This is a genomic window from Flagellimonas flava, assembly GCF_050617915.1.
GTDB lineage: Bacteria > Bacteroidota > Bacteroidia > Flavobacteriales > Flavobacteriaceae > Flagellimonas > Flagellimonas flava_A.
In genome coordinates this window covers 461,374-519,044 of the sequence record NZ_JBODQE010000002.1, presented here as the reverse complement: position 1 = coordinate 519,044, position 57,671 = coordinate 461,374, and the positions used below count along the sequence as shown (strand labels likewise).

The following is a 57,671-nucleotide window of genomic DNA, read 5'->3' as shown; positions in this document are numbered from 1 at the left end:
TTCCCATGAATTCAGAACGCCCTTGACCTTGATTTCTGGCCCCGTTGCCCATCAGTTATCCAAAAAAGGACTGTCTGTTGATGATAAAACGGATTTGGGTTTGATCCAACGAAATGCCGATCGTTTGCTAAAACTTGTGAATCAGATATTGGATCTTTCCAAAATTGAGGGCGGGAGCAGAAAACTTCGGGTTTCCAAAGGAAATATTGAACTTTTACTGACCCATTTGATTGAACCTTTTCAGTATAGGGCCCAACAAGCCGGAATAATCCTCAATAGCCAGATTGATGTTTCTGGCAAGTTGTGGTTTGACAGGGATGTAGTGGAAAAAATTGTTACAAATCTTCTGTCCAATGCCGTTAAGTACAATCAACAGCAAGGTCAAATAGAGTTTAAGGCTGTTCAACTTGGTCAACAATTGAGCATCACTACGGTCAACCAAAACAATGATCTGTCAGAAAAGGAACTGCCGCTGCTGTTTGACCGTTTTTATCAAACCAATACGATGAACCAAGGTTTTGGTATTGGCCTTTCCCTGGTTCAGGAATTGGCAAATCTTGCAAAAGGAACAGTACGCGCATACAAACCCAATGAAGCAACCGTGGCATTTGAGGTAACATTGCCCGTCACAAAAAGTGCCTTTTCCAAAGGAGAGATAGTGGCTGAGCAAGAAATTCTGTCAAGTCTGAAAAGGGAGAATGCTGATATGGGCATCGAGCCTGATACGGACGACGAATACGTTGAAGAAAGCTCCCTACCCGTACTGCTGGTAGTGGATGACAATTCAGAAATTAGGCTTTTTATCAAAACCCTGTTCAAAAAGGAATATAACATATTGGAGGCGGAAAATGGTGAAATAGGGGAGAAAATTGCCTTGGAAACAATTCCTGACCTGATTATTTCCGATGTGATGATGCCGGTAAAGAATGGAATCGAATTAAGCAATACCCTTAAAACCGATGAAAGGACCTCACATATTCCAATCATATTGTTGACTGCAAAATCTGGGGAGGAAAACGAGTTGGAAGGACTTAAAACAGGGGCTGATGCCTATATGGTAAAGCCGTTTAAGGAAGAGAAACTAAGAGTGGTTATAGACAGGTTGATTGCCACTAGAACAGCCATTCAGGAAAAGTTTGGCAACCAACCTTTTTTTAAAGCCAAGAATGTTGAGCTTACCAGTGTGGATACCGAGCTTTTGAACAGAATTCAGATTATATTGGATACGGAGTTGACCAATCCGGAGTTTAACGCCCAAACTTTTGCGGAACAGGTTGGATTGAGTCGCATGCATCTGCATCGCAAGTTAAAGGCACTTACCGGACTTTCCACGACGGAATTTATTAGGAGCCAACGATTGAAGCTTGCGGCTCGGCTGTTGGAAGAAGGACATAGTAGCATTGCAGAGGTGGCCTATGCCACAGGATTTAACCAACCGGCCTATTTTTCAACAGTCTTCAAGCAGGAGTTCGGGCATTCACCCTCGGATTATGCTGAAATGGGGTAGCCCTAGGAATAGACCATTTCTCTATTGTACTTTGCTCGATAAGCTTTGGGAGATAAACCAGAGTATTTTCTAAAAGCGGTTCGGAAGGCTTTTTCATCATTATATCCAATGTCGTACATCACTTCCAATATGGTTGTGGTGGTGGATTCCAGTTTCTTTTTGGCAGCTTCAATCTTCACGCGTTGAATATATTCCAATGGAGTGTTGGATGTGGCTTTTTTAAACCTACGTAGAAAACTTCGGCCATTTAAATTAACCATGTCCGCAATCTTCTGGATGTTCAATTTATGTTGATAATTATCTTCTATAAAAAGCTGGGCCCTTTTTATGGGTTCATCCGTATGGTCTTTCTGACCGTTGAAAATGATAAATTCGTTTTGGCCAATTCGGTCAAAATCGATTTCTGAAAGCTTGGAGCACCAAATCGCAGTTTCCCTCCCAAAAATACGCTCGATCAGATAGAGGGTAAAGTTGAGAATGGAGTATGCCCCACCCGAGGAATAAATGCCGTTATCCTCACAGATGATTTTTTCGGGAATGAGTTTAATGCTGGGATATTTTTGTCGGAATAGGTCATGGGCAGTCCAATGGGTGGCACATGATTTTCCATGCAACAAACCGGTCTCTGCAAGCAAAAAGGCCCCTTTGCACAAACTAGCTATTTCGGAACCGTTGGAAATGCGCTGCATTTTAATCCAATCAATGAAGGCCCTGTTGTTTTCAATTTCCCGCTCCAAATCTCCACTGATTGGTGAAACAATGATTAAATCTGTTTTTGGAACATCGGAAAGGGTAGCTGTAGGTTGAATACTGAACAAATCTTGATAGATGATAGGTTCCATTGATAAACCCATCAAGTCTATTTGAAATGGATTTTCTTGTAGTCCACGCAGCTTTCTAAGATGGGAATTGGCCATTTTAAGCAAATTAAAGGGCGCTATAATGGTATCCACAATGCTGTTTCCTGAAGGAACAATAACACTGATATGTTTCATAATCAAGACTTTGGATGTAAAGGTAAAAAACAAATGTGTCTAAATCAACCCTTTAAAATGTCGAAAAAGACATCCATAAATATGTAATTATAGACATAGGTTTGTAGAAAGCGAGTATTAATCAAAAACAATATCAATGAAAACAGACGAAATAATGGTGGTTTATAAGTGGACCGCCAAAGCTGGAAAAGGAGAAGAATTAAAGAAAATATACGAAGATGTGGAAAAGCAAATGAAGGAAACAGAACCAGGAGCACTTAAAGTGGATTGTTTCTTTGATGGAGCAACAGGTGTACTCCTTGTTCATGACCTTTTCAAAGATGGTGATGCTCTAGGTCAACATTTGGGAACCACAGCAGCTGGACATTTTCCATCATTGTTGCAAATTGCAGAACCTGGGCCTTTTCTTTTCTGCGGAAATGTTCCGGAGCCATTGAAACAAGCTGCCATGGGAATGGGGTTGAACGCTACCTTTGCGAGCAGGGCGTTTGGATATGATAGAGGGAAATAGAATAAACTTTGTTCTTGTGATTCAGGACACTGCCTTTAGAGTTGCGGTTCCCTATTGTTTCTATCGATGTGGTTGGATATGGCCTTTTCCAAATCTTGGTAATTGGTCTGGATCAACCAATGACCTCCATCCAATTCCAGGTATTCGTAATCGTTTTTCATATATCGGTGCCCCTCTCCCACGGAATAGGATCCAATGGCAAGGTCCTTTTTTCCCCAAATAAACAGGGTAGGAACATGGATATCCCCAAACATCTTTCTGTTTGCAGCCATTTTCAATAGTTTGTAATTACTTCGGTAGTAATTCAGGGTGGCGGTCAATTGTTTGGGATTGCTAAAAATCTTTAGATAGGCCTCTACTTCATCTGGTTCACTGTATTTCCACAGTCTTCGGAATGCCTTAAAATTGTTTTTTCGGATTCCCCGTTCCGGAAGATAGGGCCATTGAAAGTTTTTGATGTATTGGCTCATTTTACGCTGTTCGTCATTAACCACAATGGCTTTGCCAAAAGCTTGAGGGTGGGGGACAGAAATCCCCGCCCAACTTAAAATGACATCCTTATGGTCGTGAACTACTTTCCAACCCACGGCAGCTCCCCAATCATGCCCTACCAGGTGAAATTTTGACTTGCCCAGAACTTTGGAAATGTCCAAAACGTCTTGCGCCAGTTTATCTAACCTGTAATTCTTTTTGCCACTAGGGCAGGCACCTTTGCTAAATCCCCTTTGGTCAGGTGCAACGCAATAGAATCCATTTTGTGCAAGGTGCGACATGAGTTTTCTCCACATATAGGAAGACTCGGGGAAGCCATGTAAAAACAAAATCAATTCGCCTTCTTTATTGCCATCAACAAGGCAATCGAAGATTAATTTTCCAGTTTTTACTTGAATGTTTTGTTGCATGACTTCGGCTTTGATTTTAATACAGTGACCGCTGTAACGTTATAGCATTCATGAGGTAAGGTAGCCTTTTAGAACCAATTCCAATCCCCATTTTAGCAATCTTCTGGATTCTTGATCATCCAAATTTGCTACATCCTTGGTTACAATCAAAGGCTCTATACCCATTAGTAAGGTGAGCAGATTGATCAAGTCCTTTTTTTCCTTGGGAGAAATATCTTCATTTTTAAGGGCCAATTGTAGCGCTTTTACCCGCCTGGCCCCTCTTTTCGTTTCTTTGGAATTGGGAACCAGTACTGCGCTTAAATATTTACGAAATAAATGCTCATTGTCCAGAGCCAGGGTATTGAAGTAATCCTGGATGCCCAATACCTTTTCTTCTAGACCTTTGTCCTGATATTTTTCCAAAATAGTTTCAGAATCCAGGGTATTGATGTCCAAACTGGCCTCTGTTGTCAAGATTTCCACGTTGGAATAATAGCGATATATGGTTGCCCGTGACACCCCTGATTTTTTGGCCACATCTTCCAGGTTGAAAGCCTTGCCCTTTTTTAAGAAGTACTGGGCACTCTTCAAGATTTTATCTCGAGTTTCAAGTTTTTGATTGGTGCGTCCTGTTTGGATGTAATTCTTATTCATGAGACAAATATCTTATAAGTTTTTGAAAAACCAAAAAGATCCTTTATGTTTGTGAGACAAACGTCTTATAAAATGGAAAATTCGAACACTAGATGGGTATTAGGGCATAAGGTAACCGTTCATGACACCTCAGGGGATTATGATCTAATGTATGCCGAAACACCTCCCCATGTACCTGGGCCACCGCCGCACTTACACAATTCGTACAAAGAATCTTTTTTAATCTTGGAAGGGGAAATGGAGTTTATGATAAACGGGGAAGTTAGAAACGTAAAGGCTGGGGAATCTGTGGATATTCCACCCAAGACCTTGCATACCTTTGGGAACAAAAGCGATGCCCCTTGCAAATGGATCAACATTCACAGTCCCAAGGGATTCCGGGAATTTTTTGAGCAAATGGGCTTACCTGCACAACAGGAAAAGTCTCAAGAAAACTCTGTAGCACCAGAAATCATTGGGAAGGTCATTGCCACTGCTGCTGATTTTGATATGGTGATAAAGGCTTAACGCCTTCTACCTTAGTGAAAAGTCCAAAAGTGGTTTTATGTCTCCTTGATCCGCTTTTTTCAAGGCATTTATATAAGACTTTCTTACCGCATCTGGCTTGGTCATTTTCCCTTGATGCCATGAAAAGATTTCCTTGCCAAAAACAGATTCCATGATCACATCGGCCATTAATCGTGAATGTCTACCATTGCCGTTGGGGAAACAATGAATGCTCACAATCCGATGTTTGAACCGTATGGCAACCTCCTCCGGGACATAGGTATCGTTTTGTATCCAGTATTGGGTGTCATCCAGCAATGTCTTTAGTGCAATCCCAATCTGGGGCCAGGGAATCCCTAAGTTCTTTTCCGATTTTCGGAATTCCCCAGCCCATTTCCAAACATCTCCGTACATTCTTTTATGAAGGTCCTTGATGAACTTTTCGGTCAATACCCGTTCGGGCTTGAGCCTGGTACGGATGGTCCATTCAACTGCCTTTTCAATGTTCAATTGTTCAAGTTCATCCAACTCACCCTGGGTGGCTATCGACTTGATTTTTAAACCTTCTTTTTCCTCCTCGTTTATTGGGGTTTGTCCAGGGGCATAGTGCAGATCTAATCCCATATCGACCTTCTCACTTCCCTGCTAAGCTCCTCGGCCAGATCCTTTATGGCCTTATCAACTTTACCGCCCTCTATACCTTGGTCCTCTAACCGCATATTTTGGTGGGTACGTAGCACTATTTTTTGGGCTAGCTCTTCGGCCTTGCGTTTAATGAGCTGATCCAATGAACCATCTTTGGGTACAAAACCGTATACCAATTGCAGATCTAGGGCATGGGCCACATCTTGTAAAGAATTGAGGGTAATGGCACCGACAGCCTCACTATTTTCAATTCTTTTTACGCCTTGCCGGGTAATGTTGAGCTTGGTGCCCAGTTGGGCCATGGTCATGTTCAAGGTGGTACGGATGGCATGCACCCAACCTCTTTCAGGAGCGGAAACCGTTACCGCCTGCTGAAAAACCCTTAGTTTTTGGTCTAGTTGTTCCACTAAGAGCTGCTGCCTATTTCTCATTTTGTAAACTTATTAGATTACAAATATATAAAAATGTAAATAAATATGTTTACAAAATTAATTAAAAGTAAATTTTAACGTTTACATATTGATTTATCGAAATAGGTCAGAACCGCTCACGGGCTTTTATATTGAATAGCCTTATGGCTTTTTGGGCTGCTTCAACAGAAGAGCTGCTGCCAACTCCGAGACCAGCCATTCCTCCGCAATTTTGCCATCCTCAAAACGGCTGACAACCATTTCCGTCCAGGTTATTTTTTTATTGGAGGCAGGGATACCCCGTAGTGCTTTTTTATGAACTCCGGTTAAGGTGCGTTGCCAAGTAAGGGTATTCTCATCTTGGGCAAGTATCTGGATTTTTGCAGCTTTTATGTTGTCAATGGAGGCCAGCATCTGTTTTGTCCAGCGATGAAGAAAATCGTGGCCCTCATAGGTTTTGTTCCCAGCATGGGCTACATAATCTTTAGCAAACACGGTTGCAATATGATCGGTTTCTCCTTTACAAACAATGTTTTCAATTCCGAATTTGATGAGTTCTTCTTTGTTCATGGTATTCACTTGGAGTATTAACTTATTTCACAATTCTGAAGGTAAGTCCCAAGTAATTCGGTTAAATCCTCTTTGTCTTCCAAATCGAAGTATTCGTTACTTAACCGATTAAATGCATCCACAATTTCCTTGTTGTCCCAGTGTTCATTACTTGTTATGAATGTAAACAAATCTACACCAGGACTCATATGTTTTTTTAGAATTTCAGTAGAAGTAAGAACTAGTTGATGGGTCAAACTAGCTCCAATTTCTTTTAAGCCTTTTAAGGTTTCTTCTGCAAAAATTCCATAATAGTTATCATAATACTGTTCAAACCCGCCATTCATGACTTGCGTGTTCAGAATTCCAATGCAATAGGTATATCTTACCGGCACGGAGAGCTCAAAAACTGTATTGTACCATTTTTGAGTTTGACTCCAGTCCTCCATCCGCTGATTTAGATATTCCCCAGCGATGTCGAAATAGACATAGTCGATTAATTCTTCTTTGGTCATGATTTTATGCGGGTGTTGAATATCTCAAATTTTAATCCCAGCATTTATATGAACTGGCAGATCATTCTCTTTGGGTGGAATAGGGCAGGAGTATTTTTTATTGTAGGCACAGTAGGGATTGTAGGCCTTGTTGAAATCAATGACGATAATGTCTCCTTCCGGGATTTCCATATCTATAAACCTGCCGCCGCCATAGGTTTCGTTGCCATTGGTGAGGTCTGTGAAGGGCAAGAACAAGTGATTTTTATATTTCTCGGTTGCCCGAAGCTTGTGGTTTTGGTAAATGTTCAATTTTAGTGTTTGCCCATTTAACTGAAAAGTAGCTACTCCATAAACTTCGTAGGTAGGCAACCTGTCCGTAGTTGTTTTCATTAAAAAGGGAACGGCGTTGATAGCTCTTTCAAATGTAGCCTCTACTCTAAAATTCTCATCTATGGGAAAAAAGTCATGCCCTTTAAATTTTTTAAGGTCTTTTTGGGTAAGGGGCGATTTTTCTTCGTCACTGTAATAATCATTTAGCTCGTTTTGATATTCAACTATGGAGTCTTGGTAGGTTTGTCCGATGCTTAAATTTATTGTTAGGAAAAGGCTGATAATTAGTGTTAATTGTTTCATTTTATGATTTGTTGATTAACCCAACCAACCAGTAGGCGATTAAGATAACTTTTAGTACTCGTTTAAAACTATATGTTTTAACTCCTTTGAAAACTCGGTGAGGTAGATTTTATTGGCTTTGATGGAATCAAGTAGCATTATATCCATGCCTTCTCCAATTTTTAGTGTGAGTAAATCCAGGGAGTGAACTGACTTGATTCCCCATTTCCCGCTGATATTGGAATTCTTTAAAAATGTTGAGTCTTGTTTAAAGATATAGTTGGTATTGGTTTCCTGATTTTTATAACTTTTTCCTGCTAAAGATGGAACTACATTTGTGTCAGGGGCCTGATGTTTCCTATAAACAAGCGTAAAATCTTCCATCTGGGGCATGGTTGTTACCAAGCTGTCATTAGTAGCTGAAATAATATAAAATCCTACATGTGACCTGCTTTTAGGTATAACTACATTACCACTTCTTACAAATTCAAAAGTTTCCTCCTTTACTTCGTGACCTATTATGGTCCAGTGATAAACCATGTTCTCATCAATTTCCATAATAGTGTTGAGATGGTGACTGGATTTTTTTCCGTCCAAATCTAACTGAATATAGTGTCCTATCCAGATTCCATCGATACTATCTGTATGACATGACATTAGTGGCATAAAAAGAATAAATATGATTTTCTTCATTTGAATTAATATAGAATTTGGGTAAAGATTACACCCACCATCAGGTGGATAATACCTGTTTTTATCAAACGGCCTTTAGTCTTTCAATTATTAGATCTAAATCTTTTGGACCAAGTTCATTTGCGATGATTTCAGAATTTGTTTCTATAACTTTTTTGAAAGTTTCGAACTCAGTTTGATTTTCCTTCCAAAATTCAACCTGTACTTTTGAAACCGCAACCAACAAGTCTCCTTCATAAAAATCCCCTTCTTCTAAAACATTGGTTTTTAGTTTTTCCATTGCAAGTGGAACTGAATAAGTAAGCCCTATGTTCTGGCCGATTAGCAGCCGTAATTGCTCAATGGTTAATTCATTTAATGGAATTTTTCTGTACTTATAACAATTCTGGACAAGTCCTGAGGGAAAATCTCCTGGTTCTTCCCAATAATCGTTTTCTAATTGTTCCAAAGACTTTGAATATGTCATTCTTTAGGTTATTCTGAAAATTTAATAATACAACTCCATTCACAGAAGGATGATGGGCGCGAGAAATTCTTAAATTTCACTAGTTATCCCATAAATTCCAATGGCAAGGAACAAACCTCCAAAAATCAGAAAAATAGTGGGAAGGTTGATTTCCCACCAGTCATCGTTTTTTATTATATGGTATTCGTTTTCTTTTTTCAAGTATACTATTTCAATCCACTGATTGGTTCTTTTTGGCTTTTCACTCAATGTGAGTTGTTGGGTGATTTCATCTCCTTGTTGGTTGGTAAAATTCACCACTGGAAAATGATAGATATGGCCATCCCCGTCGGCATCTACCCGCTTCTCTTCTATATAATCCACGATTTTTGCTTTGGTTTTAATTCCGGTGTTTCGAATTGTCCTGTTGGCTATGCTAAGCCAAAGACCAGCATATACAAATGAAATTCCTATGATAATAAAGACGATTGGTCCAAGCATTCGTTGTACTTAAGTTTCATATTTATTATAAAAGCACCTGCAAGAAGGTGGAATAGCTATTATTTTTAAATGTTCACTCAACTATTTCCCCATCAACTCCATCCCAAATCAATTTTCTGGATTTTAGCTTTGCGAATTCCCTAAAAAGTTTTCCAAGTCTGTTTAATCCGGCAGGTTCGCATGGAATACAGAATTCGGAAATCGTTCTAAAAGGAACTATTTCATTATTGTTGAAACGGATATGAATTGCACTGGTCCAACCATGCGTCACTTGATTAAGTACCTTGAATAAAAAATAGAACGCATATCGGTCTTCTGGTTTTTCCGAGCCGAGTTCCCATTTGATTTCATCTGTTGGATTTTTAGGAAACTGCTCGAGTGATCCAGCAAGTTCTTTCAAAAAATTAGCATCGTCATATATCTCTAGCTGCCCACTGTGACCATTGGAAGAAGCCTTGACTATCAAATTTATGTGATATGGTTCTTCATATGGTAGCCTCTCTATCTGTAAAACGTTTTTCATCTTCTAATTAAACTTGTGTTTCTCCCCCAATCTCCCCAATTTTCTCTCTACAAATCTCCTTCGTTAACTGTTTTAGCTGCCGTACTTTTTCCGCCAGATAGTCCAACTCCTTTTGGGTAATGGAGTACTCGTCCATTTTATATCGGGCATCTATATAGGCTTTTTTAAGAAGTTCAAATAGGCGTTCATCTTCCTTGGTGGATTTCGGGAAAACGGCAAAACGAGAGTCGCACATCTCTACTTTTATGCCCAGGGTTTCCAGATTGTGGTCCTTGGGGCGATAATCCGTAAAGACTAAAAGAATAGTGGTGTAGTAACGTTCAACGGTTTGGTGCAAGTTGAACGCTGCTAGATGTAAATCTCCTTCGGACAAATAAAAGTTGAAGCCTTTATAGAATTTGTTTGCAGTTTCAAACCACTGATCATAATACTCCTGCGCTTTTTGTTGGTACTGCTCCGGGGTCATTTTTTTGGGCGTGGCCAGCTTAAACTTTTCGGAATCGTATAGAACAATACCCTCTACTTTGATGTCCTTAAAAAAGTAGTTGCCCATGGTCAGGGCCTTGTTCAGGTGTTTTATACTATGGAAAATAAGGCTAATGGTAGTTTTTACCTTTCCGGTGTCCCTAAGCTCGGCGTTTACCTTGTTTTCAATCCGGAATTTCTGTTTAATATCGTCATGGGTAAGGACCACCAGGATGTCATAGTCGCTCCGGTATTCGTAGCGGGTGCCTTTTTCAATATATTCGTCCTCCACCCAGTTGCCACGGGCATAACTACCAAACAGGATTACCATTTCCACCTCTTTATAACCAGATAGCAATTGGGATAACAGCTCCAGTTCTTCTTGCTTGGACTTGGGCAGGTGGTGTAGGTCTTTGTTCACGCTTACAAATTAAGGATTATTTCGATTGTTGGATTATTTGATTTTTGGAATTTGGAATTTGGAATTTGGAATTTTGGTCTTGGGTCTTGGGTCTTGGGTCTTGGGTGTTGAGCTTGAACTTGAACTTTTTTGGGCAAAAGGTCTGATCTCTGATTTCCAATTTTGAATTCTAAGTTTTTAATGTTGAATTGATTTCAACTTAAAACTAAAAACTCAACAATTAAAACTAATCAACGGGAATATGATGGTCTATGATTTCTTGGTATTTGACCCGAAGGTTTTTAGGGAGTTTGTTATGCTTTGGTAGTGCGGCCAGATAACGATCTTCGTTGGTCGTGAACACCCGCTTTAAAATAGGATGGAAGTTTCCCATTTTCTGAATGATTTCTTTGATAAACTCTTCATGCTGAATCAAATCCTTGCTTCCCAAATGAAAAATGCCCGTTTTGTCCCTGTTGATGAGGTAGTGGATTTGCTGGGTCAGCCGGTCATCGTTGGTGACGTTGACAATGAGGTTGGGAAATACTTCGATGGGTTCATGGGCCTCCAAATGCATTTTGATTTCCTTGACTCGTGGAGAGGTATTTCCAAAGACCATGGGCACCCTGAGGATAGCCGTCTTTTCTTTGGGTAACCGCATCATCATGTTCTCAATCTTTATTTTAAGCCTACCGTACACACTCTCAGACAAGGTTTTGTCGTACTCGTAGGATGGGAACTTGCTATACGCATCAAACACATTGGCCGAAGAAATGAAGTAGAGCTTCGCCTCATTTTTGATGAGGTATTCCATCATATGTTCATGAGCCTGTATTTGGGCAGCAAACTCACCTCGAAGGGCGGAGATGATAAAATCCGGGCTAACATCATCCAGTAATCTTACAATATCATCCTCACGCATGTCATAACGGAGAAATTGTCCATTATCGCTATAGATGGTGGTGTGGCAATAGGTGCCAAAGGTGTTGAAATAGTTGCAGAGCTCTTTATAAATGGCATTGCCAATAAAGCCGCTGGCTCCCAATATGAGTATCTTCTTTTTATCCAAACACTAAAAAATTGACAAACCGGTCTCGGTTGTTAATTGCTCCAACGCCAGCATCCCCAGCTTGGAATTTCCTTTTTCATTGAGTCCAGGCGACCAGGTGGCCACGCAAAAATGGTTGGGCAATAAGGCCACGATACCGCCACCTACGCCACTCTTGCCAGGTAAACCCACTTCAAAGGCAAATTCCCCGGCCTCGTCATAAAAACCACAGGTGAGCATAATGGCATTTATTCGCTTTACTTGGGACAGGTTTAGGTAGTTGTTGTTTTGCAGGCAATTGCCCCGGTTCATAAAAATATAGAACACCTTCACCAGCTGCTCACAGCTCATGGCAATGGCGCAGGAATGGAAATAGAAATCCAGAACTTCCTCCACATCATGCTCCAAATTCCCAAAGGATTTAATCAGGTTGGCAGCAGCATAGTTTCTAAACCCCGTTCTTTTTTCTGACTCCGCCACTTCCAAATCATAATCAATGGAAGCATCACCAGCAATATCGCGGATGTATTGTATAAATTCTTGCTTCGGATTTTTGAGCTGGGACAACAATACATCACAGATAACTATAGCGCCGGCATTGATCAGGGGGTTTCTGGGGATTCCGTTTTCCATTTCCAAAAGCGACAGATGGTTGAAGGGATCTCCCGAAGGTTCCACATCAACCCGTTTCCAAAGTGCATCACCCACCTTGGCAAAGGCCATGGAGAGCAAAAGTACCTTGGATACACTCTGAATGGAAAATCGCTCCTGCGCATCACCCACTGAAAATTGTTGGGCATTACTGTCTAAAATGGAAATGCCAAATTTGTTGGCGTCCACTTTGGAAAGTTCGGGGATATAGTCAGCCACCCGACCCTTATCGGAACATTGTTGAATGTTCGTATGGATTTGGTCTAAAATGGGCTGAAAATCTATCATTATCCCTTATAAAATGGAAGTTTTACAATGGTTGCCTTTACTTGAGCCTTTCGAATTTGGATAAAGATTTCTGTATCTACTTGCGAAAATTCTTTGGGCACATACCCCAATCCTATCCCTTTGGAAAGGGAAGGAGACATGGTTCCAGAGGTCACTTTTCCAATCTCGTTGCCGTCTGCATCCACAATGGAATAACCCTGTCTAGGAATGCCTCGCTCCTGAAGTTCAAAAGCAATCAGTTTGCGAGCGATCCCTGCTTCTTTTTGGGCGGCCAAAGCCTCGCTGTTCACAAAATCCTTGGTGAATTTGGTAATCCAGCCCAAACCAGCTTCTAGGGGAGAAGTGGTGTCATCAATATCATTTCCGTACAGGCAATACCCCATTTCCAATCGGAGCGTATCCCGAGCGGCCAGGCCGATGGGTTTGATGCCAAAATCTGCTCCGGCCTCCAGGACTTTGTCCCAGACCTGCTGTACTTCGGAGTTCTTGCAATAGATTTCGAATCCGCCAGAACCTGTATAACCCGTAGCGGAAATAATTACATGGTCAATCCCCGCAAAATCCCCTACAACAAAGTTGTAGAACTTGATTTCCGATAGGTCAATGGAAGATAGCGATTGCATGGCCTCCACCGCCTTTGGTCCTTGAATGGCCAAGAGGGAATAGTCATCAGAGATATTTTTCATCCCTGCCCCAATGGACTCATTATATTTTGAAATGTGGTTCCAATCTTTTTCAATATTGGAAGCATTGACGACAAGTAAATAGGTTTCCTCCTTTACCCGATAGATGATAAGATCATCCACAACTCCTCCGGTCTCGTTGGGCATGCAACTATATTGCGCCTTGCCCACGGTAAGCTTAGTGGCATCGTTGGAACTTACCTTTTGGATAAGCTCCAGGGCCTTCGGGCCCTCTATCAAAAATTCACCCATGTGCGAAACATCGAAGACTCCAACGGACTTGCGCACGGTTTCATGTTCCACGTTTACCCCTTCGTAGGAAACGGGCATATTATACCCTGCAAAAGCAACCATCTTGGCACCAAGAGCAGTATGGGTTTCAGTTAATGCTGTTGATTTCATTTAGTCCAGTTTATGGGGTAAATTTATTCGAATTCGGGAAAGAAACACCTAAAAATTCCGAATCTTTTAAACAATATGGTGTTAACTGGAAGATGGGTCGGTTAGGTGCCCAATAAATAGGATTTTAGCCCTTCGTAATTGTCTATTTTGATAGATTTTTTCTCCTTGTCCATCACCTTTTGAATTTGGGTCGGAATATCAGGACTTATACCCAAGGTTTCCTCTACTACATCCAAAAATTTGACAGGATGGGCGGTTTCCAAGAAGATACCGTAGGTATCTGGATTGATTTTTTGATATGCTTTTAGTCCCAAGTATCCCACGGCACCATGCGGGTCTGCCACATATCCTGAATTATCATGGATAGCCTTCATGGTTTCCCTGGTAGCATCATCAGAAAAGGAATAGGAGGAAAGATTATCCTGCAAATTGTTCAATTTATTCTGATACAAATGTCTTATACGAACAAAATTACTGGGGTCGCCCACATCCATGGCATTGGAAATGGTAGCAATTGAAGGCAAAGGCTCGTATACCCCATTTTGAAGGAAATTGGGCACCACTTTATTGGCATTGGTTGCAGCCACAAAATGCTTTACGGGCATGCCCAATTTTTGGGCGACCATTCCGGCACAAATATTCCCAAAATTTCCGGAGGGCACGGAAAAAACAATTTCCTTTCCTTGGGATTTAGCCTGTTTAAAGGCAAACAGAAAATAAAAAAGCTGAGGCAACCAACGGGCAATATTGATACTATTGGCCGAGGTTAATTTTTTCTGATTGGTGATTTCGGTATCCAGAAAAGCGGTTTTTACCATCCGTTGGCAATCATCAAACACCCCGTTCACTTCCATGGCCACGATGTTCTGGCCTAAGGTGGTCAGTTGCCGTTCTTGGATGTCCGATACCTTTCCGCTAGGGTACAGGATGACCACATTCACACCATCAACTCCCAAAAATCCATTGGCGACAGCACCTCCCGTATCCCCAGAAGTGGCCACCAAAACGGTTACCTCCGTTTTTTCTCCTTTGGAGAAATGGCCCAAGCAATTTGCCATGAATCGGGCACCCACATCCTTAAAGGCCATGGTAGGTCCATGAAAAAGTTCCAAGGTGGCCACGTTTTCCTCGATTTCCACAACAGGAAAGTCAAAGTCCAGCACATTGGCAATAATTTCTCGTAAGGCTTCATCCTCAATGTCATCCTTTACAAACTGATGAATGGCTTGGAATGCAATTTCGTGATTGGACAGGGTTTCTATTTCATTGAAAAAATCAGCAGGTAGCGCTTCTATCTTCTCAGGAAAATAAAGGCCTTTGTCCGGAGCAATTCCAGCTATAACGGCTTCTTTGAAGCTTGCTTGATTTTCTGGGTTGTTTAGACTGTAAAACTTCATGGAATATTAGAGTGGTTTCACCCCTTGGGTATTTACTTTGGAAACATGAATGTCAAAATCGATGCCGATGGAGCCATAGGTTTCATGCATGGCTTCGGCTACTTTTTGGGCAGTGGTTTCTCCCTTGCTCAAAGCGAAAATGGATGGGCCCGAACCTGAAATCCCACAACCTAGAGCCCCAGCTTCCAAAGCTTTGGACCGGATGGCTTCAAAACCAGGAATCAAAATGGAACGAATAGGCTCTACCACATGATCTTCCAAGGAACGACCAATCAGGTCGTAATCGCTTTGGAACAGTCCGGCAACCAGTCCACCTAAATTGCCCCATTGGCGAATGCCGGTTTCTAAGGTGAGCTTGGTCTTTAAAATTTTTCGGGAATCGGATGTTTTAATTTCTATTTGCGGATGGATGACCGTAGCAAACAATTCATCAGGAGTGGGAATGGAAACGATATCCAAGGGTTCATAACTACGAACCAAAGTAAAGCCACCATAAATGGCGGGAGCCACATTATCCGCATGGGCCACACTACTTGCCAATTTTTCTCCCTGCATGGCAAATTGGGTCAACTCCAAATTGGAAAATGGCTTCCCCAACAATTCGTTCATGGCCCAAACCGCCCCTGCTGAGCTTGCAGCGCTACTGCCAATACCACTTCCAGGCTTGATTCGCTTGTCAATTTCTATTTCAAAACCGCCCTCATAATCGCTTTTACTTAGCAAGGCCAAACCTGCTACGCCCGAAACATTCTTTTCCGTTTCCAAGGGCAAGTCCTGACCTTCTATCTTGGTGATTTTGATACCTTTTTCAGGAGTCTTGCGGACAACCATCTCGTCCCCAACAGAATCCAAGGCCAGTCCCAACACATCAAATCCACAGGAAACATTGGCGATAGTGGCCGGGCAAAAAACTTTGATCTCTTCCATCCTAAAAGTTTCCAATTCTGATAATATCCGCAAAGATACCGGAAGCAGTGACATCTGCTCCCGCACCCGCTCCTTTAATGATCATGGGTTGGTTGGGATAGCGTTCCGTAAAGAAAAGCACAATATTGTCGCTTCCTTCCAAATTATAGAAATCATGACCCTTTGGGATTTTTTGCAATCCCACCTTGGCTTTCCCATCTTCAAACTGGGCTACGTATTTAAGCTTGCTGCCAACATCTTTGGCTTCCTTGAAAAGTTGCTGGAACCTATCTTCGTGCTTCTTCAAAGATGCAAAGAAGGCCTCGTTGGAATCGGTGTCCAAGCTTTCTTGGGGCAAAAAAGCTTCGTTCTCAATTTGTTCAATATCCAACTGATTGCCACTTTCACGAGCCAAAATCAATATTTTCCGCATTACATCAATTCCGCTAAGGTCTATGGTGGGGTCGGGTTCGGTGTAGCCTTCCTCTTGGGCCTGCTTTACGATATCATGGAAAGTGACTTCGTCATTGAAATTGTTGAAGACAAAATTCAAACTCCCCGAAAGCACGGCTTGTATCTTGTTTACCTTGTCACCAGAGGCAATCAGGTTCTTTAAGGTGTCTATAATAGGGAGTCCGGCCCCTACATTGGTCTCAAACAAAAATGGCGCATTGTATTTTTTGGCCAACTGTTTCAATTCCTTATAAAACGTATAGTCAGAAGAACAGGCAATCTTGTTGCAGGTTACCACGGAGATGCTGTTTTTTAGGTATTTCGGATAGCTGTTGGCCACTTCATCGCTCGCCGTGTTATCCACGAATACACTGTTTCGGAAGTTGAGCTCGGTAACCCTGTCAAAGAATTTTTCCTTGTCCGCCTTTTGGCCATCGGCCAGTACAGATTCCCATTCTTTTAGGTCGATGCCATTCTCATCAAAGGCCATGGTCCTGGAATTACTGATACCGATGACCCGGACATTCAGCATTAATTCCTCTTTTAAATATTTCTTCTGCTGACGGATTTGGTTAAGGAATTTGGAGCCCACGTTGCCTACACCCATTACAAAGAGGTTGAGTTGTTTGACGTTCTCCTCAAAGAATTCTTCATGTAAAGAGTTGAGGGCTTTTTTCACATCAGCCTTCTTAATGACCGCAGAAATGTTACGTTCCGAAGCCCCTTGCGCAATAGCGCGGATGTTCACATTGTTTTTTCCCAAGGTACTGAACATCTTCCCACTCAATCCTTGGTGACTTTTCATATTGTCGCCAACCAGAGCAACAATGGTCAAATCCTTTTCCACGATGACCGGTTTGATTTTTTTTCGGGCCATTTCAAACTCGAAAGCTTCATTGACTGCTGCTACAGCACGTTCCACATCTTCATCGGCAATTCCAACACAGATGCTATGTTCCGAAGAGGCTTGGGTAATCAATACCACACTTATATTCTCGAGGGAGAGCGTCTCAAAAAATCGTTTGGAAATTCCAGGAATTCCTATCATGCCAGGGCCTTCCAGGGACAACAAACTGATGTTCCCCACATGGCTTATTCCGCGAACGGTTTTTCCACCTCCATTGGTGTTTTTGGTAATCATGGTGCCCGCATCATCAGGGCTAAAGGTATTCTTGATTACAATAGGGATTTCCTTACCCAACACAGGTTGTATAGTGGGAGGGTACAACACTTTTGCTCCAAAATGGGAGAGCTCCATGGCCTCTTCATAGCTAATATGGGCCACACATTTAGCTTGTTTTACCAATCTGGGGTTGGCCGTGTACATCCCACTGACATCTGTCCAAATCTCTAAAAAGGAAGCATCTACTGCCGCTGCCACAATCGCAGCTGTGTAGTCAGAACCCCCACGACCCAAGGTGGTGGAATTTCCATCAGTGCTTGAAGCTACAAAACCGGGCAGTATATGGATTTGATGTTTGTCATTTATGAAGTATTCCTTGCAGTTGGCATCGGTCTTTTCAAAATTGACCACGGCTTTTCCGTAGGAGTTATCTGTGATGATCAACTCCCTGCTATCTTTAAAAGTAGCGTCTAGACCTTCGGCTTTGAAAAATTCGCTAATGATATAGGAAGAGAGCAACTCCCCGTAGCTCACGATCTTATCGGATAGTTTGGGCGTTATCTCGCCTATGAGAAAGGAGCCCTCCAAGAGCGTTTCCAGAATGTTCAAGTCACTTTTAACCTTGCTGAGGATGGCACTTTGGTTTTGCACGGGAATCAACGCCTTGATGACTTCAATATGGCGTTGCTCAATTTCTTCCAAACCCGATTTGTATGCATCATTCTGTTCGGATGCTTGCTGCAGTGCGTTCAGTAACACATCGGTAATACCTCCAAGTGCGGAGACCACCACCGCCAGTTTTTCATTGGAACTGTTTTGGACAATGGATTTTACCTTGTTTATATTTTCTGGATTGGCGACTGAAGTACCACCAAATTTTAGGACTTTCATGATTAATGTGGTTGTAAAATGTTGAAATTAATTTAAGGACGGACGGAAATAATATACAGACTACCCCAAAGGGGTGATGGTAGTCAAAGCGAAGATGGATGAAGAAGTGTTCATCTTGAAGGGTTCAATATCCGTTTGTTTAAATTGCATTGTACAGTAATCAGGTTCAAAAGTAGTACTTTTGGTAGCTTCCTCAAATGATTCTAAAATTTTTACGAAATCCATAGCAATTGTTAATTTTTCTTGTTGAATGAAAATTTTTACCGCGAACCAAATCTATAAGGCTGACAAATTCACAATTGAAAAGCAGCAAATTCCCAGTGATTCCTTAATGGAAAGGGCTGCCACCCAACTTTTTGAGTGGATTCATTCCCGATTGCAGGGCGCTGAAGTCACTATTCAATTGTTTTGCGGTATTGGCAATAATGGAGGGGATGGAATAGCCTTGGCGAGGCTGCTCAAGGAGGCGGACTATAATATACAAGTACATGTGGTCAACTATAGTGAAAAGCGCTCCAAGGATTTTCTGTTGAATTTGGAACGATTGAAAGACCGCAAAATTTGGCCTGAATTTCTTAACGACGATTGCGTGATGCCTGAAATATCACCCAACGATATTATCGTTGATGCCATTTTTGGGATTGGTTTAAACAGGGCGCCCAGTGAATGGGTAGGTAAACTTATTGAGCATATCAATGCCTCCCAGGCTTTTGTGCTTTCTGTGGATATTCCTTCGGGATTGCCCAGTGACAGGATCCCTTGGAATACCGATCATGTGATACGGGCCAGTTACGTACTCAGTTTTCAAGTACCCAAACTGGTTTTCTTTTTACCGGAAACCGGTGTCTACCAAAATCAATGGGAGCTGTTGGATATAGGTCTCGATGCTGAATTTTTGGTCAGGGAAGAGGTGGACTATGAGTTCATGACCCAGTTTGATGTACAACCCATTTACCGGCCGCGGTTAAAATTTTCCCATAAGGGAACCTATGGTCACGCTGTGATTGTAGGAGGGGGTTATGGTAAAATTGGAGCGGTTCAGATGGCAGCAAATGCTTGCTTGAGCATTGGAGCTGGTCTGGCAACTGCATTTGTTCCTGAATGTGGGTATCATTCTTTGCAAACGGCACTGCCAGAGGCCATGGTACTTACAGATGCCGAGGACGATTACATTTCTGAAATCAAAATCCCATTCACGCCCAATGCTATAGGCATTGGAATGGGGATGGGAACCAAGGAAGAGACGCTACAAGCCTTTGGGAAATTCTTGAAAGAAGTTGACTTTCCATTGGTAATAGACGCTGATGGTTTGAATATCTTGTCCCGAAACCCCAAATTATTGAAAGACCTTCCCAAGCAGTCCATTTTAACCCCTCACCCCAAAGAATTGGAGCGTTTGATAGGGGAGTGGAAGGATGATTTTGACAAATTGAACAAAGCCAAGACTTTTGCCTCCAAACATGACATTGTAATGGTAATCAAAGGGGCACATACCATCACACTTTATGGTGGAAAAGGGTATGTGAACAGTACTGGAAATCCTGGAATGGCCACTGCTGGTAGCGGGGATGTGCTAACAGGGATGATAACCGGTTTGGTGGCCATGGGGTATAATCCGCTCCCAGCTACAGTACTAGGAGTTTACCTGCATGGGTTGGCAGGTGATATTGGTGCTTCCTTGGTGAGTTACGATGCCCTTAAGGCTTCAGGAATCATTGAAAATATTGGAAAAGCGTATTTGGAACTTTTTAAAAGACCGGAGTCTCAAGAGGAAAAAGGAACTTAGGCAGTATCCGTTTTCTTGGTTCTGTTAAGTCTTTTTTTCACCCAGGCCAAGGCATTGTCATATTCGATAAAGAACTCCATATTCTTCTTATAGAAAAGCTTCTCTATCTTAAAATTATGCATATCAATTTCCTTTTTGGAAACAATGGCGAAAGCCTTTAGGTTTTGCATGCCACGTAAATAGTTATAGATGGTAGGGTCTACGGCATACGAATTTTTCCTTAGACTGATATAGCCAAAATCCTTATCCCTAAAATGAATTTCCGAAATCCCGATGATCTGATAGGCTCGTTCCAGTGTCATTGTGGCCCCTTCTTCTAACGTGGCGACCATGTAGTTGTCAAAAACTTGCACGGTTCCAATGTCCAACTGGTATTCCCGTACAATTATAGCCTTCTTATTAGAAGCAATTCTCATTCCCCAAAATTATAGTGTCTCTCATAACGAAGGTATGGGGAACACCCAATGGCTAGAAAAAATTTAGATTAAAAGCGTAAATATCGTGTGTACGGTAAATTTGAAATAAAAAGAGCCCCGCACAGCGGAGCTCCTTCACTAAGTTTGTATTAATTTATTGTTCTGCTTCAGGAGACTTTTCCTGCTTTTTGATTTTGATGGTGAGTTCTTCTTTTTTCTCATCCAAATCCATAAAAATGCTGTCCCCTTCCTCTAGTTTGGAATTGACAATTTCTTCTGCCAGGGCATCTTCAATATACTTTTGAATGGCCCGCTTCAATGGACGTGCACCATATTGCTTATCAAAACCTTTTTCGGCAATATAATCCTTGGCTTTCTTGGAAAGCTTCAAATCATAGCCAATATCCTTGATTCGGTTGAAAAGTTTATCCAACTCAATGTCAATAATCTTGTGGATATCCTCTCTTTCCAACGGATTAAACACAATCACGTCGTCAATTCTGTTCAAAAATTCAGGTGCAAAAGCCTTTTTAAGTGCATTTTCGATAACACTTTTTTGATGACTATCCGCCTGCGCCTTTTTGGCAGCGGTTCCAAATCCAACGCCTTGACCAAAGTCCTTCAACTGACGTGCGCCAATATTGGAGGTCATTATAATGATGGTATTCCTGAAGTCAATTTTTCGTCCAAGGCTATCTGTCAAGTAGCCGTCATCAAGTACTTGGAGCAACATGTTGAAGACATCTGGGTGTGCTTTTTCCACCTCGTCCAACAAGATAACGGAGTAGGGCTTTCTTCTAACCTTTTCGGTCAACTGACCACCTTCTTCATAACCTACATATCCGGGAGGTGCTCCCACCAATCTTGAAATGGCGAATTTTTCCATGTATTCGCTCATATCGATTCGAATCAAAGCATCTTCAGAGTCAAAAAGCTCCTTGGCTAAAATTTTAGCCAACTGTGTCTTACCAACCCCGGTTTGACCTAAAAAGATAAACGAACCAATAGGCTTGTTGGGATCCTTAAGACCCGCTCGGTTACGTTGAATGGCCTTGGCCACTTTGGCCACAGCCTCATCCTGACCAATTACAAAACCTTTGATCAAGTCCGGTAATTCTGCCAACTTATTGCTTTCGGTCTGTGCAATTCTATTGACAGGGATTCCGCTCATCATGGAAACCACATCGGCTACGTTGTCCTCAGAAACCGTCTCTCTATGCAATTTGCTTTCTTCTTCCCAGCGCTCTTGGGCAGAAGCAAGTTCTTTTTCCAAGCGCTTTTCATCATCGCGAAGTTTGGCGGCTTCCTCGTACTTCTGTTTTTTGACCACACTGTTCTTCAACTCCCTTACATCTTCCAGCTGGTTTTCCAGCTCCAAAATTTGTTTGGGAACATCCATATTCACGATATGCACACGAGAACCCGCTTCGTCCAAAGCATCAATGGCCTTGTCCGGTAAAAAGCGGTCTGTCATATATCTATTGGTCAATTTTACACAGGCCACAATGGCGTCATCTGTATAATTGACGTTGTGATGGTCCTCGTACTTGCTCTTGATGTTCATCAGGATTTCTATGGTTTCCTCTACCGAAGTAGGTTCTACCATTACCTTTTGAAAACGTCGTTCCAAGGCTCCATCTTTTTCTATATACTGACGGTATTCGTCCAAAGTGGTAGCTCCAATACATTGAATTTCGCCTCGGGCCAATGCCGGTTTGAACATATTGGAAGCATCCAAGCTTCCAGTGGCCCCACCAGCACCAACTATGGTATGAATCTCATCAATAAAGAGAATGATGTCGTCGTTCTTCTCGAGTTCGTTCATCACCGCCTTCATGCGTTCCTCGAACTGTCCACGGTATTTTGTGCCGGCCACCAAGGATGCCAAATCCAGGGTAACCACCCTTTTGTTATAAAGAATTCTGGAAACCTTTTTGTTGATGATCCGTAAGGCCAAACCTTCGGCAATGGCACTTTTACCTACACCGGGCTCCCCAATCAACAACGGATTGTTTTTCTTTCTACGGCTTAATATTTGGGATACCCGTTCAATTTCCTTTTCCCTTCCCACAACTGGATCCAGTTTGTTCTCTTCGGCAAGTCGGGTAAGGTCACGTCCAAAATTATCCAACACTGGAGTTTTGGATTTCTTGCTACCCTTTTGGGAAGAACTGGAACCAAAGCTACTTTCCTTGGAATCCCCAGTTTCTTCAGGATCGCTTGGGAATGACTCGGCCTGCGGAGAGTCCATGTAGTCATCATCACTTGTGATCATGGACTTGAACTGTTCCTTTACGTTATCGTAATCCACTTTAAGCTTGTGAAGCAATTTGGTGGTTGGGTCATTTTCGTTGCGAAGTATACACAGCAACAAGTGCGCTGTATTGATGGAAGAACTCTGGAAGAGCTTGGCTTCCAAAAAAGTCGTCTTAAGCGCTCTTTCTGCCTGTCTTGTCAAATGTAGGTTCTTCTTGTCCTTTTGGGTTGTTCCGGTATTGGGATTCGCCGGACTTAGAATCTCCACTTTTCTTCTCAAGTGGTCCAAGTCAACATCCAAGGCGTCTAAAATGTTAATGGCTTTGCCATTTCCATCGCGCAAAAGACCTAGCATTAAGTGTTCTGTACCTATAAAATCATGCCCTAATCTTAGGGCTTCCTCTTTGCTATATGCTATAACGTCTTTTACTCTTGGGGAAAAATTATCATCCATACACTTCCTTTTCAGCAATTAAAATTAATAAAAGTATCATTACAGTAGTCAAATACCGTACCCATATTCGATAAACTAGTAGTAAAAGTCGAAATAAAGTGCATTTTTTTAACGCTTTAACATAGGTTTATCATCTTGTTGGGGCCTACAAATATGCTGTTGATAATTTTTTTAATAAAGTAAGCCGCAAGTGTTTTGAAAGGTGCGATTTTGCGTATATTGGCATGATATTTTAACCACAAAAAACAACAAGATTTTAGCATGGCGGAAGGAGAAAAGTTAATTCCTATCAACATTGAGGATGAGATGAAATCTGCCTACATTGATTACTCAATGTCGGTCATTGTGTCACGTGCCCTGCCAGATGTCAGGGACGGACTTAAGCCTGTTCATAGAAGAGTACTTTTTGGAATGCACGAGCTAGGGGTTAGATCTACAAGTGCGCATAAAAAATCGGCCCGTATTGTGGGTGAGGTTCTGGGTAAATACCACCCGCATGGCGATACATCGGTTTATGATACCATGGTGCGGATGGCCCAGGAATGGAGTTTGAGATATATGTTGATTGATGGGCAGGGTAACTTTGGTTCCGTAGATGGGGATAGCCCAGCGGCCATGCGTTATACCGAGGCCCGAATGCGCAAAATTGCCGACGATATGTTGGCAGATATTGACAAAGATACGGTTGACCATCAACTTAATTTTGACGATTCCTTAAAGGAGCCTACAGTTTTACCGGCCCGAATCCCAAATCTATTGGTCAATGGAGCTTCCGGTATTGCCGTGGGTATGGCTACCAACATGCCACCCCATAACCTATCGGAAGTGGTAGATGGTACAGTTGCTTACATAGACAACAAGGATATTGAGATTGATGAGCTGATTACCCACATCAAGGCCCCTGATTTTCCAACGGGGGGAATCATTTATGGATACGATGGGGTAAAAGAAGCCTTCCATACAGGACGTGGACGTGTTGTAATGAGGGCCAAGGCCAGTTTTGAAGAAGTTCAAGGTCGGGAATGCATTATTGTAACCGAAATTCCATATCAGGTCAATAAGGCTGATATGATCAAGAAGACCGCGGACCTTGTCAACGATAAGAAAATTGAAGGGATTTCTGCCATCAGGGACGAGTCCGATAGAAAAGGGATGCGTATCGTGTACATTCTAAAACGCGACGCCATTCCCAATATCGTGCTTAACATGCTGTACAAGTATACAGCGCTTCAGTCCTCTTTTAGTGTGAACAACATTGCCTTGGTCAAGGGACGGCCAAAATTGTTGAACCTAAAGGAAATCATTGGTCATTTTGTGGACCATAGGCATGAAGTAGTTGTCCGTAGGACCAAGTTTGAGCTTAAAAAAGCAGAAGACAGGGCGCATATTCTTGAAGGATTGATCATTGCATCGGACAATATCGATGAGGTGATTGCCATTATTCGTGGATCTTCCAATGTGGATGAGGCACGGGAAAGGCTGATGGAACGCTTCAAGCTTACCGAAGTTCAGGCGAAGGCCATTGTTGAGATGCGCTTACGCCAACTTACAGGTCTGGAACAGGATAAACTTCGAGAGGAATACGACGAATTGTTGAAGACCATTGAGGATTTGAAGGACATTCTGGACAAGAAAGAGCGAAGAATGCAGATCATCAAAGATGAACTTCTGGAAGTAAAGGAGAAGTATGGTGATGAGAGAAGGTCCGAAATCAATTTTGCAGGAGGTGACCTGAGCATTGAGGATATGATTCCAGATGAGCAAGTGGTCATTACCATTTCCCATGCAGGATATATCAAAAGGACTCCGCTTACGGAGTACAAGACCCAAAATAGAGGTGGAGTGGGACAAAAAGCATCCTCTACCCGAAATGAAGACTTTTTGGAGCACCTTTTTGTGGGTACCAACCACCAATACATGTTGTTCTTTACACAAAAAGGAAAATGTTTCTGGATGCGTGTCTACGAAATCCCGGAAGGAAGTAGAACATCCAAGGGTAGGGCTATTCAGAATTTGATCAATATCGAATCCGAAGACAAGGTGAAGGCCTTTATCTGTACCCAAGACCTAAAGGATGAAGATTATGTAAATTCGCATTACGTAATCATGGCTACCAAGAAGGGTACGGTTAAAAAGACTTCCCTGGAGCAGTATTCAAGGCCCCGTCAAAATGGTATTAACGCCATTACCATTAGGGATGAAGATGAATTGCTTGAAGCTAAATTGACCACAGGTACAAGTCAGATATTCCTTGGACTGAAATCTGGTAAAGCCATCCGTTTTGAAGAAAGCAAGACCAGACCTATGGGGCGTAATGCCTCCGGAGTAAGAGGTATTACCCTGGCCAGTCAAGATGATGAGGTTATCGGAATGGTGTCCGTACACAATTTTGAGGACGACATTCTGGTAGTTTCTGAAAATGGATATGGAAAGCGATCAACTATAGATGACTATAGAACCACCAATCGTGGAGGTAAGGGAGTCAAAACGATTTCCATAACCGACAAAACCGGAGGTTTGGTTGCCATAAAAAATGTGTCGGATACCGATGATTTGATGATCATCAACAAATCAGGTATTGCCATCCGAATGAGTGTGGAGGATTTAAGGGTTATGGGAAGGGCCACGCAAGGGGTCAGACTCATCAACCTCAAAGGAAATGATTCCATTGCCGCTGTGGCCAAGGTTATGAAGGATGAAGATGCCATGGATGAGACGGATATCCTTGATATTGAGGTAAATGGAGAAGATGGCACAGCAATTGATAATAATACGGAGGATCAAAAAGAATAATCAGTAAACACTAATAATTAAATTAAAATGAAGACTAAAATTTTAATAGTAATGGCCCTTGCGGTTTCAGCGATAGGTTTTTCCCAGAAAAACGAAATCAAAGCAGCTGAAAAAGCGCTAAAAGGTGGAGATACACCAGCTGCTAAAGCCGCTTTGGAAAGTGCTTCGTCCTTAATTGATGGAGCTGATGCTAGATTGCAGGCCCAATATTATGCAGTTAAGGGTAACGTATATTTGGATTTGGCCAACAAAGGCGATGCCGACGCGTTTCAAACTGCAATTGATGCCTTCAACAAAGTAATTTCTGTTGAAGAAGCCAGTGGAAAGGAAAAATATACAACCGTTGCTGCGCAAAGCTTGGCCCAAATCACGGCTGATTTGGTAAATGCCGCTGTAGAAGATAACGGAAACAAAAATTTCGAAGCAGCTGCAGAGAAATTGTACATGAGCTACAAGTTGAGCCCAACCGATACACTTTACCTGTACTACGCGGCGAGTAGTGCCGTAAACGGACAGCATTATGAAAAAGCACTTAGCTACTACAATGAACTTAAGGAAATTGGGTATGATGGAAGTGGAGTTAATTACACTGCGGTCAATGTACAGACAGGTGAGGTAGAAACTATGGATGAAACTACCCGTAACCTGTACGTTAAAGCGGGGACCCACAAAGACCCAAAGGAAGAAAGAACTGAATCCAAAAAGGCGGAAATTGTAAAGAACGTTGCACTTATCTATCAGCAGTTGGGTGATAATGACAAAGCTTTGGCCGCTTATTCGGATGCAAGGGCTGTTGATGCCAATGACGTGAACCTTGTGCTTGGTGAAGCCAATCTATACTACGCTATGGGTGACAAGGACAAGTTTAAGGAATTGATGGCCGAGGCTTCTGCAATGGCTCCTGACAATGCTGATTTGCTTTATAACATTGGGGTTATCAATATGGAGCAAGGAAATCTGGAAGACGCGAGAGCTGCCTATCAAAAGGCTTTGGCTGTAGATCCAGGTTATATCAATGCCCTATTGAACCTTTCAACTACCTATGTAAATGAAGGTAACGGTCTTATTGATGAAATGAATGCTTTGGGAAGCTCAAGAGCTGATATAGCCAGATACGATGAGCTTAAGAAGCAAAAGGATGATTTGTTTTTGGAAGGCGCACAAATTTTGGAGGATGCCCTAAAGTCCAATCCAGATAACCAAAGTGTGTTGACACAATTGAAAAATATCTATGGTGCATTGGGTGATACCGAAAACTTTATGCGCGTTAAAAAACTATTGGGAGAGTAATTTTATTTAGTTCTTCCATGAAAAAAGCCCTGACATTGTCGGGGCTTTTTTTTATATGATTTTCTTTATGACCCTGAGTTTATGGGTATAGATTTTTTCATCAGTGTTAAAAATACCAGTATGATCCAAACGATCTATTCGCACATGCCCATGCGTGTGAATGATGTAGTTGTCCTTGAGTATGATTCCCACATGATCTATAACACCTTCATTGTTGTCAAAAAAGGCCAAATCCCCGGGCTCACTTTCTTCAATAAAGCTGAGAGCCTCTCCTTGTTGGGATTGCTGCTCAGCATTCCGTTTTAGACTATATCCGTTGATTTTGTAGACCATTTGTGTAAAACCGGAACAGTCAATTCCAAAAGGAGTTTTACCTCCCCATAAATAGGGGGTGTTCAAATAAAGCAGCGCAGTGTCCACCAAATTCGATTTTGCTTGTTGACTTTCGATGGCATGGCCCTCAAAAGTGTGCCCCAATACATTTGCCACAGAAATAACCGAACCCATTACAATGGGCAGCAGCATTCCCTCTGAGGTACATATATGGGAAACAATGTCTGCCGCTAGATTTTGGGAACTATTATCCAATCCCTTATAATCCTCTTCAGAAATTAAGGTGAATTGGTTGTTGGCAATCCAACCTTCGTATTTATCGTAAGCTACACGGATTTTACACCACCTTTTCCTGCTTTCCAAAACCTTGAAATGCTCCCCATAAAGTAGTTGGGATACCATTTCAGTGCTATCTTCAGGGTTCACCCTAATGGGAACAATACTGAGGTGGCAGATTCCATATTGCATGTGCAGGCCTTCTTGAGGATGTTATGCTCTTTCCAATATAATGGCAGAGGCGCCACCACCACCATTGCAAATACCCGCTGCTCCGAGCTGGGCGTTGTTTTGTTTCAGAACGTTCAGCAAGGTAATGGTGATTCTTGCACCGGAACAACCCAAGGGATGACCGAGCGAAACCGCACCCCCATTGACATTTACTTTGGAATCGTCAAGACCCAAGAGTTTCATATTGGCCAAGCCTACCACAGAGAAGGCCTCGTTTACCTCAAAAAAGTCAATATCCTCGATACCTACTCCAGCACGGGCAAGAGCTTTGGGCAATGCCTTTGCGGGAGCAGTTGTGAACCATTCCGGTTCCTGTGCCGCATCCGCATAGGCCTTGATTGTAGCAAGAGGCGTCAAATTTAATTCTGCAGCCTTCTCCGCACTCATAAGAACCACCGCGGCTGCCCCATCATTTATGGTGGATGCATTGGCTGCTGTTACGGTACCTTCCTTGGTAAAAGCAGGTCTCAGGGCAGGAATCTTTTCCATTTTTACGTTCTTGTACTCCTCATCCTCCTGCACCACAATAGGTTCTCCCCTTCGTTGAGGCACTTCAACGGGTACTACTTCATCATCAAACTTACCGGCCTTCCATGCGGCAGCGGAGCGTTCATAAGATTGAATCGCAAAAGCATCCTGGTCTTCACGGCTAAAATCATGTTCCACTGCGCAGGCATCAGCGCAGACTCCCATGGCATTCTGGTCATACGCATCAACCAATCCATCCTTTTGCATCCCATCAACAAAACTTGCAGGCCCAAATTTCTGGCCTGTCCGCATATACGCATAATGTGGAATCAAACTCATATTTTCCATGCCACCTGCCACTACAATGGAATTTTCACCCAACGCAATGGACTGGGCTCCCTGCATAATGGCCTTCATACCTGAAGCACACACTTTATTTACGGTGGTACAGGGTACGGAATCCGGAATGCCAGCGTATATAGCGGCTTGTCGGGCAGGTGCTTGTCCCGTTCCCGCTTGCACCACATTTCCCATCAAAACTTCCTCGACCATTTCGGGTTTCAGACCTATTTTACCCAGAGCTCCTTTAATGGCAACCGCACCTAATTTAGGAGCAGGAATAGTGGAAAGTGCTCCCATAAAACTTCCAATGGGTGTTCGGGCAGCGGCAACAATGACAACTTTATTCATAAACGTATTTTTATTGATGCGAAAATACTAAAATTAAATGCAAAGGTCTATGCGCAAAGCATGATCCAACTTCTTATTATTATTTTCTATTTTTGAGGCAAGAGCAAGGAGAATGGGAAAAACTTTGGACAACGTTTACAAGCATCAATCACTTGCTTACAAGTACTTTCTTTATCTGGTCTCCGTGGCCTTGATCGTATTTTTCTTTCCTAAGGGAGGTAAGTTCAAGTATGAATTTCAAAAGGGAAAACCTTGGCAGTACGAAAACCTTTATGCCCCCATTGATTTTTCAATAAAAAAAACTACTGAAGAAATTGCTCAGGAGCAGCAATCCCTACGAGACCATAAAACGGATTATTATTCCTATGATGCTGTTATTCCAGAGGGAATCAAGGATAAAGTAGCACAGCAACTACAAGAATCCTTTAACGGGACTACCTTTTCCGTTAGACAGCAAAACGCCCTCCAGAATTGGGCTTCCCAAATTATTGACAGCGTTTATGACCTAGGCATTTTCCAAGAATTACCAGAGTCCAGTACCGTTCGAGTGGTTAAAAACAACGAGGCTCGTACAGTAATGAGCAACAACCACCTGGATATTACTAAGGCCCGGAATTTGATATCGAGGCTACTTTCCCAATTGCAGTTGGCAGGAGATGATAATCTGATGGAGGTCATAAACAATGCGTTGGAAGCCAACGTTGCGTATGACGAAGCTCTTACCGATAGGGCATTGGAGGATGAACTTTCCAAAATTTCGTTTACCAGAGGGGAGGTTTCGGAAGGAAGGTTGATCATTGCCAAAGGTGAGGTGGTTGAAGCTGAAAACTTCAAAATTCTGGATTCTTTGAAAGCGGAATATGAGTCGGAACTTTGGAGGGGTACCAATTTTTATTTCATTCTCTTGGGGTATACCATTTTGGTGGCCCTAGTGCTGATAATGCTTTTCCTGTTCTTAAAAAGGTATAGGGTTGAGATTTTTAAGAATAACAACAAGGTTACCTTCATTTTCGTGAACATCTTGTTGATGGTGCTGGCTACAACCTTGATGGTCAAGAACAACGAAAGCTATGTGTTCGTGGTGCCGCTTTGTATCCTCCCCTTGGTACTTAAGAACTTTTTTGATGCACGATTGGGGCTGTTTGTCCATGTACTTACGGTTCTAATTTTGGGTTTTGTGGTACCAAACAGCTTTGAATACATCTTTTTACAGACCATCGCTGGTATTGTCACCATACTTACTGCATCGGAACTTTACAAGCGGGCCAATCTTTTTATTTCAGTGGGACAGATTACCTTGATTTACATCATTGGGTATTTTGCATTCCATACCATTCACGAGGGTAATTTAGAGAATATCGAATGGACGTTGTTTGGGATATTTATCTTGAACGGATTGTTGACACTTTTTGCCCAACCCTTAATTTATATCTACGAAAAAATCTTTGGATTGATCTCGGATGTCTCCCTTTTGGAACTTTCCGATACCAACTCCAAATTACTAAAGGAACTTTCGAATAAAGCGCCTGGTACTTTCCATCATTCCTTGCAGGTAGCAAATTTGGCCGAAGCAGCTGCAAACGAGATTGGGGCCAATGCCATGTTGGTTAGGGTAGGAGCCTTGTATCATGATATAGGCAAAATGGAAAACCCGACCTATTTTACCGAAAATCAGATTACCAATGTTAACCCACATGATGATTTACCACCAAAAGAAAGCGCAAAAATTATCATTGATCATGTAATCAAGGGTATTGAGATCGCTAGAAAAAACAAGTTGCCAGACCGGGTGATAGACTTTCTAAGAACCCATCACGGAACCACATTGGTGTTCTATTTCTTCAAAAAACAACAAGAATTGGAAGAAGAGGTAGATGAAGTCAATTTTAGGTACCCTGGACCTATTCCCTTCTCCAAGGAAACAGCTATTTTGATGATGTCGGATGCTGTGGAAGCCGCTTCCAAAAGTCTAAAGAACCCCACTTTTATGATGATTGATGATTTTGTGGAGAAAATAGTACGGGGACAAATGCAAGCCAACCAGTTTTTGAATGCAAACATCACTCTTAAGGAGATTGAGATGGTGAAGAAAGTTTTGAAGCAAAAATTGACCAATATTTATCATCTACGGGTGGAGTATCCCGAGTAAAATAGTAATCTAATAAGTTGGCTTTAAAAAAATAAAAAAATAGTTGCGATCTTACGGATGAAAGGGTACATTTGCACCCGCCTGAATGACATGGTTCGCTATGTCGGGCAGGTCCGCATTTTCAGAGTGCATGTTCATAATAAAATGTTAGGAGAGGTGCCGGAGTGGTAACGGAGCAGATTGCTAATCTGTCGGCGGGTAACTGTCGCCTGGGTTCGAGTCCCAGTCTCTCCGCTTTTTCTTATTCATAAACATCTCGGAGTGTATTGCCGTGTCAAGCACGGTATAAACTCCGCCCGGTTCCCGGTCTATTTTTAAGGCTGTTTGGATTCTGGAAATTGAAATTTAGGACTTTGACATTTATGTCGTTTTTCGGGGTGTAGCGTAGCCCGGTTATCGCGCCTGCTTTGGGAGCAGGAGGTCGCAGGTTCGAATCCTGCCACCCCGACGAACCGCCTTTTGGCGGTCTTCATTACCCTGCTAATTTATTGATTAGCAGGGTTTTTCATTTTTTCTGCAATCATTTGATATCGTTTAAAACCACCTTTTAGGTGTGCAATTCGGTGTACAAAACTGTATACAATATGTGCTAACTTTAAGTACCATTTAGAGCAATTTAGATGTAGTCTTTGAACAATAATTGTTTAACTAAAAGACTTTAAGATATGCGTACGGACAGCACATTAGGAGTGATTTTCTTCACTAGAAAAAAAAGAAGCAACCCCGAAAGATTGGACATCTATGTTCGGATCACGGTCAACAAAGAACGCGCGGAATTCAGTATCAAACGTGACATTGCGGTGTGCAATTGGGACATTTTCAGGTGCAGGGCCAAAGAAACCAGTGAAAACCTGATTTTGTTCAACAGTTATCTGGATGACGTATATGCCGAAGTCCTCAATGCCCACAAGCAATTGCACTCGGAAAGGAAGCTTATCACGGCCAAAGGAATCAAGCTAAGGTACTTCGGGGAAGACGAAGAACGAATGGGTCTGATGCAGGCAGTAGCATATCACAACAAGAATATCAACAACGAGCTTAAACCAGGAACGTTAAAAAATTACTTTTCCACGGAGAAGTACTTAAAAGAGTATCTACAGGAAAAACTAAAGACCAATAATATTTATTTGGTACAGCTGAACTATAAGTTCATCGTGAACTTTGAAAACTATATCAGGACCTATAAGCCCAAGAGGACAAGAAAGACCTGTACCAATAACGGTGTAATGAAACATATGGAACGGTTGCGAAAAATCATCAATCTTTCCCTAAGAATGGAATGGCTGGAAAAAGACCCATTTAGAAACTATAAGCTCCGATTCATTAAAAACGAGAGGGATTATCTAACAGAAAGAGAACTTCAGCGATTGGAAGACACTTCTTTTATGACCAGAGGTCTGGAAACCGTAAAGGATGTCTTCTTGTTCAGTTGTTATACAGGACTCTCATACATTGATATCAAAGAACTAAAGCCCGACCAAGTTTTGATAGGGATAGATGGCCATCAGTGGATATCTACCAAAAGAGCTAAAACAAATGAAACGGTCAAAATTCCATTATTGCCAAAAGCCAAAGAAATCTTGGAGAAGTACAAGGAAGGAATGCAACTGACAGGAGAATTACTTCCAGTGTTAAGTAACCAAAAGACAAATAAGAATCTTAAGGAAATCGCCAAAACTTGTGATATCCATAAGAATATAACCTTTCACGTCGCACGGCATACATTCGCCACAACGGTAACGTTGTCCAATGGCGTGCCCATAGAGACAGTTTCAAAGCTTTTAGGACATACAAAGCTATCCACGACCCAAATCTATGCAAGAGTGGTACAGAAGAAAGTAGGGGAGGATATGCAAGAGTTGATGGAGAAATTAAAGAACAAGAATAAGCTAGAAAGAAGCGCAGCCCCCAAATCTTACCAAAACTAAAAACGCATGGTCCCTGTCCGACTTTTTTAGTGTTCGGAAAGATAAGCGTGAAGAAAAAATCGGATAGGGCGCGACCTACTTTTTCAATGAAAGGCACTGAACAAAGTTTACAAAATTTAGTAGCGCAGCGGATAAAGTTTGTAAAGCAAGAGGGTAACACGCTAAAGCGATGTTACGTTGTTCAAACCATTGATTTTCAATGAATTGAAAATAGTATGCAAATATTTTTTGCAACAAAAACACAGTAAAAAACCTGTGGGACCCTATAAAACCTCAAAAACATTACTGTAATGGAAGAGGGAAAGAAGAAAAAAAGTGATTTCTCGGCGATAAGCATCAATCGGATAACAGCTGGAAGATATCGGGAGTTTTCAAAGAAGATATCCAAGTCGCATACCCTTACCTTGGAACTGATGATGGACTTCTTTGAGGGGGCGAATATCTCCCCAAAGAACAAATATTTGATGGACCATATGGGATTTGAGCATCGATTGAACAAACGATTTGATTATATAGAAGAACTGCTACGAAGAATGGAGCGGGAACAATTAAAACCAACTCATAATAAGCTCAAGAAATTGTTTGAATACGCTGAGAATGAAGAAAAGGACAGAAAGGAGAGTTTGGAGTTTGAAAAGAGAATGTTTGAGCAATCCTTAAAACAAAATAGAATAACCCAGTATGACAACTATATCCTCAAAGAGAACTGGAAAAATGAACGAACCAGGATATTAAAGATTTTGTACCAAGTGAAGTTGGAAAAACCAAGATTTGGTAAAGCATACTTTAAACTGGATATGGAGCAAAGTGATTTGGAAAGTTTGAAGGAATCACTTAAACAAGAACTATGATTTACCTCGCAAAAAGATAGGATGAAGTTTGGTAAGCTTTGGGGCTTGCAGCACGAAACGAAGTTTCGCTCGCTCAGAGATAAAGAAAATTCTTATTTGACTAAAAGCTTTTAAACAGCAAAATATATTTGCTAACTACAGTGCTAAATTACTTTTAGCACGCCGTTGAATTTCATTCGGCTATGCCGACCTGCATTGCTCTGTTTTTGATGCTCAAAAACCCCGCCCCACAGGTTATGAAATTCAACGGTTTGTGTATGGTGAGTATCCCGAAGGGTATGCACTATAAAATTTGTATATCGTTTATTCTAACCAGTTATAAATATAGTTAGCAACTTCTTCCCATCCATCTTCTCCGGCAATAAAATGATCACGTCCTTCAAAAATTTTATGTTCTTTTAGACTGTTTTCATCTTTGTATCGCTTGAAGTTTTTCTTGTTTAAAGATGCAGGAATGATATGGTCTTCTTTTCCGGATACAAACAGCATTGGTACATGCGGTTTTTTAAAATGGATTTTTCCAGCTTTTTTCAACGTTTCTCGAGGAATATTTCTACTCTCAGGTACTACGTATCTGTCGAAGATGCTATCCGATTCTTCTCTAGATAATGTGTTGGTAAATGCGTAATGAAACCATTTTTTGGTAGGGTAATGTATGGAGTTGCCTCTGAAGGGATTGAGTAAACCCAGATTTGACTTAGCAAAGCTGAACCTTAAGGTAATTACTCCTTTAGGAGGTGCACTACTAATGATTATTGCTGCTTCTGCTAAATCCTTTTCGATTAGCTTCTGAGCTACTAAACCTCCCATAGAGTGACCTATAACGGTAGGTTTCTCGGGTAAGGTTTTTATAAATGCTTCCATTTTTTTGACTACATCAGTAAAGGAGACATTCCCTAAACTATCTGGCGCATTTTTTCTTAGTTCTGAAGGGGTTCCCTCATGACCTGGATAAGCAGGTGTATAAGTGGTATATCCTTTTTCTTTAAAGAAAGTTTCCCATTCAGTCCAGCTTTTATTGTTTAGGAATAGTCCGTGTATGAACACGATTGTCTTTGAATTAATTGATTCTTTCATTGTACTATCTGTTTTTGTTTGTGAAAAGGTTGTTAAGGCGGTCAATAGACCAATCAGAAATAAAAGACCTACTTTTTTCATATTGCCTTTTTTTGATTACAAGGCAAAGTTCAAAAACGAGATAGAGGATTTCTTTAACCCAAGTTAAAATCGCTATTTGCCTGCGATTCTTTTTCTTATTCTGCTCAAGGATGGGCCTTGAATGCCCAAATAAGAGGAGATATGAAATAAAGGAACATTTTTGTTGAGTTCAGGATGTGTTTTGATAAGTTCTAGATAACGCTCTTCGGGAGATTTCAGCAAGAAGCTTTCTGTTCGCTCAATGACAATATTTGCTGCCATCTCTGCAGTTAATCGTCCAAATCGTTCCCATTCGTGTGATTTTCTGTAGAGATTTTGGAGATCAAAAATGTTAATACAAACAATATGGGCATCTGTTAAGGCTTCAGTATAGTATTCACAGGGAATTTGCTTTATAAAGCTTTTATAGGCTGTTACTATTCCCTTTTGAGAAAAGAAGAATACATTCTTTTCTTCCCCTGATTTATAATCAATAATGTACGAGCGAAATATGCCACTTATTACAAATCCAAGTTCTTTGCAAACATTCTTATAGTCGTTGAAGAGCTCCCCTTTTTTAAAGGATTTTTCATGCCAGTAGTTTGAAGACAAGCTAAAAGCTTCTTCCGACATACCTGCGAAATCTTTTAAAGCAGTTTGAAGAATTTGTAGATTAGTCATGATTCAATGTTATACTACTACAGCGCTAAACGAAGTGCTGTGATTTTTACGGAAATATAGCAAAATCCATTAACTATTGAGCGGATATGGGACATCCTTATAGATTCGCTCAATAGTTCGTCAAGGAGTCCGCATGGCGCACGTACCCTTGTTGGATTTAGCGTTATTGGGAGTATAAATTACAGTGCCAAATAACTTTTAGCATGCCGTTCTTGTAAGTTTTGGCTCGATGCCTGCCTAAAGGTGATTGTTTTTAGGGAAATGTGATGTTTTGTAATTTGGTTTAGCGCTGTAGTTCGAGTCGATTTACTTTAAGATGCGTTGCAACGCAGTTGCGCAGATTAAGGTTAACCGCAGGTGTTCCCAACGAAGCGAACATACGACGACCACAAAGTGGGCTAGCTAATTGACTTTAACGTTCCGGCTATAATAAGTAGATTATTTTAAGGCTACAACTTTGTCCACCGAGAGAAAGTTCGCTGAGAACCTGAAATTTGCAAAAACCGCTATCCGACCTATTTTATACAGCCATTATAGTAAGCAGTTTTTTTAATTTTCCATTTGTATAATTAGTTTCCCCTTCAATCCTCTTTTTTCAATTAGTTCGTGTGCTTCTTTTGCATCCTCTAATTTGATGGTTTTGGAGACAAGGGGCTTTAGTTTCTTTTCCGAAAGAAGTTTAAAAAGCTTTTTTAAGTCACTTTCAAACCAATCATGATGCTTTTTATGCCATGAACCAATAGAGTAGAAATTGGTAGAAGGCATCCAAGGCGTGAAATTCCAAATTTGAACACGTAAAAAACTCTTTATCAAGTCCATTTTTGTTTTTGCATTGTACGCACCAAAAGCTACTAGTTTCCCCTTTTTGTCAAGTGTTTTGATAGAACGTTTAAAGTGGTCTCCACCAAATGGGTCAAATACTGCATCAAGGCCATTTGGTTCCAAATCCGTGACTACCTGAACAAAATCTTCAGACTTATAGTCAATTGGTTTACAGCCTAACTCTTTTAAGATGTCATGCTGGTTCACTGATGCAGTTCCGTACATTTTCAGCTTTAAGATAGAGCCAATTTGTAGTAAGGCACTACCAACTGCTCCTCCAGCTCCGTGAATAAGAATTTTGCTTCCTTCTTTAAGTTTAACTGACCGAGTTAGCATTTGGTAAGCCGTCACATATGAAAGAATCATTGAGACTGCCTCTGCCGAATTCACATTTTCTGGTACGGCAACTAGTTGCTTGGCAGGTAGAACAATATATTCTGAGTAAGCACCGATTACGGTCAGTTCTGCCACTTTTTGGCCTAATTTAAAATCAGTAACTGTAGCACCTAGTTTGTCTACAACTCCAACCATGTCATAACCTGGCGTAATGGGAGGCTTCTTTTTTACATCAGGATAAATACCTCTGCGGATTAACGTGTCAGTAAAGTTGATGCTAGTCGCTTGCACTTTAATCCTTACCTCATCTTGATTGGGTTCTGGAAGTCTTTCCTCTGTTTCTACGCGCAATACCTCAGGGCCTCCAAATTCGTTAAAACTGATGTATTTGTAGCTCAATATATTTTCTTTTAATTGCTCAGAACGGTCTTGGCTACGATTCCATTGTGGACATTTCTGTGAGGAAATTGTCCGTTCGGAATATAGCCGATTGATTGTTCCAAGGTTCAAGTTAACCAAAAATACCGCAATGGATTGTAGCCAATTTTGTTTGTAGTTATTACTCTTTTAAAATTTCTGATATTGATTTAAATAGATCTAAGTTTATTGGATCTGAACAATCATTGGCATAGACTTCAATAAAATCTGCACCATTAGCTATTCCAGCTTCTAAAGTTTTTTGTAATAAATTATCGGTATTGTTTGAAGAACCGCTTACCCAAGAAGGGTCACATACCGGATTCGATATAGTGGAACATACAAATTGATAACCTGTATGACGTGAATGAGAAATTTGTTTTATTTCATTGTAATAATTATCCGCAATAGTTCCTTCAGTTGGGGATGCAGTAGCATCAAGTCCGTGATATTCTAAACCAATAGTTTCAGACTTTTGATACATTAATTCTAAAACGTTTTCTTTAAAGAAAAGCCAAGTATCCTGATTTGGAATTTGCGTATGTATAGGTAGTGTAAGTGGTTTGTTATCAAAACTATTGATGTATGTTTCAATAATTTGGTTGGCGGCTAAAGACCAGACTTCTAAAACTTCTGTTCCATATGGTGGAGGAATTACGGGTTCATTTGAAAAACCAATTCCAGATATGGTTATATGAGATACAGCTTCATCATTTGCATATCTATTTCCAAATGCTTCAATAAGTTCCATATATTCAGTTAGATAGGTTTCGTTCCAAAGATTGGGCACTATATTTCCTCGTACTTCTACGAAATCGTTAGAATCTAGCAAATCAATAAGCCATTGAGGTGATGCGACCCCTCCTGCTATACTGATACTTAGCTGTTTGTTTAACGTTTGAGCTTCTGCAACGTAAGCATCTATCAAAGTCCAATCAAATTGATTATTTACAGGTTCTACATTTCTCCAACCAAGGCGTAGTTTGACACCATCTATATAAGGCATATTAAATGCTATTGAAGGTGATGCCTGAGCATTTTCCGCCAGGCAGATTATACCTGAATATTTGTTGTTTGAAATAGTTGTTTCTATAACTGTAACACTGTCGTCTTTTTGACAGGATGAAACAATTAACAAGGATGCGATTGTAAATTTCAGGATTTTTGACATAAGCTTTTTTTACTTTAGACTTATCTATTCCAGAAAGGTTTAATTACACACAACCACAGTGCCATATTACTTTCCTGCCTGCCGGCAGGTAGCACGCCGTTCTTGTCAGTTTTGGCTCGATGCCCGTCGATGGTAATGTACTGAGTTTAGTTTTCTGCAATTCATTTTAGCCTTTGTTATCTATAAATTAACATTTATTGAATTTTTTTGGCTTTAAATCGTGAAAATTTCACACTAACTACTGAATTCCCTTCAAATTGAAATGTATAACGCGTTCCTGAATCTTTATTAAAGAAAGTACTATCAGTTTCTGGTAATAAGAATATGGGTGTAGAGAATATTTCTCCTGTAAATTCTAACCCATTTCCCTTAACTACAATTTTAGCATCGCCATTCTCAGGGAAGCGATATTTACCTGTATAACGCTCAAGTTCCTTCTTTGATTGCTCTTCAAATACTCTGGTTCTAGGTTGAATTCCTTGTAAGTTGTATTCTTGAGCTATACTCAATAAAATTTCTTTTATGATGATATTCCCTCTTTGAGAATTAACCATAATCACAACCGCATTGGGAGTCTTTTTCCAAGCTGTAAAATCAGCGCGAAATCCTTCGTCAGCTCCACCATGTCCAAAAGTATGTTTCAGTACATAAGGACCAAGTCCTTGATCGTCGTCATTAGCAGTAAGCATTTCATTTACTGTTTTTGCCTGTAACAATCCATCTTTTTGCGTTTGTAATGTTTGCTGAATTTCTTTTCCCCATAACAATAATTCAGATGGCGTTGTCCAAAGTCCAGCGGCTGCCATCTCTGGATAGATCCACCATTTACCTTCTACTTGAGTTCCATCAAAATTGTAACCCGTTGCAGCGATACTATGATATTCTTCTGGTAGTGGATTTTCAAATGTGCTGGACTGCATTCCTAAAGGCTTTAGCACATTTTTCATCATGACTTCCGAAAATTGCTTTTGATCAATATCAGTAATCATATGTTGCATAATAGTATATCCTCCACCTGAGTACCTCCAGCTTGTACCAGGTTCTTTATATACACGAACCGAATCTGTATTTCCTTTTCCATCTAAAATTTCAGGGGTGCTAGGTATTGTTTCACCTTTTTTATAGCCTAGAAACCCTCCAATATTTAACCCTGCTGTGTGATTTAAGATTCTTCGAGTAGTCACTTCTTCTTTTTCTGTAAACTTGTTATCTGGCAATTTCCAACTAGATAAATACGTGTTTACGCTCAGATCTAAATCAATCAAATCCTGTTCCGCCAATTGAAGTGCCCTAGTTGCTGCAACTGGCTTACTAATTGAACCTGCTTGGAATAATGTTTTAGTGGTTACTTTTCGATTTTCTAAACTATCAGCTACTCCGTAACCTTTAGCCCATTCAATAACTCCATTATTTAGCACAGCAATACTTGCTCCAGAAATACCTAATTCTTTCATTCGTTCTTCGATATTGTAATATTGCATACTTATGCTATCACCATATTGTATTTGTAGATTAGATTGAAGACCATTTTCGATTCTAGAGATTCTTTCCTCCAAAAACTTTTTATCTTTTCCGGATTGACTAGAGCAACTAGTAAGGATTAATAAATTAATAAGTAAACAAAAGAAGGTTTTCATATCTATCAGTTTTAAATTTTTTGTTTAATGACTGTGAATTTTATGAAAAGTGACAGAGATGGTAATTCTTTTTCAAAATTGCTTTTAGCCCTAAATGTGTTTTCGTTTTGGCTCGAAGCCCTTAGATGGTGATGTACTGAAGTTAGTGTTTTTCCAATTCGGTCTAGTATAAGAATAGTTGCGTAGTTAAGAGACTAATTTAGCAAACAAAACCTAGCAAGAAGAAAACCCTTCGGATTTTCCGAGTAAGCACAGACCAAGCAATTATTTTTAGCATCTATGAAAAAGCAGCCTGTCGAGTATCTTTAAAATTCACAAATAACACCGTGCAATTAAAGAGGCTTCAAAAAATTATCAGAAGCATAATTTCCAATTTGAGCACCCAACTTGTTACCCTCTTCGGAATCATATCTAAAATGAATACCTAGATAAACTCTAGACATGGATGCTTCTAGACCCGCCTCGGAAAAACTACTGAAGCTTCGTGTCGGAGGGTCCATTTTCATGCGTCCAGAGAAAAACCCGGCGCTGTCTACTTCTTTTTGAACCATCGTAAATTTGTAGTTATCACCTTTTCCAAACGTATTGGCTAAAACTGTCATGGCAGCCGTACTTGCTGTTCCATGAGCCGATGGATAAGATGGAAAAGGATAGGTGTGTTTGTGCAGATTGTTCCATTCTTCGTCTGGTTCTGTGCTATCATTTCCATCATTGGCTGCCCAGCGAATAGCAGTATATGGTCGCCAATGGTTATAATGGAACTTATTGTAAAACACATTAACATATCCATCGAATATTACCATATTCATCAAAGCAAAACTGCGTGTAGCATCCCAAAGGTTTGGGTTTTCCTTTTTTATTAAGTCGCGTAACAGGTTGTTGTGCGAGCTTTCGCCAAATTCTTTCCACCACATCGCCAAATGGGATTGGTCTTTTGTTCTGGTTTTACTATCAAATCTACCTAATTCCTTCACCTCATTAAAGGCCTTGGTGTAGGCTTCACTATTGATTTTCGGTGGTGGTGGTGCTTTAAAATGGTCATAATTGGTCAACAAGAATGGCTTTATAGCGGCAAGTCCTGCACCGAAAATAAAACCTTCTGGTGTGCCACTGTGTTCGTTAAATTCAGCATAGACACCAGGTGCCATTGGATGAAATGTATAATCTGCCTGGCCGTTCCATTTATCGCCCTCTCGTTTTTGTAAGATGGCATCTGCTGCGGCTTCACCCAATGTTTTGCCCTTGATTTTGCTTTCGGAATCTTGAATATTTGAAATATGTTTTTCCAGAATTTTTTTGAAGGTTTCTTTTTTATCTGGATATTGATTTATGGCTACCGAATAGGCTGCATACGCCGCGGCAGATATTGGATTTGCATCTGGCGATTGAGTGCGGTATGCATAATGTCGATATTTGGGCACAATGCTGTTAAGTGCGTCATGCATGGCCACATGTGCCATTGAAGCCGAACGTACACCCTTCATAGTAAGTAAATTGTCCTCGGCTATTGCTGTTTCAATTATTTGTTTGTTAAAGTCTGATGCTAAGCTGGCATTGTAATCTTCAATTTTTACTTCTTGAGATTTACAGTTTTGAAATGTAAGCATTGCCAACAAACCAATTAGGGTAAAATATGTAAACTTCATGATGTGATATTTTTAAAGTTTACAACAAGTTAGCTTGCTTCATATTGAAATTATATTCTAAAAAACTCAAAAAATGTTCTAAAAACGTCACGCTATGACTGCCTTTTCTTCCAACAATCTTTTATATCGTAATGGTGGATGTTTGTAATGTTCTCTAAAACATTTGATGAAATGGGAGGTGTTTTCAAAACCAATATCCAAAGCAATTTCGTTGATGTTTTTATCCGAAGTTTCCAATAAAAACTTTCCGTATTCGACTCTCTTTTTCTTTAGCCATTTTGCTGGTGTCATTTTATATATCTTAAAGAAGTCACGGTTAAATGTCGCTAGGCTGCGCCCGCTGATTTTGGCAAGTTCTTTTAGTTTTAGATTGAACATGAAATGTTCTTCCATAATAGATTTTAAACTTCTCTTTCCGTTTGTATTTAAATCTCTAAAGTAGCTTGTGGCCAAAGGATTATGTCCACTTGTGGCAATGTTTACAATGAGTTCTTTAAACTTTATGGTCAAAAGACTTTTAGAGGGTGCTGACTCTAACGAAAAATAGCCTAGTATGGTATCAAAATAGTCTTTTAATGTCTTGTCCAGGTTTAGAGGAATTACTGAATCGGTATGCCCAGCAATATTTGTGCTATGGTTCATTCCGCATTCGTTTTTCATAACCGAAGCGATAAATTCGTCGGGCACCATAATGAGTAATGCGCAGAAATCACCGTTAAGAATTTTATAGACTCTATGTGCTCCTTTTTTAAGAAATGCAGCATCACCAGCTTTAATAATGTACTCTTCGTGTGGTGTTTTCCAACGGCCGCCACCCACAAAGACATAACAGAAATAATTGGTTTTTATCCAGTAATCAACGGGCGAACCTTCTATAGGGCAGTCGTAGGCCGTAAATAATAAATCGTCTACTTTAAACTGCTTGAAGAGTGGATTGCCATCTACAAATTCATAAAAATGTATCATGTCTTTTCGTCTCATACGCGAATGCAATGCATCTACAGCGCTAAACGTAGTGCTGTGATTTCTACGGAAATATAGCAAAATCCTTCAACTATTGTGCGGATATCTGACATCCTTATAGATTTCTCAATAGTTGGTCAAGGTGTCCGCTTAGCGGACGTACCCTTGTTGTATTTTGTGTTATTGGGAATGTAAATTACATAGCCGAATTGCTTTTAGCTTTCGATGTATTGTCGTTTTGGCTCGAAGCTGGTCGATGGAGATGTACTGAGGTTAGTATATGAAAAGTAGGCGATTTCGAAGCACGAAACTTTCGGTTAGGCACAAAGTTCGATGCGAGCCAAAACGTTTGAACTTAGTACTGTTTCGCCTATTTTTTATATAAATTGTTAGCGGTTCAGATTTCTGTCTTTTCAGCCTCAATTCGCAAGGATTTTAAGAATTTAATATAAGCTTCTCCCCTTGATTCTGCTATATAGTCAAAGGTGTAAAGAGAAACGCTCATTATTATTAGCCCGACTGCAACACCTTTAATTAGTTCATTACGCAAAAAGATAATAGTCAAAGCCAAGCCAATTATAAAAAATGCTATTTCAACTTTTTTTATAATTTTGAAGCTCTTCATTACCTTCTCCATTCTTGGTATTTCTTCAACTTGGATATTTTGAGGCGTATTTCTATAAAAAGTAGTAACTCGTTCAATGTCTGTTGAAGCTCTCAAAATCACTCCAATGCAAATGATAGATAACAGAATTGATAAAGGGATTATAGCATAAGCCATCCCTTTTAGAAAGGCCTTTTGCTGAAAAAGAAAAAAGATTGATGAAGCAATTAATATCATCGAAGCAATAGCACCAATCGTGCATTGAAATTTTTCACCGTTGAAGTAAGTTGCGATACTATCCATCCGTTTTTACTTTTTTTATGGCGACAATAAGTAGAATACCGAAAAAGTAATGAGAAACAATTGCTGCAATTACTGTTGTTTCAGCCAATGAGTTATTGAAAATGCCTTCATCTTTCATTACCAACCACATAACCCAATCCATAGTTGCACTCGCCATTTGGTAAAACGCAAGTCCCTTTGCAACGCCTAAATGAGGCTTTTTTCTGAAAATCCAAGCCATATATCCCATTGTTCCAAGAGACAATCCGATTAATTTGGCAATCCAATGTCCGTCTGGGGATAAATTCCAACCTGTTGCTAATGGAATTAATGAAGGCGGTAGCATAGCGGCTGCGAAGTAGAAAAACTCCAATATGGCGACAGCTGTAAATAGAAATTTTAAGTCTGTTAATCTGTTCATATGAATATTTTTTGTTGAAAATCCAAATATCTGTCTTAAATTTGAAACCTACAAGTATAGAGTATGGTCTATGCTTAAAATTTTTTTCCACAAATCATCAGGATATGTTAATAAGTGAGTTAGCGAAACGGACAGGTGTATCAGTTCATACTCTGCGGTACTATGAAAATTATGGGTTGTTTAAGGGTGAAACTGATAAAACAGTTAAGACAAATAATTACAAACAATACGATGAAAGTCTGATTGAAAAGATTCAATTAATTAAGGAAGCGAAGGAAATTGGCTTTACCTTATCGGAAATAAAGAATTTATTGGAAGAATGGTTTAACAATCAATTATCAGAAGAAAAGAAAATTCAAGCTTTGCAAGTTAAAATCATTGAAATTGACTCTAAAATCAAACAATTCAAGCGAGTTAAGAAAATGCTTATTGAAGGCATTCAAGATGTAAAAAATGGAAAATGTTGATTGGTTTTACCTGACTGCTAAATTAAGGATGAACAAACTAATTTGTTTGTTTATATTTTGTTAACACCTCTAATCTAATGGATTTTTAGTGGTTTTAAAAGTATTTGTTGCTACATGGGTGTACATTTTATTCGTTTTGGTCACTTGGAAAGATTATATGAGTTAAGTGTTCAAAAGAGAAAAGCCCAATTAATTTTAGTATATTTAATCCATTAAAGATTATACCAATTTACATCTATTTGTGTTAAAATTTGCAATACGGTGTACAGTTTGGAATTAGCAGGTTAAAATATTGAAGGTCAACGTGGTAAGATGTGTTATCTCAGTCTGCCACCCCGACCACTAAAACCTCTAGTTTTTCTAGGGGTTTTGTTGTTTTTGGAAATACCTCAAAACAGTACCGTTACTCATCTAGTCTTATAAATTGGAGCAACCTGAAATCTATAACCTCATCTCCTGGAATATCGGTCGCCTTCAATACAAGAGTACCTTTTCCTTGTTCCAGATGAATTTCACCTAGTGAAATAGGTACGAAGTCTTTAACATACGATTCCATTCTGGGGTAACGGTCATTTTCGGCTCCAATCAGAGGAGGTGAATTCGGTTTATCCACGCTTTTTTTGATAGCAGCGTCTTTAAATCCCAATTCCAATTCCGCTCCAATGTTTTGTTCCTCACAGGTGTAATACAGGATAGCCTCAAAAGTACCTTTCTCTAATACCTCAATATCCCAGGTTATGGAATCCTGAATACTTTTCCAATTGGTGAAAAAGGAGTCATTGGGCCATCTGTTGCTTCGTTTGATGTTTCCATGGGCATCGCCATCCCTTGCAGGTAGTTGGGTCAGTTTAAAATCAGGATGCCCTAAGGTAAAAGGTTGATTACCCCTTTCTGTGCTTGCCACCTCTTCAATCCACTTGTTTTTTAGGGTTATCAAGGAGTCTCTTAGATTGGATTGAGAAAGGGATACATCCGTTGTCTGCCCTGGATCAGTGACGATGTTGTACAACCTATTCTCAGAATCCAAGCGATAGCTTTGGGTGCGCACGCTAGTTTTATTGTTCCAATGGTTAAAGATGGCCCTATCCTTTACCTGCTGTCCTTGTCCTCTAATAAGACTGCTGAAATCCTGACCATCAAAGCCCAGGTCTATCGGTGATTCCAAAGAAGCCAACCCAAGCAAGGTAGGAAGTAAATCCACCGACCCCATAAGTTGTTCAAAATGTTGTCCTGGGTCAATGGCAGCTGGCCATTTGATAAAGAAGGGGGATTTCACACCGCCTTCATCCGTGGAACCCTTTTTGCCTCTCAGCCCACCATTCCATCGCCATCCGTTGGGTCCATTATCAGACATAAAGACAACAATGGTGTTTTTATCCAATCCTTTTTGTTTTAGATAAGAGGTCAGTCTACCTACGTTCCAATCAATGTTCTCTACCATGGCCAAAGCTGCTTTGGTAAATTGTAGATCTTCCTCGCTTTCATTTTGGTATCTCTTTTGCAATTCCCGATCGGCGAATTTGTTCCAAAAGACATCTGGAACCTGCATTGGACTATGGGGAGTGTTCAGCGGGAGATACAGCAGAAAAGGTTGTTCTTGATGCTTAGAAATAAAGTCTATACCTTGGTTTACAAAGTCGTCCACAAGGAACACCTCACCTTTTACAATCTCCCCATTGTGTTCCAACATGGGGCTAAAATAATTCCCCCAATGACCGGAACAAAAACCATAAAAGTCCTCAAAACCCCTACTATTGGGATGATAAGGTGGCTGCATTCCATTGTGCCATTTACCATAGGCGGCAGTAGCATATCCAGATTTTCGAAAAAAGTCTGCAACAGTGGGGAAAGATGTGTCCATTCGCTCGCCCCCGGCAGAAGTAGAATACACTCCCAATCTTGGAAAGTACATGCCCGTTAAAAGCTCTGCGCGAGTAGGGGAACAGACAGGTTGCACATAAAAATTATCAAAAACCGCCCCTGCAATTGCTAGGGAATCTATATGGGGAGTGGAAAGATTGGTGTTGCCATGAATGCTCAAATCCCCCCAGCCTTGGTCATCGGTTAAAATGACAATTATGTTGGGTTTTTCAACTTCATTTTTGACTTTGTTTTCTTTCGCGCAGCCCATGCAGAGCGCCACAACCAAAAAGGATAAGGGTTTTGCAAGATTCATCGGTTACAAGGTAGCAACATAATTTTATATGGTATTGCGTCAAAACAATTTTTAGACTTCAAAACGATGTTGTCCCCCTTTGTTCAATAACTTATTTGGTAAATCTATTGCGGCAAATTTTACTAATTCCTATTTTTCCACTGCTCGTATTCCATCTTAAGATTTTCATCAGTTAGGGGATAAAGTCCGATTATTGGGCTTCCCTGATTGACCTTCTCCATTACAAATTCTTCGTAGAGGGTCATTTGCAGGCATTCCTCTGCTACTGTTCCCGCAATGTTGTACGGAATAACGATGACACCATCATCATCCCCAACAATGAAATCACCCGGGAATACGGCCACGTCTCCACAACCAATAGGTTCATTGATGGCAATGGCTTGGTGAAGTGTTAAATTGGTGGGCGCAGAAGGAGTTTTGTGGAAGGCTGGGAAATCCAAGGCCGCTATTTCGGCCGAGTCCCGAAACCCACCATCGGTAACAATACCTTCAGCACCTCTTTGCATGAGCCGGGTTACCAAAATGGAGCCTGCCGAAGCAGCACGCGCATCCTTGCGACTGTCAATGACGAGTACAGAACCCTTGGGGCACTCCTCAACTGCAACCCGTTGTGGGTGTTCAGGATTTTTGAATACCTCAATTGGATTTAAATCCTCTCGTGCGGGAATGTACCTTAGAGTATAGGCTGTACCGGCCATGGTTGACTTCCCTTTTTTTAGAGGTTGCACTCCTTGAATGAATTGATTTTTCAGCCCTTTTTTAAATAAACAGGTTGCAATAGTGGCTGTACTTACCTTTCTAAGTTTGTTGATTATTGCTGATGATTTATCCGTGACCATGGTATGTAATATTGGTGTTTTGGTATTTTTTTCTGCAATTTTTTGGTAATAAGACAAATATACATATATTTGGTAAACCAATCTGGTTAACCAATTTAAATTAACTGACAATTTCTTCCCATATGAACTTCAAAACATCAAGATTAGCTTTTTGCCTTAATGTATCAGTGATAAGTGTCATATTGTTACTGAGCGGCTGTGTAGAACGCAAAGCGCAAAAATCCAGTGAGCATTCAGAAGAGATGGCTATGGGCACAAGCGCAAATGAAGTTATACCGTTTTTCCAGCACTGGAATTTGATCTTGGGTGATGGTTCCAATGTGGGCCAAGCAACCAACTATGAACATGAGGATTTCTTTTATACAGCCAAAGATGATGAGAAGGACTGGGTGGTATTTAAAACCCCAAATGCTGGCAATACCCATGGCACTTCCAACAATACAAGAACCGAGCTGGCACAATTGAAAAAGTGGTCTCCCATGACCGAGGCTAAAATGAATGCTACCCTAAAGGTGATGAATGTGTCAACCACCGGGGATGCCCGCGTTGCATCAACCTACTCTGTGGTGGTTGGTCAGATTCATAGTGCGGATGGGCATGAGAACGAACCGCTAAAAATATTTTATAAAAAATTTCCAGGTCATACCAAAGGTTCTGTCTTTTGGAATTACGAAATCAATACGGCAGGTGATGATAATTCAAAAAGATGGGATTATTCCTATCCCATTTGGGGTTACGATTTTTCCGTTGTCGGAACCGATAAAGACAGCTATCCTCCCGAACCTAAAGATGGGATAGCTTTGGGCGAAGCATTTAGTTACGAAGTGAAAATAAATGAGGGCGTTATGCATCTCAAATTCACAAGTGAAGGCCATGAAACCAAAACATTTACCAAGAACCTTATATCATCCGAATATGCAAAACGTTTGGACTTACCTGAACAAGTTGAGAATTTATTTGTCCCTGTAGGTCAGGATGGTGTTGAACGTGAAAATGCTTACACTGGCGAAGGACTCTTTTTCAAATTGGGATGCTACAACCAAACCAATGGGAAAGATCCTAAGGTGAACAAAGTATGGTGTTCTGGGGCTGAAACCCATGGAGGTGATATTCAAAAACAATATGCAGATGGGAACTACGCTGAAGTTTGGTTTGAATCGGCAAGTATCGATATCAGTGACGATGCCATTTCGAATGCTGGGTATTTCCAAGCCAACGACGGCTTAAGTAAAAAAACGGTTTACCCCCATGAAGTCATTCCCTTTATGGATAAATTCAAAATATTACTGGGTGATGGGACAAATGTGGACGATCTCACTGAATTTGAGCATAAAGATTTTTTCTACACGGTAATTGATGGTACAAGGCGTTGGGTAGTATACAAGACACCAAATTCAGGTGTTACCTCAAAAAACTCCAGTAATACAAGAACAGAATTACATGAAAAAAGAGAATGGACTCCCGAACAGGGAGGCAATTTAACTGGGACATGTAAAGTGATGCAGGTCTCCACTTCAGGTGATGCCAGAGTGGCTGCTTCCTATTCCGTTGTTGTTGGTCAAATTCATGGTGGGGAAGGGCATGAGAACGAACCACTTAAAATTTTTTATAAAAAATTTCCTGGCCACACCAAAGGTTCGGTCTTTTGGAATTATGAAATCAATACCGCAGGCGATGATAATTCGGGAAGATGGGATTTTTCTACCGCGGTTTGGGGGTACGATATGTCTGTCATTGGAACAAGCAAAAATGATTATCCCGATGAACCCGAGGGCGGAATAGAATTAGGTGAAGAATTTAGTTACGAAGTGAATGTTTACGATGGTATTATGTACCTGACATTCAAAAGTGAGGGGCATGAGACAAAAACATTTACCAAGAATCTTATAGCATCCGAGTATGTCAATAAATCAGACCTGCCAGACCAGGTGAGAAAATTGTTTGTCCCTATTGGACAGGACGGGACAGAACGGATAACTGCCTATAAAGGTGAGCTGGGTTATTTTAAGCAAGGCGCATATAATCAAACCAATGGTAAAAGCCCAGAAACCAATATGGTTTGGTGTGCAGGGGCGGAAACATACGGAGGGGATATCCAGAAACAATATGAAAACGGCTGTTATACGGAAGTGTGGTTTAGGGAAGCGACAGTAGGGCCGGGGCGGCCACCTAAATAATAGAGCGTATAACCTAAAGACTTTATTAATAAAATAAGAATACTAGTATATGGAAACATTTGGAGCAAGCAAAGAATTTATAAAAGGAGAAGACTTGGATTGGGAAGTGGTTGGAGAAGGCCTAAAACGAAAAATTATGGGTTATGATGACAAGATCATGCTAGTAAAGGTGCACTTTGAAGTGGGCGCCGTGGGGCAGATGCACGAACATTATCATTCCCAAGTTACCTACGTGGAGAGTGGAAGTTTTGACGTGACCATAGATGGTAAAACGCAGACGCTAAAAGGGGGTGACTCTTTTTACATTCCACCACATGCCATGCACGGAGCGATTTGCACGGAGGCAGGGGTCTTAATAGACGTCTTTAGTCCCATTCGCGAAGATTTCATGAGCTAATAGTGTTAAAATCAAGATTTTACTTTTTTTAACGAAAAAATAACATATATTTGGTAAACCAAATTGGTTAACCAGTTTGGGATACCAATTAAAAACAACTCACTATGAAAACATAAGGCAACAAAAAAGGATAGGTGCACGCCTATCCTTTTATAGATATCACTTCTTTGGAGGGAAGTAATACATAAACAAATACACTTTACAGTTACTTGTCAACACAAAACTACGGAATTCATTTGATTTAAGGAGACCAGTTGTGGTTGGCAATCAGCGAGCACAAAGATCACAATGCACAATGTGAATAGAATTTTACTAATCAACATGAATTATTGAAACTAACTAAAACAAATGAATTTTAAATCGAAACTATTATTGATTGCGATATTGCTGGTCGGTATACAATCATTTGCCCAGGACTCTTATAGCGTCTCTGGAATCGTACAAGATGCAGATAATGTCCCCATTCCAGGGGTAAACGTTATCGTACTCAACACTACACGCGGTACTCAAACCGATTTTGACGGTAATTATGCACTTTCTGTCTCTGATAATGAGGTAATCCAATTTTCATACATCGGTTATGCCACACAAACGGTAATTATTTCCGGGCAGGCAACTATCAACATTACACTTCAAGAAGATACCAGTGAGTTGGATGAAGTAGTTGTGGTAGGTTATGGTACCCAGAAAAAATCAACCTTGACAGGATCAATATCCAAAGTTGTCAATGATGATCTTGATCAAATTGCCGTATCCAGGGTTGATGAGGCCCTGATCGGTCAGGTATCGGGGGTGAACATTCAGGCCACTAATGCCGAAGCTGGGGGGGCACCTACCATTACCATTAGGGGCTTTGGATCTATAACAGCCGACTCCGGCCCTGCTTTGGTGGTTGATGGTATTGTTGTTAGCTCTGAATTTTTGGCTAATATTGATATGAACGACGTTGAGTCGTTTGAAGTCTTAAAAGATGCAGCCTCAGCAGCTATTTACGGTAGTGAGGGGTCAAACGGGGTTATTATGATTACCACGAAGAGTGGAAAAGCAGGTAAGACCCAATTTAGCTATCAAACCTACATAGGCTTTAAAGAAGCTCATGGCAGTGACGATTACAGGAAGAGCGTTGCAGATTGGGCCAGGATTGAGCAAGCCGCTACCGGAACACTTTCAGGTGAAACCCTGTACGCTCAGGATCTTGTTAGAATCACCGGAATTGACAGAGACTGGCAAGATGTATTTTTTGACGGAGGAAACGTCACAAGCCATTCTTTTTCTGCTAGGGGAGGGTCAGAGAACACTAAGTTCAGTGCTTCTTTAAGAGCCCTTAATGATGAGGGAGTTGTGATTACTGATGACTACACGGCCTACATCGCCAATGTGAAGTTGGATACCAAATTGACCGATAAATTAAAATTTGGGCTTAGAGCCTCTCCATCCTTCACGGAGCAAAGAAGATTGCCCACATCAATACATAATCCTACACGTCAATCACCATGGTTGCCTATTTATCACACAGAGGAAACTCTTGAATTTATAAATAGGAGCAATTATCCAGATGTTGGTGTTGGAGATTACTTCTTTGAAAACCATTTGGAAAACAGGGATTATGATAATGATGGCAATACGGAAAGACCTCGTACATCAGGTGATTCCAACCCATTTGCACAATATGTGGAGAGAGAGCACTACGAGGACAATACAAAGTTGTTCGGCTCCACATACTTTAGTTACGAAATCTTGGATGGACTTACCGCAAAAACATCTCTGGGGATTACCTTAGAACAAAGAACCCGAAGAAGATGGGACGGAACAAAACATCATGCAGCCGGTAATAGCAGGGCGCAATATAATTTGCAGAATAGATTCCGTACAAGACTGATTTCGGATAATACGCTAAACTATAGCAAAACATTTGGTGATCATGATCTTGGTTTGCTTGCTGGGATGACAATTCAGCAGCGAAAATCCGAGGAAAGCATTACTACTGGAAACGGATATTCCAATGATTTGCTTAAAAATCTGCAAGGAGCAACCGCAATAGCCAGTTTTTCCGAGGTGAATACCGAACTTAGAAAGGTAGGTTACTTTGCCAGGGTCAATTATGCCTACAAAGACAAGTATCTATTCAATGCTTCCTTTAGACGGGATGGAAGTTCAGTTTTTGGGGTAAATTCCAAATACGGAAATTTCCCGGCGGTATCAGTAGGTTGGAATGTAGCCAGAGAAGATTTCTTGAGCAGTAGCGATATAGTAAACAATTTAAAGTTTAGGGCCAGTTACGGTCTTACCGGTTCCGAGAATTTTAATGTGGGAGACCAAACGGTAAATGTATGGCCATATTTGGCACTATTGCAAAACTCCAATGCCATTGTTGATGGAAGTGTGGCCGCCGGTGTTTCGCCGCTTAACATTGCAAACGCATTGTTACAATGGGAAGCATCTGAAGAATTCACCGTTGGTGTAGATTACGGATTTTTTAACAACAGAATATCAGGTTCTTTGGATTATTACCAAAGAAACAGTGATGAATTACTATTAAATAATCCTGTTTCATATATCACTGGCTTTAACAATGGTATCGTGAACTTAGGTGAAGTCCAAAACAAAGGGTTGGAACTTGAACTTAGAACGAGAAATATTGTGAGCGAGAAGTTTCGATGGAGCTCTACTTTAATTGCATCCACAAACCAAAATGAATTATTAAGTTTTGGAGATTCGAACAACGCACTCATTGAAGATACCTATGGTAGAAACTCCCAATGGATCAACAGAATAGGCGAGCCTATATCATCTTTTTGGGGCTATGTTGTGGATACGGATGTCTATGACGATACCCAGTTTAGAACTACTTATGTAGACAATCCTTGGAATCGAATTAATGGTCAAGCCGATGATACCATAGTAAAGGACCTTAACGGCGACGGAATCATAACAGAGGAGGACAAAACGATTTTGGGAGACCCTTACCCAGATTTGTTGTACAGTTTTACGAACGACTTTCAATTTGGGGCTTTTGATTTTTCATTTCAGGTTCAGGGAAGTTTAGGAGCGCAAGTGAATAATATAGGGGATCAATATTTCTACAACTGGTTCGGAAACCGAACTCGAAGTGGAGGAGAATTACAGGCAGTGGCAGATGGACTAGTGCCCCATACCTCATTCATCCAGGAAAAAGTATTGACAAGTGAAGTTATTGCGAGTGCGGATTACTTTTCATTGCGAAATGTAAACCTCGGATATAATTTTTCGGATGATTTGACATCTAAATTGGGCTTAAGCAATTTAAGAATTTATGTGACCGGTCAAAATCTGATTTACGTCACTGCGGATGATTATCACGGTTTTAATCCAGAACACGATGATAATGGAAATCCCAGGGCCTATGGCTCCCAAAGAGCAGGAACGCCAATATTCAGAACCATGACTTTAGGTTTGAACATTGATTTTTAATTACTAAAAAACAAACTATGAAACATATAAAATATTTAGTCTTTGCCATCACGGCATTTGTGCTTACTTCCTGCAGTGATGAGTTTTTGAACCCTTTACCGGACACTTCGGTAGCCGTGGATGCTTTTTTCCAATCCGATGAGGATGTGTTGGCCGGTGTTATTGGGATTTACGACGCCCTTCAAGGGGTAAATGAAAATACAGTGACCAATATTGGTACCGCAAATAGAGGTGTGCAATTTGAACACTTATTGACCGAGCATAGAACGGACAATACAAGAAATGCGACCCTCGAAGGTTCCAAGTCGGATTTCCATAGATATGTGGTCAACGCCAACAACGTGGAATCCGAAGATTACTACGCTTCTATGTATGAAGTGATTTTCAGAGCGAACAATATCTTGAACTTTATTGATGTTGCAGATGCCGGTAACCGAGCAAGGTATACGGCAGAAGCCAAGTTTTTAAGAGCGTATGCCTACTTCAAATTGGTAAGATTATATAGTGATGTTCCCTTGGTAACAGAAGTGGTAGGACCAACAGATGAAGAAGCCCTGTTTACAAGAATTCCAGAGGAACAGATTTACACTCAAATTGTGACCGATTTGCAGGAAGCTGTGGATGTATTGGATAACTCCTTCAAATCAAGAGCCTCAAGAGCATCAGCACAAGCCCTCTTGGCAAAGGTATATTTAACACAGCCTAGCCCTAATTATACTGGTGCTGAGCAATTATGTGAAGCCATTATCAGTAGTGGGAACTTTGCTTTGGAACCTAACTTTTATGATGTGTTCTATTCCGAATTGAATGATGAGATCATTTTCGCTATTCAATACGAATCCGGAAATGCACTGGAAAGTCAAAGCTTTTCATCAGAATTTACCTCCGCCATTCGCGCCGGTAGGGAAGATGGGCAGAACATAGTCAATGACAATCTAATTACTGATTTTGTGGCCTTTGGCGGCGCAAGAACCGCTATTTCATACACTACGGTAAATGGTTCCAATGAAGTGGCCAAATTCTTCCCAGATGGATTTGATTCCACGGCGGAACCAGATCCATACGGACCGAATGCACGGAATGCGGGTAATGATTATATAGCTATACGTTATGCGGATGTGCTTTTGATGCACGTGGAAGCGGCCATAGGTTCAGGAACCACCACCTCTGATGCTGGGGCCTTGGTGTCATTTCAAATGATCAGGGATAGGGCGTTTCCAGAAACGGCACCCAATATAATATCCAGTGTATCCAAACAAGAACTATTGGTTGAAAGACGAGTGGAGTTGGCATTTGAGAATCAGCGTTGGTTCGATTTGCTGCGATTTGGTGTGGCGGATGAGGTTTTGACGGCTCATGCAGCCGAAATGGGATATATCTATAATTCCAGAGCCTTGTTGTTACCAATCCCGGCAAGGGAAATAAACATAAGTAAAGGTCTGTTGACGCAGAACCCAGGCTATTAATTATTATTCAAAAGACAATGAGATATAACGTAAAAATATTTAACACGACGAGACTAGCACTCTTAGCTTTGGTCACAGCAAGTTTTATGGTGAGCTGCGTTGGGGACGAACTTTTTCGAGATGAGTTGCCAGATTCAAATTCCAAGGCAGACACCATTTTTCCAGATGCAAATTTTGCATATGCTTCCACCTCGGAAGATTTTAGAACCATTAGATTTAACAATCTTTCTTCAGAAGCAACTGCGTTCGCTTGGGATTTTGGAGGAGGTAATACTTCTACGGATCAGGATCCTACATTCACATTTGAAGATGGGGAAGGTACATATCCCGTAACGTTAACAGCAACTGATGGCAATGGTGAATCAGGTTCGGTAACAATAGATGTTATTGTGGTTGAGGGCCCATTTCAGCCTATCATCCTTGAAGCTGGTTTTGAAGATGACACTCTGCCTGACGGTGGTGGTGATGGTCGTGACTCTTGGAGGAACAGCGATTTGGGTGGCGTAATTCAGATTACGGGTAGCCCGGTAACTTTTGGAGATCAAGGAGGAAAATTGCCATTACCGGCCGGAGATCGCGCTGGTTATCAAGAAATTACCGTTGATCCTGATACCAATTACGATTTGAGTTTTTGGTATACAATGTTGAGCGGTTCTTCAGACCCTAGGCTAATTGTCTCCGTTCTGGGAGTTACGGAAAATGGGGGTACGTTTACCACATTGGAAGAAGTCGCTGACGGAACCATTGGGTCAATAACGGTCACTGATGACTCTGAGCCTGATGTTTATGTGCAGGCGAAGCTATCTTTTAATTCCGGTGGTAATAATACGGTTGCTATCTTTTTTACCAATGGAGATGTTGAAGCTAGATTGGATGATTTCACCATTGATATAGGAGCAGCTGGAGCAGTGCCACCTTCGGTTGGTTTTACCGCTTCTCAGAGTGAAGTCGACTTTTTGGAATATACGTTTGCAAATTCGTCAACAGGGGCAACGAGCTACGAATGGGATTTTGGAGATGGAAACACATCAACTGAAGAGTCCCCAACCCATGTTTATGCCTCAGCTGCAGAGTACACGGTTACGCTCGTAGCTACGAACGAATCAAACCTTTCAAATTCACTGGCACAGAACATTAACATACTTGCACCGGTTACAGCAGATTTTACTTTTCAGGTAGATCCAGACGATTATAGAACGTATACGTTCACCGATGCTTCTGAAGGAGCTGAAATGTTGTTATGGGAATTTGGTGATGGATTCCAGTTTACTGGAATGGATCCTTCACACACCTATACTGAAGATGGTATTTATACAGTGACTCTGACCGCAACCAGTATTACAGGAAATACGCATGTGGCCACTGAGGACCTTGTAGTATCTGACGGATTTGTTGTTCAAGTCCTCAACGGAACATTTGATGAGTTTACAGTCAACACCGGTGATAATGCAGATGCCTGGGACATGACTCCAAATAGCACAGTAGTTGATAATGACGGCAACACCGTTCCTAGCCCGTACGATCCACTTTGGGATAACGGAGCTTTGGATTCCTGGCTCGAAACAGTATATGGGGATGACAGTGAACAGGCCGGCTCCACCAGTGATGGAAATAATGGTACAAGAGGTGGAAAACTGGATGAGAGAGGACGTAGATTGTATCAGGTAGTACCCGTTCAGGTAGGAGAGACCTATACTTTCTCCATTGATGCAAGGACCACAGCAGCTGGAATTACATCCGAGGTGTTTATATTGAATACTGAGATTGCCGATGAAACCGGTATCAATGCCAATCTTGGGGCGGACGCAGATGTTGATGCGTATTTTGCAATCCCTAATATTTTCGACACAGATGGTGACGCTTATGCTACGCATACATTTCAATTCACGGCGTCAACCAATGAAATTGTTATATATGTAAGGAACATAGATGTGGTGGATGGTTCAGCAGAGGCCTTCTTTGATAACGTTGAAATCACAAATTAGTAACACACAAACCATTGTTTAGGATAAAAACCATCCGGACTGACATTTTAGGTTCGG

Annotated in this window: 50 protein-coding genes, 2 tRNA genes and 1 pseudogene (1 of these 53 running past the window's edge); 18 read left to right on the top strand and 35 right to left on the bottom strand. The window is 40.9% G+C overall.

All coding sequences use genetic code 11. The features are described from left to right. Positions 1-1,507, top strand: partial view of a response regulator gene (locus ACRHOZ_RS08045; protein ID WP_431124378.1) — the 3' portion only. The gene continues 1,457 nt to the left of window position 1, outside the view; the window shows 1,507 of its 2,964 coding nt (coding positions 1,458-2,964); its start codon lies beyond the left edge, outside the window; its stop codon occupies positions 1,505-1,507. Between the two features lie 2 nt (positions 1,508-1,509). On the opposite strand, the gene ACRHOZ_RS08040 is transcribed toward ACRHOZ_RS08045, so the two are convergent. Next, on the bottom strand, positions 1,510-2,502 hold the full coding sequence (locus tag ACRHOZ_RS08040) for a GlxA family transcriptional regulator (RefSeq protein ID WP_431124375.1): 993 nt from the start codon (positions 2,500-2,502) through the stop codon (positions 1,510-1,512). Positions 2,503-2,638: 136 nt separating this feature from the next. Between ACRHOZ_RS08040 and ACRHOZ_RS08035 the strand changes: the two genes are divergently transcribed. Further along, positions 2,639-3,013 carry a putative quinol monooxygenase gene (locus ACRHOZ_RS08035; protein ID WP_431124372.1) on the top strand — a complete coding sequence of 125 codons (375 nt, stop codon included), beginning with the start codon at positions 2,639-2,641 and terminating at the stop codon, positions 3,011-3,013. 35 nt (positions 3,014-3,048) lie between these two features. Here the strand turns inward: ACRHOZ_RS08035 and ACRHOZ_RS08030 are convergent, their stop codons facing one another. Together ACRHOZ_RS08030 and ACRHOZ_RS08025 are read right to left on the bottom strand one after the other, a co-directional pair. Beyond that, positions 3,049-3,915 (bottom strand): alpha/beta fold hydrolase, encoded by an 867-nt coding sequence (locus tag ACRHOZ_RS08030; RefSeq protein WP_431124369.1) that lies wholly within the window; start codon positions 3,913-3,915, stop codon positions 3,049-3,051. A gap of 48 nt (positions 3,916-3,963) precedes the next feature. Continuing rightward, positions 3,964-4,551 (bottom strand): TetR/AcrR family transcriptional regulator, encoded by a 588-nt coding sequence (locus ACRHOZ_RS08025; RefSeq protein WP_431124366.1) that lies wholly within the window; start codon positions 4,549-4,551, stop codon positions 3,964-3,966. 72 nt (positions 4,552-4,623) lie between these two features. Between ACRHOZ_RS08025 and ACRHOZ_RS08020 the strand changes: the two genes are divergently transcribed. Continuing rightward, positions 4,624-5,058: a cupin domain-containing protein gene (locus ACRHOZ_RS08020; protein ID WP_431124363.1), complete on the top strand. Its 435-nt coding sequence runs from the start codon at positions 4,624-4,626 to the stop codon at positions 5,056-5,058. Between the two features lie 6 nt (positions 5,059-5,064). Here ACRHOZ_RS08020 and ACRHOZ_RS08015 read toward each other — a convergent pair whose 3' ends face one another. From ACRHOZ_RS08015 to ACRHOZ_RS07935, 17 genes are all read right to left on the bottom strand, one after another. Then, positions 5,065-5,661: a mobile mystery protein B gene (locus tag ACRHOZ_RS08015; RefSeq protein ID WP_431124360.1), complete on the bottom strand. Its 597-nt coding sequence runs from the start codon at positions 5,659-5,661 to the stop codon at positions 5,065-5,067. After that, a complete protein-coding gene (locus ACRHOZ_RS08010) occupies positions 5,652-6,113 on the bottom strand; it encodes a mobile mystery protein A (protein WP_431124357.1) in 462 nt (153 codons plus the stop codon). The genes ACRHOZ_RS08015 and ACRHOZ_RS08010 overlap by 10 nt, the downstream gene beginning before the upstream one ends. A 141-nt stretch (positions 6,114-6,254) precedes the next feature. Next, positions 6,255-6,662, bottom strand: a complete 408-nt coding sequence (locus tag ACRHOZ_RS08005; RefSeq protein ID WP_431124354.1) for an ester cyclase — start codon at positions 6,660-6,662, stop codon at positions 6,255-6,257. A gap of 17 nt (positions 6,663-6,679) precedes the next feature. Further along, positions 6,680-7,156, bottom strand: coding sequence for a DMP19 family protein (locus tag ACRHOZ_RS08000; protein WP_431124351.1), 477 nt, complete (start codon positions 7,154-7,156; stop codon positions 6,680-6,682). Positions 7,157-7,180: 24 nt separating this feature from the next. After that, positions 7,181-7,771 (bottom strand): DUF1684 domain-containing protein, encoded by a 591-nt coding sequence (locus ACRHOZ_RS07995; protein ID WP_431124348.1) that lies wholly within the window; start codon positions 7,769-7,771, stop codon positions 7,181-7,183. Between the two features lie 51 nt (positions 7,772-7,822). Further along, a complete protein-coding gene (locus tag ACRHOZ_RS07990) occupies positions 7,823-8,443 on the bottom strand; it encodes a hypothetical protein (protein WP_431124345.1) in 621 nt (206 codons plus the stop codon). 64 nt (positions 8,444-8,507) lie between these two features. Beyond that, positions 8,508-8,909 carry a contact-dependent growth inhibition system immunity protein gene (locus ACRHOZ_RS07985; RefSeq protein WP_431124342.1) on the bottom strand — a complete coding sequence of 134 codons (402 nt, stop codon included), beginning with the start codon at positions 8,907-8,909 and terminating at the stop codon, positions 8,508-8,510. A 69-nt stretch (positions 8,910-8,978) separates the two neighbouring features. Then, the gene (locus tag ACRHOZ_RS07980) at positions 8,979-9,389 is read right to left on the bottom strand and encodes a DUF3592 domain-containing protein (RefSeq protein ID WP_431124339.1); all 411 of its coding nucleotides are present in this window, start codon (positions 9,387-9,389) and stop codon (positions 8,979-8,981) included. Positions 9,390-9,462: 73 nt separating this feature from the next. After that, positions 9,463-9,912 (bottom strand): hypothetical protein, encoded by a 450-nt coding sequence (locus ACRHOZ_RS07975; RefSeq protein WP_431124336.1) that lies wholly within the window; start codon positions 9,910-9,912, stop codon positions 9,463-9,465. Positions 9,913-9,919: 7 nt separating this feature from the next. Then, entirely contained in the window at positions 9,920-10,798 is an 879-nt protein-coding gene (locus ACRHOZ_RS07970; RefSeq protein WP_431124333.1) for a HEPN domain-containing protein, read from the bottom strand. 226 nt (positions 10,799-11,024) lie between these two features. Then, positions 11,025-11,846, bottom strand: a complete 822-nt coding sequence (locus ACRHOZ_RS07965; RefSeq protein ID WP_431124330.1) for a sugar nucleotide-binding protein — start codon at positions 11,844-11,846, stop codon at positions 11,025-11,027. A 3-nt stretch (positions 11,847-11,849) separates the two neighbouring features. Next, positions 11,850-12,764 (bottom strand): glutaminase, encoded by a 915-nt coding sequence (locus ACRHOZ_RS07960; protein ID WP_431124327.1) that lies wholly within the window; start codon positions 12,762-12,764, stop codon positions 11,850-11,852. Beyond that, entirely contained in the window at positions 12,764-13,849 is a 1,086-nt protein-coding gene (gcvT, locus tag ACRHOZ_RS07955; protein ID WP_431124324.1) for a glycine cleavage system aminomethyltransferase GcvT, read from the bottom strand. Before gcvT ends, ACRHOZ_RS07960 begins: the two co-directional genes overlap by 1 nt. Positions 13,850-13,950: 101 nt before the next feature. Next, positions 13,951-15,246, bottom strand: coding sequence for a threonine synthase (thrC, locus tag ACRHOZ_RS07950; protein WP_431124321.1), 1,296 nt, complete (start codon positions 15,244-15,246; stop codon positions 13,951-13,953). Between the two features lie 6 nt (positions 15,247-15,252). Then, the gene (locus tag ACRHOZ_RS07945; RefSeq protein WP_431124318.1) at positions 15,253-16,173 is read right to left on the bottom strand and encodes a homoserine kinase; all 921 of its coding nucleotides are present in this window, start codon (positions 16,171-16,173) and stop codon (positions 15,253-15,255) included. Position 16,174: 1 nt separating this feature from the next. Further along, positions 16,175-18,619, bottom strand: coding sequence for a bifunctional aspartate kinase/homoserine dehydrogenase I (gene thrA, locus ACRHOZ_RS07940; protein ID WP_431124314.1), 2,445 nt, complete (start codon positions 18,617-18,619; stop codon positions 16,175-16,177). A 60-nt stretch (positions 18,620-18,679) separates the two neighbouring features. Further along, positions 18,680-18,844, bottom strand: a complete 165-nt coding sequence (locus ACRHOZ_RS07935) for a hypothetical protein (RefSeq protein ID WP_420399214.1) — start codon at positions 18,842-18,844, stop codon at positions 18,680-18,682. A 25-nt stretch (positions 18,845-18,869) separates the two neighbouring features. On the opposite strand from ACRHOZ_RS07935, the gene ACRHOZ_RS07930 reads away from it, so the two are divergent. Beyond that, positions 18,870-20,405 (top strand): NAD(P)H-hydrate dehydratase, encoded by a 1,536-nt coding sequence (locus ACRHOZ_RS07930; RefSeq protein WP_431124310.1) that lies wholly within the window; start codon positions 18,870-18,872, stop codon positions 20,403-20,405. Here ACRHOZ_RS07930 and ACRHOZ_RS07925 read toward each other — a convergent pair. Further along, positions 20,402-20,821: an STAS/SEC14 domain-containing protein gene (locus tag ACRHOZ_RS07925; RefSeq protein ID WP_431124307.1), complete on the bottom strand. Its 420-nt coding sequence runs from the start codon at positions 20,819-20,821 to the stop codon at positions 20,402-20,404. The two genes, ACRHOZ_RS07930 and ACRHOZ_RS07925, sit on opposite strands and share 4 nt — an antisense overlap. A 154-nt stretch (positions 20,822-20,975) precedes the next feature. Then, positions 20,976-23,531: an ATP-dependent Clp protease ATP-binding subunit gene (locus ACRHOZ_RS07920; protein WP_431124304.1), complete on the bottom strand. Its 2,556-nt coding sequence runs from the start codon at positions 23,529-23,531 to the stop codon at positions 20,976-20,978. A 261-nt stretch (positions 23,532-23,792) separates the two neighbouring features. Here ACRHOZ_RS07920 and gyrA point away from each other — a divergent pair, with 261 nt between their 5' ends. Further along, positions 23,793-26,324 carry a DNA gyrase subunit A gene (gyrA, locus tag ACRHOZ_RS07915; RefSeq protein WP_431124301.1) on the top strand — a complete coding sequence of 844 codons (2,532 nt, stop codon included), beginning with the start codon at positions 23,793-23,795 and terminating at the stop codon, positions 26,322-26,324. Between the two features lie 27 nt (positions 26,325-26,351). After that, on the top strand, positions 26,352-27,614 hold the full coding sequence (locus tag ACRHOZ_RS07910; protein WP_431124298.1) for a tetratricopeptide repeat protein: 1,263 nt from the start codon (positions 26,352-26,354) through the stop codon (positions 27,612-27,614). A 51-nt stretch (positions 27,615-27,665) separates the two neighbouring features. On the opposite strand, the gene ACRHOZ_RS07905 is transcribed toward ACRHOZ_RS07910, so the two are convergent. Then, positions 27,666-28,415 carry an NlpC/P60 family protein gene (locus ACRHOZ_RS07905; RefSeq protein ID WP_431124295.1) on the bottom strand — a complete coding sequence of 250 codons (750 nt, stop codon included), beginning with the start codon at positions 28,413-28,415 and terminating at the stop codon, positions 27,666-27,668. A gap of 21 nt (positions 28,416-28,436) precedes the next feature. After that, complete coding sequence (locus ACRHOZ_RS07900) at positions 28,437-29,612, bottom strand: acetyl-CoA C-acyltransferase (protein ID WP_431124292.1); 1,176 nt, start codon at positions 29,610-29,612, stop codon at positions 28,437-28,439. 112 nt (positions 29,613-29,724) lie between these two features. Here ACRHOZ_RS07900 and ACRHOZ_RS07895 point away from each other — a divergent pair, with 112 nt between their 5' ends. The 5 genes from ACRHOZ_RS07895 to ACRHOZ_RS07875 all read left to right on the top strand — a co-directional run bounded on the left by ACRHOZ_RS07895 (position 29,725) and on the right by ACRHOZ_RS07875 (position 34,540). Beyond that, positions 29,725-31,761 carry an HD family phosphohydrolase gene (locus ACRHOZ_RS07895; protein ID WP_431124289.1) on the top strand — a complete coding sequence of 679 codons (2,037 nt, stop codon included), beginning with the start codon at positions 29,725-29,727 and terminating at the stop codon, positions 31,759-31,761. A 150-nt stretch (positions 31,762-31,911) separates the two neighbouring features. Next, positions 31,912-31,995, top strand: a tRNA-Ser gene (locus tag ACRHOZ_RS07890). A 139-nt stretch (positions 31,996-32,134) separates the two neighbouring features. Continuing rightward, positions 32,135-32,209 (top strand) — tRNA-Pro (locus tag ACRHOZ_RS07885). 217 nt (positions 32,210-32,426) lie between these two features. Continuing rightward, positions 32,427-33,689 (top strand): site-specific integrase, encoded by a 1,263-nt coding sequence (locus ACRHOZ_RS07880; protein WP_431124286.1) that lies wholly within the window; start codon positions 32,427-32,429, stop codon positions 33,687-33,689. A gap of 290 nt (positions 33,690-33,979) precedes the next feature. Then, positions 33,980-34,540, top strand: a complete 561-nt coding sequence (locus tag ACRHOZ_RS07875; protein ID WP_431124283.1) for a BfmA/BtgA family mobilization protein — start codon at positions 33,980-33,982, stop codon at positions 34,538-34,540. A 303-nt stretch (positions 34,541-34,843) separates the two neighbouring features. On the opposite strand, the gene ACRHOZ_RS07870 is transcribed toward ACRHOZ_RS07875, so the two are convergent. The 9 genes from ACRHOZ_RS07870 to ACRHOZ_RS07830 all read right to left on the bottom strand — a co-directional run bounded on the left by ACRHOZ_RS07870 (position 34,844) and on the right by ACRHOZ_RS07830 (position 44,657). Next, complete coding sequence (locus ACRHOZ_RS07870) at positions 34,844-35,698, bottom strand: alpha/beta hydrolase (RefSeq protein WP_431124279.1); 855 nt, start codon at positions 35,696-35,698, stop codon at positions 34,844-34,846. Positions 35,699-35,770: 72 nt separating this feature from the next. Further along, entirely contained in the window at positions 35,771-36,358 is a 588-nt protein-coding gene (locus ACRHOZ_RS07865; RefSeq protein ID WP_431124276.1) for a Crp/Fnr family transcriptional regulator, read from the bottom strand. A 549-nt stretch (positions 36,359-36,907) separates the two neighbouring features. Then, the gene (locus ACRHOZ_RS07860) at positions 36,908-37,915 is read right to left on the bottom strand and encodes a medium chain dehydrogenase/reductase family protein (RefSeq protein ID WP_431124274.1); all 1,008 of its coding nucleotides are present in this window, start codon (positions 37,913-37,915) and stop codon (positions 36,908-36,910) included. Positions 37,916-38,075: 160 nt separating this feature from the next. Beyond that, positions 38,076-39,104, bottom strand: a complete 1,029-nt coding sequence (locus tag ACRHOZ_RS07855) for a hypothetical protein (protein WP_431124271.1) — start codon at positions 39,102-39,104, stop codon at positions 38,076-38,078. 194 nt (positions 39,105-39,298) lie between these two features. After that, positions 39,299-40,741, bottom strand: a complete 1,443-nt coding sequence (locus ACRHOZ_RS07850) for a serine hydrolase (protein WP_431124268.1) — start codon at positions 40,739-40,741, stop codon at positions 39,299-39,301. Between the two features lie 332 nt (positions 40,742-41,073). After that, a complete protein-coding gene (locus ACRHOZ_RS07845; protein ID WP_431124265.1) occupies positions 41,074-42,387 on the bottom strand; it encodes a vanadium-dependent haloperoxidase in 1,314 nt (437 codons plus the stop codon). 87 nt (positions 42,388-42,474) lie between these two features. Continuing rightward, positions 42,475-43,368 (bottom strand): helix-turn-helix domain-containing protein, encoded by an 894-nt coding sequence (locus ACRHOZ_RS07840; RefSeq protein ID WP_431124262.1) that lies wholly within the window; start codon positions 43,366-43,368, stop codon positions 42,475-42,477. 379 nt (positions 43,369-43,747) lie between these two features. Then, positions 43,748-44,257: a hypothetical protein gene (locus ACRHOZ_RS07835; RefSeq protein WP_431124260.1), complete on the bottom strand. Its 510-nt coding sequence runs from the start codon at positions 44,255-44,257 to the stop codon at positions 43,748-43,750. Beyond that, positions 44,250-44,657, bottom strand: coding sequence for a hypothetical protein (locus tag ACRHOZ_RS07830; RefSeq protein WP_431124257.1), 408 nt, complete (start codon positions 44,655-44,657; stop codon positions 44,250-44,252). Before ACRHOZ_RS07830 ends, ACRHOZ_RS07835 begins: the two co-directional genes overlap by 8 nt. A 104-nt stretch (positions 44,658-44,761) precedes the next feature. Between ACRHOZ_RS07830 and ACRHOZ_RS07825 the strand changes: the two genes are divergently transcribed. Further along, entirely contained in the window at positions 44,762-45,124 is a 363-nt protein-coding gene (locus ACRHOZ_RS07825; RefSeq protein ID WP_431124254.1) for a MerR family transcriptional regulator, read from the top strand. A gap of 403 nt (positions 45,125-45,527) precedes the next feature. On the opposite strand, the gene ACRHOZ_RS07820 is transcribed toward ACRHOZ_RS07825, so the two are convergent. Together ACRHOZ_RS07820 and ACRHOZ_RS07815 are read right to left on the bottom strand one after the other, a co-directional pair. Continuing rightward, a complete protein-coding gene (locus ACRHOZ_RS07820; protein WP_431124251.1) occupies positions 45,528-47,300 on the bottom strand; it encodes an arylsulfatase in 1,773 nt (590 codons plus the stop codon). Positions 47,301-47,422: 122 nt separating this feature from the next. Next, the gene (locus tag ACRHOZ_RS07815; RefSeq protein WP_431124248.1) at positions 47,423-48,139 is read right to left on the bottom strand and encodes a ribonuclease activity regulator RraA; all 717 of its coding nucleotides are present in this window, start codon (positions 48,137-48,139) and stop codon (positions 47,423-47,425) included. A 122-nt stretch (positions 48,140-48,261) separates the two neighbouring features. Here ACRHOZ_RS07815 and ACRHOZ_RS07810 point away from each other — a divergent pair. The 6 genes and pseudogenes from ACRHOZ_RS07810 to ACRHOZ_RS07785 form a co-directional block, all read left to right on the top strand. Then, positions 48,262-49,296, top strand: a pseudogene (locus ACRHOZ_RS07810) (polysaccharide lyase family 7 protein); the annotation flags it as partial. A 30-nt stretch (positions 49,297-49,326) separates the two neighbouring features. After that, complete coding sequence (locus ACRHOZ_RS07805) at positions 49,327-50,316, top strand: polysaccharide lyase family 7 protein (RefSeq protein ID WP_431124629.1); 990 nt, start codon at positions 49,327-49,329, stop codon at positions 50,314-50,316. Between the two features lie 49 nt (positions 50,317-50,365). Beyond that, complete coding sequence (locus ACRHOZ_RS07800; protein WP_138832177.1) at positions 50,366-50,713, top strand: cupin domain-containing protein; 348 nt, start codon at positions 50,366-50,368, stop codon at positions 50,711-50,713. A 348-nt stretch (positions 50,714-51,061) separates the two neighbouring features. Beyond that, positions 51,062-54,163 carry a SusC/RagA family TonB-linked outer membrane protein gene (locus tag ACRHOZ_RS07795; RefSeq protein WP_431124244.1) on the top strand — a complete coding sequence of 1,034 codons (3,102 nt, stop codon included), beginning with the start codon at positions 51,062-51,064 and terminating at the stop codon, positions 54,161-54,163. A gap of 17 nt (positions 54,164-54,180) precedes the next feature. Further along, positions 54,181-55,629 carry a RagB/SusD family nutrient uptake outer membrane protein gene (locus ACRHOZ_RS07790; protein WP_431124241.1) on the top strand — a complete coding sequence of 483 codons (1,449 nt, stop codon included), beginning with the start codon at positions 54,181-54,183 and terminating at the stop codon, positions 55,627-55,629. A gap of 17 nt (positions 55,630-55,646) precedes the next feature. Then, entirely contained in the window at positions 55,647-57,614 is a 1,968-nt protein-coding gene (locus ACRHOZ_RS07785) for a PKD domain-containing protein (RefSeq protein ID WP_431124238.1), read from the top strand. The last annotated feature ends 57 nt before the right edge of the window (positions 57,615-57,671 follow it).

What these genes read in the sequence shown, in the direction of transcription:
- ACRHOZ_RS07830 (WP_431124257.1), bottom strand. Translation starts at nt 44,657, where the DNA reads ATGAACAGATTAACAGACTTAAAATTTCTATTTACAGCTGTCGCCATA.
- ACRHOZ_RS08010 (WP_431124357.1), bottom strand. Translation starts at nt 6,113, where the DNA reads ATGAGAAATAGGCAGCAGCTCTTAGTGGAACAACTAGACCAAAAACTA.
- ACRHOZ_RS07920 (WP_431124304.1), bottom strand. Translation starts at nt 23,531, where the DNA reads ATGGATGATAATTTTTCCCCAAGAGTAAAAGACGTTATAGCATATAGC.
- ACRHOZ_RS07800 (WP_138832177.1), top strand. Translation starts at nt 50,366, where the DNA reads ATGGAAACATTTGGAGCAAGCAAAGAATTTATAAAAGGAGAAGACTTG.
- ACRHOZ_RS07935 (WP_420399214.1), bottom strand. Translation starts at nt 18,844, where the DNA reads ATGGATTTCGTAAAAATTTTAGAATCATTTGAGGAAGCTACCAAAAGT.
- ACRHOZ_RS08020 (WP_431124363.1), top strand. Translation starts at nt 4,624, where the DNA reads ATGGAAAATTCGAACACTAGATGGGTATTAGGGCATAAGGTAACCGTT.
- ACRHOZ_RS08025 (WP_431124366.1), bottom strand. Translation starts at nt 4,551, where the DNA reads ATGAATAAGAATTACATCCAAACAGGACGCACCAATCAAAAACTTGAA.
- ACRHOZ_RS07905 (WP_431124295.1), bottom strand. Translation starts at nt 28,415, where the DNA reads ATGCAATATGGAATCTGCCACCTCAGTATTGTTCCCATTAGGGTGAAC.
- ACRHOZ_RS07925 (WP_431124307.1), bottom strand. Translation starts at nt 20,821, where the DNA reads ATGAGAATTGCTTCTAATAAGAAGGCTATAATTGTACGGGAATACCAG.
- ACRHOZ_RS07870 (WP_431124279.1), bottom strand. Translation starts at nt 35,698, where the DNA reads ATGAAAAAAGTAGGTCTTTTATTTCTGATTGGTCTATTGACCGCCTTA.
- ACRHOZ_RS07795 (WP_431124244.1), top strand. Translation starts at nt 51,062, where the DNA reads ATGAATTTTAAATCGAAACTATTATTGATTGCGATATTGCTGGTCGGT.
- ACRHOZ_RS07875 (WP_431124283.1), top strand. Translation starts at nt 33,980, where the DNA reads ATGGAAGAGGGAAAGAAGAAAAAAAGTGATTTCTCGGCGATAAGCATC.
- ACRHOZ_RS07910 (WP_431124298.1), top strand. Translation starts at nt 26,352, where the DNA reads ATGAAGACTAAAATTTTAATAGTAATGGCCCTTGCGGTTTCAGCGATA.
- ACRHOZ_RS08030 (WP_431124369.1), bottom strand. Translation starts at nt 3,915, where the DNA reads ATGCAACAAAACATTCAAGTAAAAACTGGAAAATTAATCTTCGATTGC.
- ACRHOZ_RS07960 (WP_431124327.1), bottom strand. Translation starts at nt 12,764, where the DNA reads ATGATAGATTTTCAGCCCATTTTAGACCAAATCCATACGAACATTCAA.
- ACRHOZ_RS07790 (WP_431124241.1), top strand. Translation starts at nt 54,181, where the DNA reads ATGAAACATATAAAATATTTAGTCTTTGCCATCACGGCATTTGTGCTT.
- ACRHOZ_RS08035 (WP_431124372.1), top strand. Translation starts at nt 2,639, where the DNA reads ATGAAAACAGACGAAATAATGGTGGTTTATAAGTGGACCGCCAAAGCT.
- ACRHOZ_RS07850 (WP_431124268.1), bottom strand. Translation starts at nt 40,741, where the DNA reads ATGAAAACCTTCTTTTGTTTACTTATTAATTTATTAATCCTTACTAGT.
- thrA (WP_431124314.1), bottom strand. Translation starts at nt 18,619, where the DNA reads ATGAAAGTCCTAAAATTTGGTGGTACTTCAGTCGCCAATCCAGAAAAT.
- ACRHOZ_RS07865 (WP_431124276.1), bottom strand. Translation starts at nt 36,358, where the DNA reads ATGACTAATCTACAAATTCTTCAAACTGCTTTAAAAGATTTCGCAGGT.
- ACRHOZ_RS08015 (WP_431124360.1), bottom strand. Translation starts at nt 5,661, where the DNA reads ATGGGATTAGATCTGCACTATGCCCCTGGACAAACCCCAATAAACGAG.
- ACRHOZ_RS07840 (WP_431124262.1), bottom strand. Translation starts at nt 43,368, where the DNA reads ATGAGACGAAAAGACATGATACATTTTTATGAATTTGTAGATGGCAAT.
- ACRHOZ_RS08000 (WP_431124351.1), bottom strand. Translation starts at nt 7,156, where the DNA reads ATGACCAAAGAAGAATTAATCGACTATGTCTATTTCGACATCGCTGGG.
- thrC (WP_431124321.1), bottom strand. Translation starts at nt 15,246, where the DNA reads ATGAAGTTTTACAGTCTAAACAACCCAGAAAATCAAGCAAGCTTCAAA.
- ACRHOZ_RS07995 (WP_431124348.1), bottom strand. Translation starts at nt 7,771, where the DNA reads ATGAAACAATTAACACTAATTATCAGCCTTTTCCTAACAATAAATTTA.
- ACRHOZ_RS07855 (WP_431124271.1), bottom strand. Translation starts at nt 39,104, where the DNA reads ATGTCAAAAATCCTGAAATTTACAATCGCATCCTTGTTAATTGTTTCA.
- ACRHOZ_RS07895 (WP_431124289.1), top strand. Translation starts at nt 29,725, where the DNA reads ATGGGAAAAACTTTGGACAACGTTTACAAGCATCAATCACTTGCTTAC.
- gyrA (WP_431124301.1), top strand. Translation starts at nt 23,793, where the DNA reads ATGGCGGAAGGAGAAAAGTTAATTCCTATCAACATTGAGGATGAGATG.
- ACRHOZ_RS07990 (WP_431124345.1), bottom strand. Translation starts at nt 8,443, where the DNA reads ATGAAGAAAATCATATTTATTCTTTTTATGCCACTAATGTCATGTCAT.
- ACRHOZ_RS07845 (WP_431124265.1), bottom strand. Translation starts at nt 42,387, where the DNA reads ATGAAGTTTACATATTTTACCCTAATTGGTTTGTTGGCAATGCTTACA.
- ACRHOZ_RS08040 (WP_431124375.1), bottom strand. Translation starts at nt 2,502, where the DNA reads ATGAAACATATCAGTGTTATTGTTCCTTCAGGAAACAGCATTGTGGAT.
- ACRHOZ_RS07980 (WP_431124339.1), bottom strand. Translation starts at nt 9,389, where the DNA reads ATGCTTGGACCAATCGTCTTTATTATCATAGGAATTTCATTTGTATAT.
- ACRHOZ_RS07835 (WP_431124260.1), bottom strand. Translation starts at nt 44,257, where the DNA reads ATGGATAGTATCGCAACTTACTTCAACGGTGAAAAATTTCAATGCACG.
- ACRHOZ_RS07975 (WP_431124336.1), bottom strand. Translation starts at nt 9,912, where the DNA reads ATGAAAAACGTTTTACAGATAGAGAGGCTACCATATGAAGAACCATAT.
- ACRHOZ_RS07785 (WP_431124238.1), top strand. Translation starts at nt 55,647, where the DNA reads ATGAGATATAACGTAAAAATATTTAACACGACGAGACTAGCACTCTTA.
- ACRHOZ_RS08005 (WP_431124354.1), bottom strand. Translation starts at nt 6,662, where the DNA reads ATGAACAAAGAAGAACTCATCAAATTCGGAATTGAAAACATTGTTTGT.
- ACRHOZ_RS07930 (WP_431124310.1), top strand. Translation starts at nt 18,870, where the DNA reads ATGAAAATTTTTACCGCGAACCAAATCTATAAGGCTGACAAATTCACA.
- ACRHOZ_RS07945 (WP_431124318.1), bottom strand. Translation starts at nt 16,173, where the DNA reads ATGGAAGAGATCAAAGTTTTTTGCCCGGCCACTATCGCCAATGTTTCC.
- gcvT (WP_431124324.1), bottom strand. Translation starts at nt 13,849, where the DNA reads ATGAAATCAACAGCATTAACTGAAACCCATACTGCTCTTGGTGCCAAG.
- ACRHOZ_RS07815 (WP_431124248.1), bottom strand. Translation starts at nt 48,139, where the DNA reads ATGGTCACGGATAAATCATCAGCAATAATCAACAAACTTAGAAAGGTA.
- ACRHOZ_RS07985 (WP_431124342.1), bottom strand. Translation starts at nt 8,909, where the DNA reads ATGACATATTCAAAGTCTTTGGAACAATTAGAAAACGATTATTGGGAA.
- ACRHOZ_RS07825 (WP_431124254.1), top strand. Translation starts at nt 44,762, where the DNA reads ATGTTAATAAGTGAGTTAGCGAAACGGACAGGTGTATCAGTTCATACT.
- ACRHOZ_RS07900 (WP_431124292.1), bottom strand. Translation starts at nt 29,612, where the DNA reads ATGAATAAAGTTGTCATTGTTGCCGCTGCCCGAACACCCATTGGAAGT.
- ACRHOZ_RS07820 (WP_431124251.1), bottom strand. Translation starts at nt 47,300, where the DNA reads ATGAATCTTGCAAAACCCTTATCCTTTTTGGTTGTGGCGCTCTGCATG.
- ACRHOZ_RS07880 (WP_431124286.1), top strand. Translation starts at nt 32,427, where the DNA reads ATGCGTACGGACAGCACATTAGGAGTGATTTTCTTCACTAGAAAAAAA.